Origin of the sequence: Shinella sp. M27, assembly GCF_049199905.1 — a bacterium.
In the GTDB taxonomy this organism is placed as follows: Bacteria; Pseudomonadota; Alphaproteobacteria; order Rhizobiales; family Rhizobiaceae; genus Shinella.
Genome location: NZ_JBLZPK010000032.1, coordinates 1,904 through 54,743 on the forward strand (window position 1 = coordinate 1,904; position 52,840 = coordinate 54,743).

Genomic DNA, 52,840 nt, shown 5'->3' on the forward strand with positions numbered 1-52,840 from the left:
CGATCGACTCGACGCCCGCTGCCGGTTTGTCCGTCACGAGGGCGACGCCCGTGTCGAAGAAGTCCTTGCCTTCGGTGGCCTTCGGCTTTTCGCCGGTGTCGGCGAATTTCTTGATCGCCTCCACACCGAGCGCCGCCATCATCAGCGGATACTGCTGCGAGGTAGCGCCGATGACGCCGTCGATGACGTTCTGGACGCCCGGGCAACCGCCGTCGACCGACACGATCAGCACGTCCTTCTCCTTGCCGACGGCCTTCAGCGCTTCATAGGCGCCGGCAGCGGCCGGTTCGTTGATGGTGTGCACGACGTTGATGGACGGATCCTTCTGCAGGAGGTTTTCCATGGCGGTGCGGCCGCCTTCCTCGTTGCCGTTGGTCACGTCATGGCCGACGATGCGCGGGTCATCCTCGTCGCCGATCTTGTTGATGTCCTTCACGTCGATGCCGAAGCCCTTCATGAAGCCCTGGTCGCGCAGAACGTCGACCGACGGCTGCGAGGGCGTCAGATCGAGGAAGGCGACCTTGGCGTCCTTGGCGGCATCGCCGAGCGTTGCGGCGGCCCACTTGCCGATCAGTTCGCCGGCGAGCAGGTTGTCGGTGGCAAAGGTCATGTCGGCGCTGTCGAGCGGCTCCAGCGGCGTGTCGAGCGCGATGACCAGCAGGCCGGCTTCACGCGCCTTCTGCACCGAGGGAACGATGCCCTTGGTGTCGGACGCGGCAATCAGGATGCCCTTCGCGCCGTCGGCAATGCAGGTCTCGATGGCTGCCACCTGGCTTTCGGAATCGCCGTCGACCTTGCCGGCATAGGCCTTCAGCGTCACGCCGAGTTCCTTCGCCTTGGCTTCGGCGCCTTCCTTCATCTTGACGAAGAAGGGGTTGGTGTCGGTCTTGGTGATCAGGCAGGCGCTGACATCGGCGGCGGCGGCCGGCGAAGAGAAGGCCACGCCGAGCGCAAGGGCGCCAAGAGCGGCGGAAATGATCGATTTCTTCATAGGTATCCTCCCAAGGACAAAACGGGATGCGCTCCTCTCTGGGAGCCATCCGGTCGCAGGTGGCCGTGCGGCTCCTCCGCCAGCCGACCATGCTTCCGGGCTTGAGAAAAACACCAAAAGAAATGCCTGTCAATAAATAAATCGAATTGAATTATTAACCCGATGTGGCATGCTCCGGTCAAGATTGGGCGAAGACCCCGGATGTCACATTTCCGATGGAAGAGCGGAAAGACAGCCGATAAGAGGACCGCAAGAGGCGCGTTGCGCCGCGACCGGGACGGGAGGAGACGATGAGCAAACATGCCGCGACGGCGCCTGCCGCGCCGGCCGAAATCCTCGATCCCAGCGGTGGCGCCAACCAGGTGCGCGTGCGCGCCTATAACGAGCGCCTGGTCATGTCGCTGGTGCGCCGGCACGGCAGCCTGTCCAAGGCCGATATCGCTCGTCGCAGCGGCCTTTCGGCCCAGACCGTCACCGTCATCATGCGCGCGCTGGAGGCCGAGGGCCTGCTGATGCGCGGCGAGCCGATGCGCGGCAAGGTCGGCCAGCCCTCCGTGCCGATGCGGCTCAATCCGGATGCGGTCTATTCGCTGGGTCTCAAGATCGGCCGCCGCAGCGCCGATATCGTCTTGATGGATTTCGTTGGCGGCATCCGCCGGCAGGTGCGGCTGACCTTTCCCTATCCGATGCCCGGCTCGCTGCTGGCCTTCGTCGAGAAGGGGCTGGCGGAGCTCGAAGCCTCGATCACGCCGGAGGAGCGCGCCCGCATCGCCGGCTTCGGCGTCGCCGCCCCCTTCGAGCTGTGGAGCTGGGCAAGCGAGGTGGGCGCCCCGCAGGCCGATATGGACCAGTGGCGCGGCGTCAACCTCGAGGCCGAGATCGCACGCCGCGTGTCCTATCCCGTGACCTTGCAGAACGACGCGACCAGCGCCTGCGCGGCCGAGCTGGTCTTCGGCCTCGGCCCGCAATATCCCGATTTCCTCTACCTCTTCATCGGCTCCTTCATCGGCGGCGGCGTGGTGCTGAATTCGGCGCTCTTCACCGGTCGGACGGGCACCGCCGGCGCCATCGGCCCGCTGCCCGTGCAGGGCCGCAACGGCGAGACGGTGCAGCTGCTGAAAATCGCCTCGATCTACCGGCTGGAAAACCTGCTGCGCGAACACGGCATCGATCCGAAACCCGTCTGGTATTCGCCCGACGACTGGGTTGATTTCGGCGCACCGCTGCAGATCTGGATCGACGACATGGCGGCCGCACTCGCGCAGGCGGTTGTCGCCTCGGCGTCGGTCATCGACTTCTCGGCGGTCATCATCGATGGCGGCTTTCCGGCCTGGGTGCGCGAGCGTGTCGTCGCCGCCACGCGGGCCGCTGTCGCCCGGCTCGACCTGCAGGGTGTCACCATGCCGGAGATCGTCGAAGGCGCGGTCGGCAGCCGGGCGCGCTCGGTCGGCGGCGCCAGCCTGCCGCTGTTCTCCCGCTATCTTCCTGATCATAACGTCCTCTTCAAGGAGCTTGCCTGAATGTTGAAAGGTATCGACCCCATCCTGAGCCCCGAGCTGCTCTCGACGCTGCGCGCCATGGGCCACGGCGACGAGATCGCCATCGTCGACGGCAATTACCCCGGTGTCGAACATGCCCGCCGCCTCGTCCGCCTCGACGGTGTGGCGCTCATCCCCGCCGTCAATGCCGTGCTGTCCGTCATGCCAATTGACGATTTCGTCGAGGAGGCGATCTTCCGCTCGACCTTCCGCCAGGAGCGCGACACGCTGGAGCCCGTCCACCACGAGATCATCGCCTGCTGTGCCCACCACGAGCCGGACCGCCAGGTCGTGCCGCTCGTCGGCGCCGATTTCTACAACCGCGTGCGCGCCGCCCATACGCTGGTGCAGACCAGCGAGCCGCGGCTCTATGCGAATGTGATCCTGCGCAAGGGTGTCATTTATCCCTGACCCTGTTCCATCCGGAACAGCGGCGGGGCGGGCGATATGAGACTTTCAGATCACCGGATGAGAGAGACTCATCCTTAACCGATCAGGAGAGACCCCATGCGCAAGTTCATCGTTTCCGCCACCGTTGCCCTCGTCGCCGCCGTCTCCTTCGCGGCCCCCTCGCAGGCCGGTTACTACAGCTACGATTACCAGCCGTACTGCTTCATCAAGAAGATCAAGTCCTACGACTACTACGGCAACGTCGTCATCAAGCGCATCAAGGTCTGCCGCTGATTTCTTCCTTTCGTCGATCCTCCCCGCCTGACCCGGCTCGAAAGAGCCGGGTTCTTTCTGTTTGAGCCCTTGAACGAAGCAAAAGGGCATGGTTGTGTCGCGCGATATCGAAAGGGAGTATCGCATGCGGGTTCTGGTGGTGGAAAACGACAGGGTAACGCTGCTCGGGCAGATCGGCATTGCGCTTGAGGAAGTCGGCGCCGAACTCGATATCTGCCGCCCCCATGCCGGCGACGCCATCCCCGCCGACGAGACCGGCCATGACGCCATCGTGGTCATGGGCGGGCCGCAGAATGCCCGCGACGACGAAAACCACGCCTATCTGCCGGATCTCGCCGCCTTGATGCGCCGCTTCGGCGATGCCGACAAATCCGTGCTCGGCGTCTGCCTCGGCAGCCAGCTTCTGGCGCGAGCCTATGGCGCGGAGAACCTGATCGGCACCCATCCGGAATTCGGCTGGTGCCAGGTGGCGCTCACCAAGGACGGTGCCGGCGATCCCGTGCTGTCCGCTGCCGCCGGCAGCTTCCCGATCTTCGAATGGCACAGCGATTCCTTCACGTTGCCCGAGGGTGCGGTGCGCCTTGCCGGCAATGCCGCCGCAGAAAACCAGGCCTTCCGCCTCGGCCGTGCCATCTACGGCACGCAGTTCCATTTCGAGGCGAGCCGCCCGGTCGTCGAGGCCTGGGTCGAGACCTTCCCGGACCTGATCCGGACCACTGCGCCCGAATGGTATGCACACCGCGACGCCCTTGCCGCCGAACACGGCCCGGCCGCCGACGCCACCGGCCTTGCGCTGGCCCGTGCCTGGGTGGCGACGATCGGTGCGGCGGAAGCCCGCCGCGTCGCCTAGCGACCGGCGATCGCGGCCGCGAATCGCCTTGCGGCCGCCTCCAGCACTTCGGGTGCAAAGCCTGAGAAGCCGATCACCAGACCCTGCCGCTGCGCATGGGTGACGGCCATGGCCGAGAGGGCGCGCACACCCAGCCCGGCCTGACGGGCGATCTCGACGGCCTGCGTATCGGCAAGCGATGGGGGTAGCGCTGCGACGAGGTGCAGACCCTGGTCCGGCACATCGACGGTGAGGTTCTGCGCCGTAGAAAGCCCTGCGACCAGGGCATCCCGTGCCGCCTGCGCCTGCCGCCTTGCCCGCCTCAGATGCGCTGAAAAATGACCCTCGCGGATGAGGTCGGTCAGCGCGGCCTCGGCCAGTGTCGGCGGGCTGCGGTCGGTGCGGATGCGCAGCGCGATGACCTCATCGAGCAGCGCCTCGGGGAGCACGGCATAGCCGAGCCGCAGGCCGGGAAACAGCACCTTGGAGAAGGTGCCGAGATAGATCACGCGGCCGCTGTCATCCATGCCCTGCATGGCGGCAAGTGGCGGGCCGGCGTAGCGGAATTCGCTGTCATAATCGTCCTCAAGGATCCAGCCGCCGGTCTCCCGCGCCCAGTCGATCAGCGCAAGCCGGCGGCGCATACTCATGGCGACGCCGAGCGGGAACTGGTGCGAGGGCGTGACATAGACCGCCTTGGCGCCCGGCACGGCCTGCCCGATATCCGCACCCTCCGCATCGACCGGCAGGCCGGTGAGAGCAAGACCGGCGCCGGCAAGAGCGGCTCGGGCGCTCGGATAACAGGGATCCTCGATCATAACCCGGTCGCCGACGGCAAGCGCGCTGCGGATGACGAGGTCGATGCCCTGCTGCGTGCCGGTGGTAATGACGATCGAGCGCGCCTCGCAGCGCACGCCGCGCGCCTGCCGCAGATAGGCGGCGATGGCCTGGCGCAGCGCATCGCCGCCGCGCGGATCGCCATAGTAAAAATGCTCCGGGCCAGGACGGGCGAGGTGGCGCGCAAGCAGCGTGCGGAACAGGCCGAGCGTGCGGGCATCGGCCATCGCCACGCCGAGCGTGCCCGGCAGTGGCATTTTGGGTGCGACGCTCTCCGATGGTGCGGGGATCGTGGGTTTCACCGTCGGCACGCGGCCGGCGACGAAGGTGCCGGCGCCGGTGCGGGCCTCGGCATAACCCTCGGCGATCAGCATTTCGAAGGCGGCGACCACGCTGCCGCGCGATGTCTTCAGCCGGCCGGCAAGGTCGCGTGACGGCGGCAGCTTGGCGCCGGGCGGGATGCCGCCCGCCTCGATCAGCCGGCGCAGTTCGCGGTAGAGCGCCGGCGTGCGTTTTCCCGCCGTCGGCAGGACGGGAATGAGCGAGGACCAATCCGGAAGATTGGTCCTGATTTTTTCCTCTGAATTGGTGCTTTTTCGATCCAATGGCATGGCGCACCATGGCGGCACAGTGTTTGAAAGGCAAGAGCCGCATGACCGCCGAGACCGAAACCGCATCCTACCCCGTCACCCCGCGCAACCGCGTCAAGCGCATGCACGAGCGCGGCAGTTATGACCGCGAAGCGGTCCATGCCATCCTCGATGCGGCCATGCTCTGTCATGTCGCCTATGTCATCGACGGCCAGCCCTATGCCACGCCGACGCTGTTCTGGCGCAGGGGCGACACGCTCTACTGGCACGGCTCGTCGGCCAGCCGCATGCTGCGCCACCTCAAGGCTGGCACGCCCGCCTGCCTCACCGTCGCCCATCTCGATGGTCTCGTGCTCGCCCGCTCCGGCTTCAACCATTCGGCCAACTACCGCTCCGCCATGTGCTTCGGCACGGCGCGGCTCGTCGAGGACGAGGCGGAGAAGATTACGGCGATGCGCGACGTCGTCGACCGCTTCTATCCCGAACGCAGCGCGCTCTTGCGCCCCATCACGCCGCAGGAGGCCAAGGCGACGACGATCATCGCCATGGTCATCGACGATGCCGCCGCAAAGGTCCGCGCCAAGGGCGTCGGCGACGACGAGGAAGATTTCGCCCTGCCGATCTGGGCCGGCGTCATCCCCGTCACGACCGTGCTTGGGGAGGTGCAGACATGTCACCGGCTGGTGGACGGTGTCGACAAGCCGGAAACGCTGTCGCTCTTTCCCGCAGGCGGCCGGCTCGACACGGCTCTTCTCGAAGGGCAGCGAATCTACGAGAACGCCTGAGGCGTCTCCACAAGCCACGGTCCACGCGGCGGATTTTCCGCCCGTGGGTTCAAAGAGCATTTCGGACGGAGCGCCGGTGGTGCCGCATCTGAAATAGGTAAAATGACACCTTCCGGCGCCCCGTTCGGCGGTTTTTGCCTGCGACTCCGGTCTCTCTGGGAGGATGGGTCTATGGGAACGGTGGCGTGCCTTTCCGTGGGAAAGCGCCATGCACGCCCTCAGACTTACGGTGCCGCAGCCATGGCCGCCGGTCGGCACCGTCTTCCATCGCGCCGGACAAACCAGGGAAACCCCTCGGACGTCATCCGGCGCCAAACCCGATCCCTTTGTGTGCCACACAGGCACGCCCGCCGAATTTATCAGGAGAAACGAAGGGAACAGTCCGCCGCCCCGCCGCTTCCCCCGGATCGCCGGAGGGAGACCATTTTCCGCGGACCCTTTCGATGAAGGCCTACGTCCTTCCCGCACCGAAAGCGCCGATCCCGCCTCGCTGCCACGCCTGGCAGTGTATCCGTGACGAGATGGTTGGGATTGTAGGCACAGGTTGAGAGGGCGGGGAAAATTGTGCTGCGGAGAGCGAGGATCGCGCACGCCTCCTGCTTGATTCTTGGCGGGGCGTGACGAATGGTGTGCACATGGAAGATCTCACCGACATCCTCTCCTCCCTTCTGTCCGGCTTCGGCGTCGTGCTGGCGACCATTGGGGTGGTGCTCGCCTCCTATTTCGTCGCGCGCCGGCTGCTGCATCCGGGACAGGAGGGCGACAGGACGCTGGAAGTGGCGGGAAACGTCGCCGTGCGCGTCGCCACGCTGCACAGCCTCATTCTCGGCCTCGTCTATGCGCAGGAACTCGACGACTACAAGGGCGTGCGCGCCACGCTGGTCGATGAAGCGATCGCGATCTCGGATGTCTTCAACGATGCGGGCCGCTATGGCGGCGCGATCACGCTGCCGGTACAGCAGGGGCTCGCGCGCTACGTCGCTATCGTCGTCGACGAGGAATGGGAACGGCTGGCGCATCGCGACGGGCTTTCGCCGCGGGCCTGGGAGGAGTGGAACGCCGTTTATGCCCGCGTGCTGGACCTGGTGCCGGCCACGGAACGCGAACGCTACCTGAGCGGCCATATGCGCGAAAAGACCGCGACCATCGCCCGCTACCGGCAGCTGCGCGAGGCGTCGTCGGCCGGCCGCTTCTCCGGCCTGTTCTGGGGACCGGCGATCATCGGCCTCATCATCATTTCGGCGGCCTTCTACGTCTATCGGCCGACCAAGACGCACCTCGTCCTGCTCTCGTTCTTCGGCGCCTATTCCGGCGTCATCCTGTTCTTCATCTTCGCCTTCTCCAATCCCTACGCCAACCCCGGAAAGCTGCCGCCCCGGCCGTTCGAGCGCCTGTTGAACGGCGATGTCGGCAAGGTGCTGCCGCCGTCGTGAGGATATCCGCGGCAAGAAAAAAGGGAGGCTGAGCCTCCCTTTTCCGTCTTATTCGTCGCCCATCTTGAGTGCGGCGATGAAGGCTTCCTGCGGGATCTCCACCTTGCCGAACTGGCGCATGCGCTTCTTGCCGGCCTTCTGCTTGTCGAGCAGCTTGCGCTTGCGGGTGGCGTCGCCGCCGTAGCACTTGGCCGTCACGTCCTTGCGCAGCGCCGAGATGGTCTCGCGGGCGATCACGTTGCCGCCGATGGCGGCCTGGATCGGGATCTTGAACATGTGCTTCGGGATCAGCTCCTTGAGCTTCTCGCACATGTCGCGGCCGCGCTTTTCGGCGGCCATGCGGTGCACCATCATGGAAAGCGCATCGACCGGCTCGCCGTTCACCAGGATCGACATCTTCACCAGATGGCCTTCCTTGTGGTCGGTGATCTGGTAGTCGAAGGAGGCATAACCCTTGGAGATCGACTTCAGGCGGTCGTAGAAATCGAAGACGACTTCGTTGAGCGGCAGGTCATAGGTCAGCATGGCGCGCGTGCCGACATAGGTCAGCTCGATCTGGATGCCGCGGCGGTCCTGGCAGAGCTTGAGGATGCCGCCGAGATAATCGTCGGGCGTCAGGATCGTCGCGCGGATCCACGGCTCGTGGATCTCGGAGATTTTCACGACGTCGGGCATGTCGGCCGGGTTGTGCAGCTCGCGCATCGTGCCGTCAGTCATGTAGAGCTGATAGACGACCGAGGGGGCCGTCGCGATCAGGTCGAGATCGAACTCGCGCTCCAGACGCTCCTGGATGATTTCGAGATGCAGCAGGCCGAGGAAGCCGCAGCGGAAGCCGAAGCCGAGCGCCGCCGACGATTCCATTTCGAAGGAGAACGAGGCGTCGTTGAGGCGCAGCTTGCCCATCGCCGAGCGCAGGTCCTCGAAATCGGCGGCATCGACCGGGAAGAGGCCGCAGAACACCACCGGCTGGGCCGGCTTGAAGCCCGGCAGGGCCTTGGCGGTCGGGCGCTTGTCCTCGGTGATCGTGTCGCCGACGCGGGTATCGGCCACTTCCTTGATCGAGGCGGTGATGAAGCCGATCTCGCCGGGGCCGAGTGAGTCCATCGCGACCATCTTCGGCGTCAGCACACCGACGCGCTCGATGGTGTATTTGGCGTCCGTGCCCATCATGCGGATGGTCTGGCCCTTGCTGATGCGGCCTTCGATGACGCGCACGAGAACCATGACGCCGAGATAGGTGTCGTACCACGAGTCGACCAGCAGCGCCTTCAGGGGGGCCTTCTCGCCGCCTTCGCTCTTCGGCGCGGGCAGGCGCTTGACGATGGCTTCCAGCACGTCGGGAATGCCGAGGCCGGTCTTGGCCGAGATCAGCACAGCGTCGGAGGCATCGATGCCGATGACTTCCTCGATCTGTTCCTTGATGCGGTCGGGCTCGGCTGCCGGCAGGTCGATCTTGTTGAGCACGGTGACGAGCTCGTGGTTGTTGTCGATCGCCTGGTAGACATTGGCGAGCGTCTGGGCTTCCACGCCCTGGGAGGCGTCGACGACCAGAAGCGAGCCCTCGCAGGCCGACAGCGAACGCGAGACTTCATAGGCGAAGTCGACGTGGCCGGGCGTGTCGATGAGGTTCAACACATAGGTCTCGCCGTCGTTGGCCTTGTAGTGCAGGCGCACGGTCTGGGCCTTGATGGTGATGCCGCGCTCGCGCTCGATATCCATCGAATCGAGGACCTGTTCCGACATCTCGCGTTCGGCAAGGCCGCCGGTCGTCTGGATCAGACGGTCGGCGAGCGTCGACTTGCCGTGGTCGATATGGGCCACGATGGAGAAGTTGCGGATATGGTCGAGGGGCGTCGAAGTGTTGGTGCTCATGCGCGCCATATAGCAGCGCACTGGATTCCCGCAAAGCGGTAAATGAAGGGTTTCGGGACGGGAAGCGTCGCTATTCCGGGGCGTTCTGGCCTTCGACCAGCGCGCCGGCATTCGGCACCTGGGCGCTTCTGATCTCGAAGGTCTCGCGTGCCTCCACCGGCACCGTCTCGCGGCGGCGCAGGCGGTGTGCGACGAAGGCGGCGTAGGCGACCGCGACGGCCATGGCGGCATAGATGAAGGTTTTGGGGCCGAAGGTCGGCGTCAGCGCCGTGACAGCGAGCGGCACGAGCGTTGCCGCCGCCGACCAGGCGACGAGCAGCGTCGAGGCGAGCGGCACGAAATCCTCGGGATCCGTGCGGTCGTTGGCATGGGCGTTGGCGATGGAATACACGCTTTCGGTCGCTCCCGCCCAGAGCGCGAAGACCAGCATGAGGATGACCAGCGCCTGGAAGGAGACGAAGAGCGCGGCGATGGCGGCTCCCGTGATGAGCAGGCAGGTGAAGATCAGCACGACGCGCCGGTCGATGCGGTCGGACAGCGTCCCGAGCGGATATTGCACGAAGAGCAGGCCGAACTGCATGACGAACATCAGGAGCGCCACGTCCTTCTGCCCGACATTGTTGGTGGCGGCGTAGATCGGCGTAAAACCCTGCACGACCATGGAAAGGCCGCCGGCAGCGAGCACGCCGATGAGTGCGACGGGCGAATTGCGCCAGGCCATGGCGAAATCCACGCTGACGCTGGCGGGTGCCGGCGGCGTCGGCAGTCGGGTGAGGCCGATCGGCAGGATGGCGAGCGTCGTGACGAAGATGGTGACGAGCGGCGCGAGATTGCCATCGGCCGGCATCTGGCCGAAGAGCCAGGCGCCGACGCCGAGCCCCAGCACATAGGCCATGTAGAAGAACGACATGGCCTTGCCGCGCCAGCGGTTGTCGGCGGCGTGGTTCAGCCAGCTCTGGGCGATGATGAAATTGGCGTTGCCCGCCGTGCCGTAGATGCCGCGTGCCAAAACCCACAGCAGCGGATTGACGCCGAGCGCCACGAGGAAGGCGGCGATGAGGACGAGCGCCATTGAGCAGGAAAACGCCCGTGCATGGCCGACGCGGCGAATGACTGGGCCGGCAAGGATGCAGCCGAGCAGGCCGCCGAAGGCGATGGCCGTGACGGCGGCACCGGGCGTCCAGGACGGCGCGTCGGCGCGCGACAGCACATAGGGCACATAGGCGAGCATGATGCCGTTGCCGATGGCGACGAAGGTCATCGAGACGACGATGGCGGTGATGGAAAAGAGCGACGACGCCCGCTGTGTTTCCCCCGCCATGTGCCGCTCCCTCCGATTCTCGTGCGGCCACCATATCTGGTCAGGCCGATGTCGCATTGTCGCCGGAGCGCCATGGACGAGAATTATTTTGGGATGAGGTCATGCCGGTTGACTCCATTATCCGGGAGAATTATTCCATGATAATGGAAAATGAAAGCGATCCCCTGGAAAGCGCCATCGGCGAGCGGCTGCGGCAGCTGCGCATGGCCCGCAATCAGACGCTGGACGACCTGGCCGGTGCCTCTGGTGTCAGCCGGGCGATGATCTCGCGCATCGAGCGCGGCGAGGCGAGCCCAACGGCGCAGCTGCTCTCGCGGCTCTGCGCCGCACTCGACCTGACGCTGTCGGCCTTCTTCGCCTTTTCGGGGGAGGCGGGCGATCCGCTGTCGCGGCGGGAGACGCAGACCGTCTGGCGCGATCCGGAAACCGGCTACCAGCGCCGCGCCGTCTCGGCCGCCAACACGGCCGCGCGCGTCGAGGTGATCGATGTCGAGTTCCCCCCCGGTGCGCGCATCGCCTATCCGCCGGAGACGGCCAAGGCCGGCATGACGCAGCATGTCTGGCTGTTTTCCGGGCGCCTGCGCATGACGATTGCCGGAACCGTGCATGATCTTAACCCCGGCGACTGCCTCTATATGAGCATCACCGAGGGCCATGTCTTCGAAAACCCCGGCGACGCGCCGGCGCATTATGCCGTGGTGCTGGACCGCGGCAGAGCCTGAGGGAAAAATGAGCGATATCAGACTGCTCGACCAAGCCGAAGCGCAGGCCCGCATCGGCGAATTGTCCGAGGTGCTGGCCGATTGCGTGGCGGGCGGCGCCTCCGTGGGCTTCATGGCGCCCTATGGGCCTGCCGATGCCGTGCCGTTCTGGCAAGGCGTGGCGGCGGCCGTCGGCGCGCAGGCGACGCTGCTCTTTGCCGCCGAGCGGGAGGGCCGCATCGTCGGCACGGTGCAGATCGGCATCAGCCAGATGCCGAACCAGCCGCACCGGGCGGATGTGAAGAAGCTGCTCGTCATGGAAAGCGAACGCGGCCGGGGCGTGGCGCGCGCCCTGATGACGGCGGCGGAAGCCGAAGCCGCAAGGCGCGGCAAGACCGTGCTGGTGCTGGATACCGCGACCGGCAGCCCGGCGGAAACCGTCTATGAACGGCTCGGCTGGCAGCGGGCGGGCGTCATTCCCGACTATGCGCTCTATCCGGACGGCCGCTATTGCGCGACGACCTTTTTCTACAAGCGCATCGGCGCATGACAAAAACCCGGATGCAGGGGACATCCGGGTTTTCGGGGAGGTCAGTGGAAGGCTGGATTACTTGCAGACCTTGATCTTCTTGATCACCAGGTTGCCATAGTAGTCGTAGGACTTGATCTTCTTGATGAAGCAGTGCGGCTTGTGGCCGTAGCCGTAGTAGCCGGCCTGCGAGGGAGCGGCGAAGGAAACGGCGGCGATAAGGGCGATGGTGGCGGAAACAATGATCTTGCGCATGGGGATCTCCTGATCTCTGTAGGATGAGCCTCTCTCATCCGGTGTGAGCAGACTTTCCCACGATCCTCCGCCGCGCGCTGTTCCGCATGGAACAGGGCAGCGTTTATTCCGTCCCGATCTGGCGGATGGCGGCAAAAAGTTCGCCGCCGAGCCTCAGTGCCGCCCCACAGGCGACCACCATCTGCGGCAGGATCAGCCATTCGAGCGTCCAGGCGGCACCCGAGCGCTCCTGTTCATGCACCGCCGCCTGAGCGATGCCGCCAAGCTGGGCGGCGTTGAAACGGGCGAGCGTCACCAGCGCTTCGGCGGCGACCGGGTTCTGCTTGTGCGGCATGGCGGAAGAGCCGCCGCCCCCGGCAAGCATGATCTCCCCGCCGCGATCCGCCATCAGCGCGATGTCCTGCCCGATCTTGCCGAGGCTGCCGGTGATGGCGGCGAGCAGGCCGGCAAGTTCAGTGACGCGGTCGCGCTGGCTGTGCCATTGCGGCGCGTCGACGAGGCCGAGTTCATCGGCCAGCGTGGCGCGCACGGCGGCAGCTTTGTCGCCAAGCTTTTCCAGCGTGCCCGCCGCGCCGCCGAACTGCACGGCAAGCCCTTCCAGCGCAAAGATTTGCAGTCGTTCGGCAATGCGCTCCAGCGGCTGGCGCCAGCTGTCGAGGCGGTCGGCCACGGTGATGGGAATGGCCTGCTGCATACGCGTGCGGCCCATCAGGCTGTGTGTACCAAACGTCGCCGCGAGGGCGGCCAGTCCGCCGATCAGCCCGTCCAGCCGGTCCTCCAAAAGGGGCAGGACGCGCGACAGGCGCAGCATCAGGCTGCTGTCGATGACATCCTGGCTGGTCGCGCCGAAATGCAGGTGTCTTGCATGCGGCTCGTTAACGGCGGCGTGCAGCTGCCGAACGAGATCCGGCACGACGACGCCATCACGCGCCGTCGCGGCACGCAGGCTCGTGACATCGGGCGAAAAACGATGCGCCGCGCGCGCGATGGCGTGGGCCGCATCGGCCGGAATGACCCCCGCCAAGGCCTCCGCCTTCGCCAGCGCCACCTCGAAGGCCAGCATGGCCTCCAGCTCCGCCGCGGCGGAAAAGAACGATGCCACCTCTTCGTCGCCGACGAGGCCGGAGAGGTAGGGGTGGTCGAAGGGCGAAACGGTCATGGGGTGCCTCTTTTCGGCGGATAGCGTGGGCGTGGGCTGGATGGGGCGTGGGGTTCAAGTCCTGACACGACCAAGGGAATGAAGGACGCCCGGATATAGAGCGGTGTGGAGCAGGTATTGTTGATTTCCGTACCGCGATACCCCCGACCGAAAGCGCCGCCAGCAATTAGTTAGTCGAGCAGAACGCCGGCTGAAGTTTACTATCAGCTCAGTTATCTTGAGTGATGCCTCGCCCCGAATCGCGCTGACATGTCAGTATCCGCAGTGACCCGTCCGCAGGTAGTTGAGGCGCGCTGCGGCGAGAGACAAAGGACCGTTGGGGCCTCCCCTCACAACGTGAGCGTCGGCGTCACTTTGACCATCATCTTCCCATCCGCAGCGTTCGCAGATCTCAAAACCTGCTGGTTCACATATGGTCAACGCACTGCAGCAGGGACACGGGAGGAGTCTCGGAGAAGTCATACTCCATCCTCGAACACGGCTGTGCATTTGTCCACCAGAACAGCGAGCGATAGGAAGTGAGCGTCATGTGCGGCAACTCCTTTTGTGACCTCCGGCTTTGATCCGATAATGCCCCTATAGGCAGAGCGGCCACCATGAGTGGCTTTAAATATCGAAAAACACGGTCTCCTTCTCACCCTGCAGATGAATGTCGAAGCGATAGTGATCGCCTTCACCCGCGGCGATCAACGTCGGCACGCGCACGCGGTGTTCGATGCGGGCGAGCACCGGGTCTTCAGCGTTGGCGGCCTCCTCGTCGGCGAAATACATCCTTGTGTTGAGGCCGAGATTGATGCCGCGGGCGACGATCCAGACGGAGATGTGTGGGGCCATCGGGCGGCCGTCGCGGAAGGGGACGCGGCCGGGTTTGATGGTGTCGAAACGGTATTCGCCGGTCGTGCCGTCGGTGGCGCATCGGCCCCAGCCGGTGAAGTTGGGGTCGGCGCTGCCGCGCAGTTCGGACGGGCTGTTGTAGAGGCCGGCGGCGTCGGCCTGCCAGATTTCGAGGAGCGCGTCCTTCAGCGGCGTGCCGGTGCCGTCGAGCACGCGGCCGGTGATGGTGATGCGCCGGCCGAGCGTCCTGTCGTTGACCATGACGGCGCCGAGGTCGGTGTCGTAAACGCCGCCGATGCCGGCATGGTTGGGCGTCAGGCCGATATGGACATAGGGGCCGGCGGTCTGCGAGGCGCTTTCCTTGAGATAACCGAGGGACTGGACCATCAATTGCCCTCCATGCGGTTTTCGAACAGCGTCGAGCGGCGGCCGCGCAGCACGATGTCGAACTTGTAGGCGCGCGCATCCATCGGGATCGTGTTGCCCCAGTCGAGCGCGGCGACCAGTTGCTCGACGGCCGCCTTGTCCGGGATCGTCTGTACGATGGGACACTTCCAGATCATCGGGTCACCCTCGAAATACATCTGCGTGATCAGCCGCTGGGCAAAGCCGTGGCCGAAGACGGAGAAGTGGATATGCGCCGGGCGCCAGTCGTTGACGCCGTTCGGCCAGGGATAGGGGCCGGGCTTGATGGTGCGGAAGGCATAACAGCCGTCCGCATCGGTGATGGTGCGGCCGCAGCCGCCGAAATTCGGATCGAGCGGCGCGAGGTAACTTTCCTTCTTGTGGCGATAGCGCCCGCCGGCATTGGCCTGCCAGAATTCGAGGAGCGCGCCTGGGACCGGGCGTGCCCGCTCGTCCAGCACGCGGCCATGCACGATGATGCGCTCGCCGATGGCGCTTTCGCCCGGCTTTGCAAAATTATGGATCAGGTCGTTGTCGAGCTCACCCAGAATGGAGTGGCCGAAGACAGGGCCGGTGATTTCCGAGATCGTGCCGTCGAGCGACAGCAGCGCCTTCTGCGGCGAGCGCAGCACGGAGGTCTTGTAGCCGGGGGTGAGGCCGGGCGGGTGCCACAGGCGATCGCGCGCGAAGAAGGCGCCGGTTTCGGGTTTTCGGTTGGGAAGATCGTTCATCGTCGCCTCAGGCCGCCTGTTCCGCATCCATATCCGCAAAGACCTGTTTGGCCACGCGGATCGCCCGGTTGGCGGCGGGCACGCCGGCATAGATGGCGACATGCAGCAGCGCCTCGGCAATGTCCGCGCGTGTCGCGCCGGTATTGGCGGTGGCGCGCACATGCATCGCCACCTCCTCGTCATGGCCGAGTGCCGCGAGCAGCGCGATCGTCACCATGGAGCGCTCGCGCTTCGTCCAGCCGGCGCGCGACCAGACGGTGCCCCAGGCGCTTTCGGTGATCAGCTCCTGGAAGGGCTGGTCGAAGGGCGTGGCGGCGGCGCTGGCGCGGTCGACATGGGCATCGCCCAGCACGGCGCGGCGCGTCGCCATGCCCTGCCGGTAGCGCTCGGATTGCGGTTCAGGCATGCAGCTTTCCTCCGGCGGGAATGGTGTCGATGAAGGCGCGGATCATCTCGGTCAGCATTTCCGGCTGCTCGACGCAGGGAATGTGGCCAGCATCCTTGATGACCTCGTAGCGCGCGCCGTGGATGAGTTTGGCCATGGACAGCACGACATCCGGCGGCGTCGAGCCGTCCTGATCGCCGACGACGCAGAGGGTGGGCACGGCGATGCGCTTGGTCGATTCCGTGAGGTCGGCATCGCGCAGCGCCGCACAGGTGGCGGCATAGCCGACGGCGGACTGGCGCGTCAGCATGGTGCGGTAGCCGTGATAGGCGGCGTTCTCAGGCCGGCGGAAGGCCGGCGTGAACCAGCGCTCCATAATGCCGTCGGCCAGGCTCTCGATGCCCTTCGTCTCGACGCTTTCGATGCGGGCGTTCCACATCTCGGCCGTGCCGATCTTGTGCGCGGTGTCGCAGAGAACGAGGCCTTTCACGAGATCCGGGCGCTTCGCCTCCAGCCCCTGGGCGATCATGCCGCCGACGGAGAGGCCGCAGATGATGGCCTCCCGGACGTTCAGCCGGTCGAGCAGGCCGGCGAGATCCAGCACGTGGTCGTCGATCGAATAGGGCACCTGGCCGAGATCGGACAGGCCGTGGCCGCGCTTGTCATAGGTGATGATCGGGAAATCGCCGGCAAGGCGCACCACGACGTCGCGCCAGATGCGGAAATCGGTGCCGAGCGAATTGATGAAGACGATGACCGGCTTGCCGGCCGGCCCGCCGATCAGCTGGTGATGCAGGATCACGTCGTTGACGGTTGCGAATTGCACGTCTGTCTCCTCCCGTTGCCGCAGATTGATCCTTCAATCCGGTTCGGTAAAATGATATTTTCAGCCGATCTGATAACTGATGGGTTATGAAAAGCGTGATCGACAGCCGTATCAAGGTCCGCCATCTCCAGACCTTTGTCGAGGTGGCGCGCCAGAAGAGCGTGATGAAGGCGGCCGGCCTCCTGCATGTCAGCCAGCCGGCGGTGACGAAGACCATCCGCGAGCTGGAAGAGGTTCTGGGTGTCGCCGTCTTCGAGCGCGACGGGCGCGGCATCCGCATCACCCGCATGGGCGAGGTGTTTCTGCGCCATGCCGGGGCGGCGCTCGCGGCGCTGCGTCACGGGCTCGATTCGGTCTCGCAGGCGCGCGCGGGCGAAGCACCGCCGGTGCGCATCGGTGCGCTGCCCACCGTCTCGACGCGCATCATGCCCAAGGCGATGCGGCTCTTTCTGGCGGAAGAGACCGGCGCGCGGATCAAGATCGTCACGGGGGAGAATGCGGTGCTGCTGGAGCAATTGCGCCTCGGCGATCTCGATCTGGTCGTCGGGCGGCTCGCTGCGCCCGAGCAGATGACCGGCTTTTCCTTCGAGCATCTCTATTCGGAAAAGGTGGTTTTTTGCGTGCGCGCCGGACATCCCCTGCTTTCAGGGGGTGCTGTTTTTGTCGGGCTCGATGCCTATCCGGTGCTGATGCCGACAGAGGGTTCGATCATCCGGCCCTTCGTCGAACGCTTCCTGATCGCCAACGGGATCGCCTATGTGGCGAACCCGATCGAGACCGTCTCCGACGCCTTCGGCCGCGCCTTCGTGCGCGACAGCGACGCAGTCTGGATCATCTCCGAAGGGGTGGTGGCCGGCGATATTGCCGAGGGCGTGCTGGCGGCGCTGCCGATCGATACGAGCGAAACGAAGGGCGCCGTCGGCCTCACCATGCGGGCGGAGATCGCACCCTCCCTGCCGCTCGCCATCCTCATGCAGACGATCCGTGAGGTGGCGGGCGCGGTGGCGCCGCGGGCCTGACGGCGGTTGCATGGCGCGACGCGCCGTGCCAGCCTCGTGGTCCGAACCGCACGAGGAGGGTGCTGCATGATCATTCAGGCCTGCATCAACGGCGCGCGCGACGCGGCCTTCCATCCGGCCTTGCCGCTGACGCCAGAGGCGATGGCGGCGGATTGCCTCGCCTGCATCCTCGCCGGTGCCGGCGAAATCCATCTGCATACGCGTGGCGCGGATGGGCGCGAGAGCCTTGCGGCCGAGGTCATGGACGACACCCTGCGGCTGGTGCGCGCGGCCGTGCCCGGCACGCTGGTCGGCGTTTCCACCGGAGACTGGATCGAGAAGAACGATGCGCGCACGCTTGCGGCCATCGCCGCCTGGCGGGAGCTGCCGGACTACGCCTCGGTGAACCTGTCGGAACCGGCCGCGCCCGCCGTCATGCAAGCCCTCTCGGCGCGCGGCGTGGGGATCGAGGCGGGGCTCGCCTCGGTTGCCGATGCGGAGCGGCTTGTCGGCATCACACTGGAGCGGCCGCCCTTGCGCATTCTCATCGAGATCGGTGAGCAGGATTTTGACGCGGCGACGGCGGTTGCGGAGGGCATTCACGCGGTTCTCGACAAGGCCGGCCTGCGCCGGCCGGTCCAGCTGCATGGCATGGACGAGACGGTCTGGCATTTTACCGGGATTGCGGCCACCAGGCGCTGGTCGACGCGTGTCGGTCTCGAGGATGGGCGGGTGCTGCCGGACGGAATGCTGGCGGCGGACAACGCGGCGCTGGTGCGGGCGGCGGTGGAAATCTACCGGCAGGTAGCCGCTCAATAGGGCAAGCCGACATAGTTTTCCGCCAGCGCCGTCTCGGCGGCGCGGGAATGGGTGAGGTAGTCGAGCTCGGCTTCCTGGATCTTCTGGTCGAAGGCGCCGGTGCCGGGGAAACGGTGCAGCATGCTCGTCATCCACCAGGAGAAGCGTACGGCCTTCCAGACGCGGGCGAGCGCCTTTTGCGAATAGGCGTCGAGGCCGGCATTCGAGCGATCCGCGTAGTGCTCGATAAGGCCGCTTGCGAGGTAATGCACATCGCTTGCCGCAAGATTGAGGCCCTTGGCGCCGGTCGGCGGCACGATATGGGCGGCGTCGCCGACGAGGAACAGCCGGCCGAACCGCATCGGCTCGGCGACGAAGGAGCGCAGCGGCGCGATGGATTTTTCAAAACTCGGCCCCGTCACCATCGCCGCGGCATGGTGGGCGGGCAGGCGGCGGCGCAACTCGTCCCAAAAGCGATCGTCCGACCAGGCCTCGATTTTCTCATCCAAAGCGCACTGGATGTAATAGCGGCTGCGGGTGAGCGAGCGCATGGAGCAGAGCGCGAAGCCGCGGGGATGATTGGCATAGATCAGCTCGTGATCGACCGGCGGCACCTCGGCGAGAATGCCGAGCCAGCCGAAGGGATAGACCTTCTCGAAGGTGCGGATGGCCTTGTCAGGCACGGCCTTGCGGCTGGCGCCGTGAAAGCCGTCGCAGCCGGCGATGAAATCGCAATCGATGCGATGCGTCACGCCGTCCTTCTCATAGGTGACATGGGGCGTTCCGCCGTCGAAACCGTGCGGCGTGACATGGCTCGCCTCGTAGATCGTTAGCCGGCTTTCGGCCTCGCGTGTCTCGATCAGGTCTCGCGTCAGTTCGGTCTGGCCATAGACCATGACGCGTTTGCCCTCGGTGAGATCGTGCAGGTCGATGCGGTGGTCGCGGCCGTCGAAGGCGAGCGAGAAGCCGTCATGCGGCAGGCCCTCGGCCTTGAGGCGTGCGCCGACGCCGGCGGCGTCCGCCAGACGAACCGTGCCTTCCTCCAGCACGCCGGCCCGCACGCGCGACAGGATATGCGCGCGGCTGGAGCGATCGAGAAGGACGGTGTCGATGCCGGCCTTGCCCAGAAGCTGGCCGAGCAGCAGGCCCGACGGACCCGAACCGATGATGACGACCTGAACGCGCATGATGTCCTCTCCCTGACATTTCGCAAAGTTTCGGGAAGCGGGCAGACTTGCGCAATGGACGGATCACTCCTCAACTTGTACAAAACGAACATTGCCATCGGGAGGCGGTGACATGGCGAAAACCGTTCCGACCTACGATCTCTATGGCGAAAAGGCGGGAAACGGGCCGGATTTCTGGCTGCATTGCGAGACGATCCCGTCACGCAGCAGCCTGCTCCGCTATGAGATCGGCCTGCACCGGCACGAGAGCTTTTTCCAGATCCTGTACATTTCCGCCGGATCGGGCGACGCGCGGTTCGGCGCCGAAACAGTGGCGCTGACGCCGCCGGCCATCGTCACGATGCCGCCGGCGGTCGATCACGGGTTCCGCTTTTCCCGCGATGTCGATGGTCACGTCTTCACCCTGCTCGCCTCGCATCTGCGCCTTTCCGGCGAGGTGGGGCGGTTTGCGGCCGAGCCCCGCGTGACGCCGCTCGATGCCGGCGATCCGGATGGCGGCTTCGTGTTGGCGGCGCTGGAGCGGCTGGCCGGCGAATGGGCGGGGCGGCGCGGCGGCCGCACGGACCTGATGGAGGCCTATCTGGTCTCGGTGCTGACGCTTGCGGCACGGCTGTGGAGCCGGGACAACCCCACGCAAGGGGTGGGTGAAGCGACGGGCGAGACGGCGCGGCGCATGGAGCATCTCAACGGCCTGATCCAGCAGCATTTCCGCAACCAGAAGCCGGCACAGTTCTATGCGCGGGAAATCGGCATTTCGCCGACCCATCTCAACCGCGTCGTCAAGGCGGCGACGGGGCTGACGGCGCATGCCTATATCGCCCGCAAACTTATTGACGAGGCCAAGCGCGCGTTGGTCTTCACCGAGACCCCGGCGCAGGAGATCGGCCTTGCCCTCGGTTTTGCGGATGCCGCCTATTTCTCCCGCGCTTTCCTGCGGGCGACGGGGGCGACGCCGCGCGCCTTCCGGCTGGCGGAGCGGGCGCGGCTGGCAGCTCAGTCGTCGGAATAGCGTTCTTCCGCCCAGGGATCGCCGCGCATGTGATAGCCGTTGCGCTCCCAGAACCCGGCCTGGTCGCCGGGCAGGAAATCGATGCGGGTCAGCCACTTGGCGCTCTTCCAGAAATAGAGATGCGGCACGACGAGGCGCATCGGTCCGCCATGCTCGGCTGAGATCGGCTTGCCCTCCCAGTGCGTGGCCAGAATGGCGTCTTCGGCGGCGAAATCGGCCAGCGGCAGGTTGGTCGTATAGCCGTCATAGCTCGTCAGCATCACGAAATTCGCCTCCGGCCGGGGCATCACGCGGTCGAGCAGGTCGCGGGTCGAAACACCTTCCCAGCGGTTGTCATAGCGCGACCAGGTCGTCACGCAGTGGATGTCGGACAGTTTCTGGCTCTGCGGCAAGGCGAGAAAGTCCGTCCAGCCGAAAGACATTGGGTTTTCCGCGCCACCCTTCACATCGAGCCGCCAGCTTTCCGGGCGGATGACGGGCTGCTGGCCGAGATCGAGCACGGGCCAGTTCGTCACGAGATGCTGACCGGGCGGCAGGCGATCGGTTTCCGGCCGGGCGATGCGGCCGGTCAGGAATTTTCCCTGGTCTGCCCATTGGCGCTTGGTGCGGGTGAGCTTGCTCTCGTCGTCGGACATGGCGGCCTCCTGTTGCGCTGCAAAAGGTGGGGGCCGCGCCTGCGGTCTGTCAAGATCAGGCGAGCAGCGGCCGCAGCGCCGCCTGCACCGCGCGCATCGCCGGCAGATAGCGCTCGATCATTTCTTCCGCGGCGGCATGGGCGGCCGGCGCGCCGATATTGAGGGCTGCGACGGTGCGGCCGCGCGCGTTTTCCAACGGCACGGCGATGGAGCGCAGGCCGATTTCAAGCTCCTGGTCGATCAGGGCGAAACCCTGTTTGCGGACTTTCGAGAGTTCGTCCAGCAGCGCGTCGGGATCGGTCTTGGTGAAGGGCGTGTTGGCCTTGCGCTCGGAAGCCTCGATGATGGCGCGGGCGTCCGCCTCGGGGAGGGCTGCGAGCAGCACGCGGCCCATGGAGGCGCAATAGGCCGGCAGGCGCGAGCCGGCCATCAGGCTGATCGACATGACGCGCTTCTGCGCGGCCCGCGCGACATAGACGATATCGGCGCCATCGAGCACCGAGGCGGACGCGCTCTGGCCGACCGTTTCGGAGAGCTGGTCGAGAAACGGCTGGACGAGGCGCGGCAGCGGGGTCGCCGAGAGATAGGCATGACCGAGCCGAAGAATCTTCGGCGTCAGCTCGAAGAACTTGCCGTCATAGGCGGCGTAGCCGAGTTCGGCGAGTGTCAAAAGGCACCGCCGCGCCGTGGCCCGGTCGAGGCCGGTTTCCCTCGCGATGTCGGTAATGGTGAGGCGCGGCTTTGTCTCGCCGAAGGCTTCGATGACCCGGAGGCCCTTGGCGAAGCCGCCGATGAAGTCCGTTTCCCGCATTCCCAGTTCCTTCCCGATCGCGACCTCTCCTCCGTCATGCTCGGGCCTGACCCGAGCATCCACCCTCTGTGGGTGCCGTGCGGATCCTCGGCTCAAGGCCTGACATGGCGTTGAGAGGAGGTGAGGCCGTCTTCAAATCCGTCTCGCTTCGGTTGTTCATCTTGTGCGTATATTGAACAAAAGTCAAATAACGCACAAAATGCATTGCCGCTTTTCCCGTTCGGATTTACCTCTCTTGCCGACATCGGGAGATTGGCATGGACAAGAGCATCTCAAGTCTGGCGGAAGCGGTATCGGGCATCGGCGACGGTGCGACGGTGATGATCGGCGGGTTCGGCGGCTCCGGCGCGCCGATCGAGCTGATCCACGCGCTGATCGATACGGGGGCGAGGGACCTCACTGTCATCAACAACAATGCCGGCAACGGGCGCGTCGGCATCGCGGCGATGATCGATGCGGGGCGGGTGCGCAAAATGGTCTGCTCCTTCCCGCGCTCGTCCGATCCGCGCGCCTTCACGGAACGCTATCTGTCAGGCGAAATCGAGCTGGAACTGGTGCCGCAGGGCACGCTGGCCGAGCGCATTCGCGCCGGCGGCGCGGGCATCCCCGCCTTCTACACGCCGACGGGTTTCGGCACGGAACTCGCCGGGGGCAAGCCGGTCGCGGAATTCGATGGCCGCATGTATGTGCAGGAACGCTGGCTGAAGGCGGATTTCGCGCTGATCAAGGCTGAAGTCGGCGATACGCATGGCAACCTCACCTACAACAAGGCCGCCCGCAATTTCAGCCCGCTGATGTGCATGGCGGCGGGCAAGACCATCGTGCAGGTCTCCCGGCTGTTGCCGCCGGGGGGTATCGATCCCGAACAGGTCGTCACGCCGGGTATCTTCGTCGACCAGATCGTCGAAGTCGCTAATCCCGGCCAGGAAGAAGCGCTGATCCGCGCAGGAGTGGCCTACGCATGACCGTCGATACACGCGAAGACATCAAGCTTTCCAACGCCCAGATCGCCTGGCGCGCGGCGCAGGACATTGCCGACGGCGCCTATGTGAACCTCGGCATCGGCTTTCCCGAGATGGTGGCGCGCTATAAGCCCGAAGGGCGCGAGGCGATCTTCCATACGGAGAACGGCATTCTGGATTTCGGCGAGGCGCCGCCGCCGGGTGAGGAAGACTGGGACCTGATCAATGCCGGCAAGAAGGCGGTGACGCTGAAGCCGGGTTCTGCCTTCTTCCACCACGCCGACAGCTTCGCCATGGTGCGCGGCGGGCATCTCGATGTGGCGATCCTCGGCGCCTACCAGGTGGCGGAGAATGGCGACCTCGCCAACTGGCGCGTCGGCTCCAAGGGCGTGCCGGCGGTCGGCGGCGCGATGGATCTGGTGCATGGGGCAAAGTCGGTCGTCGTCATCACCGAGCATGTCACCAAGAATGGCGAACCGAAGCTGGTGGAGCGTTGCAGCTTTCCGCTGACCGGCGTCGGCTGCATTACCCGTATCTATACCAGCCACGCCGTCATCGACGTGTCGGGTGGCCGCTTCGTGCTGCGCGAAAAGCTTGAAGGCATGACGGTCGAGGAATTGCAGGCTATGACGGGCGCGACGCTCCATCTCGACGGCCCCGTCGCCGATCTCGTCGTGCCGGAACTCTGAGGAAAAACATGTCTGACGCCTATATCTGCGACTATATCCGCACGCCCATCGGCCGTTTCGGCGGCTCGCTCTCGTCCGTGCGCGCCGACGATCTCGGCGCCACCCCGCTGAGGGCGCTGATGGCCAGGAATGCCGGCATCGACTGGGAAGCGGTCGACGATGTGATCTACGGCTGCGCTAACCAGGCGGGCGAGGATAACCGGAACGTCGCGCGCATGGCGTCGCTGCTGGCGGGCCTGCCCGTTTCGGTCTCGGGCACGACGATCAACCGGCTCTGCGGCTCGGGCATGGATGCCGTCATCGCCGCGGCGCGCGCCATCAAGGCGGGTGAGGCGGACTTGATGATCGCCGGCGGCGTCGAGAGCATGAGCCGCGCGCCCTTCGTCATGCCTAAGGCGGAGACGGCGTTTTCGCGGAACGCTGAAATCCACGACACGACGATCGGCTGGCGCTTCGTCAATCCGGTGATGAAGAAGCAGTATGGCGTCGATTCCATGCCGGAGACCGGCGAGAACGTCGCCGAAGAGTTCAAGGTGTCGCGCGAGGATCAGGACGCCTTTGCCCTGCGCTCGCAGGCCAAGGCGGCTGCGGCGCAGGCGAATGGCCGTCTGACGAAGGAAATCACGCCCGTGACCATTGCGCAGCGCAAGGGCGATGCGGTCGTGGTGGAGAAGGATGAACATCCGCGTGCAACGACGATGGAGGCGCTCGCCAAGCTCGGCACGCCCTTCAAGAAGGAGGGCGGCACGGTGACGGCGGGTAATGCGTCTGGTGTCAATGACGGCGCGGCCGCGTTGATCATCGCCTCCGAAGCGGCGGTGAAGAAATACGGCCTGACGCCGATCGCCCGCATTCTCGGCGGCGCCATGGCCGGTGTGCCGCCCCGCATCATGGGCATCGGCCCGGTCGCAGCCACACAGCGCCTTTGCGCCCGCCTCGGCCTCAAGCCCTCGGATTTCGACGTGATCGAACTCAACGAGGCCTTCGCCTCGCAGGGCCTCGCCACACTGCGCGAACTCGACATTGCCGATGATGCCGAGCAGGTCAATCCGAATGGCGGAGCCATTGCGCTTGGCCATCCGCTTGGCATGTCCGGTGCGCGTATCACCGGGACTGCGGCGCTGGAATTGCAGCTTTCCGGCAAGAAGCGCTCGCTGTCCACCATGTGCATCGGCGTCGGGCAAGGCATCGCCGTGGCGCTGGAGCGGGTCTGAGCACCCTCTGTCCGGGCGGTTGACAAGCCGCCCGGCATTTCGCACCCATGCGGTCCGATATTTTCGTTTCGATGACGGCCCGCTCATGTCCAAGACCACCCGCGCCACCCAGGCCCTCGCCAAGGCCGGCGTTTCCTTCACCGTCCATACCTATGACTACGATCCGACCGCCGACCGCGTCGGCATCCAGGCCGCCGAGGCTTTGGGGGAAGATCCGGCGCGCGTGCTGAAGACGCTGATGGCGGAGGTGGATGGCAAGCCGGTCTGCGTCATCGTGCCCTCCGATTGCGAGGTCAGCATGAAAAAGCTCGCCAGCGCCTTCAAGGGCAAGTCGGCCAATATGATGAAACCCGCCGATGCCGAGCGGGTGACCGGCTTCGTCGTCGGCGGCATCAGCCCGTTCGGGCAGAAGAAGCAGGTGCCGACGGCGATCGAGGAGGCGGCGCTGGCGCATGAGGCCGTCTATATGAACGGCGGCCAGCGTGGCTTGCAGGTGCGGCTTGCGCCGCGCGATGTCCTGACGGCGCTGAAGTCGATTTCCGCATCCGTCATCGCCTGATTGCGCCTTCTCATTCGGCGCTCCGCACACTAAGTTTCATCCATCGATTTCAGAAAGACAGGCCTGTCATGACATACCCCGCCAATTCCGCCGCCGCCGTTGATCCCGCAAAACTCGACAAGCTCGCCGAGGTCGCCGTGCGCGTCGGCCTGCAGCTTCAGAAGGGACAGGACCTCGTGATGACGGCGCCGATTGCCGCGCTGCCGCTCGTCCGCCTCATCACCAAACACGCCTACAAGGCCGGCGCCGGCCTCGTCAGCACCTTCTATGCCGACGAGGAGGCGACCCTCGCCCGCTACCACAATGCACCGGACGAAAGCTTCGACCGTGCCTCGGACTGGCTCTACGAGGGCATGGCCAAGGCCTATGCCAATGGCGCGGCGCGCCTCGCCATTGCCGGCGACAATCCGATGCTGCTTGCCAATGAGGACCCGGCCAAGGTCGCCCGCGCCAACAAGGCCAATTCCATGGCCTACAAGCCGGCGCTGGAGAAGATCGCCAATTTCGACATCAACTGGAACATCGTCTCCTATCCGAACCCGTCCTGGGCCAAACAGGTGTTCCCGAACGATCCGGAGGACGTCGCGGTCGAAAAGCTCGCCAATGCGATTTTCGCCGCCTCGCGCGTCGATGTCGCCGATCCCGTCGGAGCCTGGGCCGCGCACAATGCTGGCCTTGCAAAACGCTCGGCCTGGCTGAACGGCGAGCGTTTCGCCGCCCTTCACTTCAAGGGACCGGGCACCGACCTGACGGTTGGCCTCGCCGACGGCCACGAATGGCACGGCGGCGCGTCCACGGCGAAGAACGGCATCACCTGCAATCCGAACATCCCGACGGAAGAAGTGTTCACGACGCCGCACGCGCTGCGCGTCGAAGGCCATGTCTCCTCGACCAAGCCGCTGTCGCATCAGGGCACGCTGATCGACGACATCCAGGTGCGCTTCGAAGGCGGCCGCATCGTCGAGGCGAAGGCATCGAAGGGCGAGGCGGTGCTGAACAAGGTGCTGGATACCGACGAGGGCGCGCGCCGCTTGGGCGAAGTGGCGCTGGTGCCGCATTCCTCGCCGATTTCGGCGAGCGGCATCCTGTTCTACAACACGCTGTTCGACGAAAACGCCTCGTGCCACATCGCGCTCGGCCAGTGCTATTCCAAATGCTTCCTCGATGGCGCAAACCTTTCACCGGAACAGATCCGCGCGCAGGGAGGCAATGAAAGTCTCATCCACATCGACTGGATGATCGGCTCCGACAAGGTGGATATCGATGGTATCCGCAATGACGGCAGCCGCACTCCGGTCATGCGCGGCGGCGAGTGGGCCGGCGAGCGCGCATGACCCATCTCGGCGTGATCGGCGGCGGCGGTTGGCTGGCCGGGGCTCTCCTCCGGCCGGTTCTGGCCGACCGCATCATTAAACCCGCCGATCTCGTCCTGTCCTCGCGCTCCGGCAATATTTCCGGCTTCGAAACCTGGCCGGGCGTGCATATGACGACGGACAACGCGATCCTCGTCGATGCCTCCGACGTCATCCTCCTCTCCATCCGCCCGGCCGATATCGAGGCCCTGCAGCTGGATCTGCGCGGCCGCTTCGTAATCTCGGTCATGGCGGGGGTGACGGTGGAGGAAATTTCCGACCGGTTTGGCGCACAGCGCATCGTTCGCGCGATGCCGAATGCCTGCGCCGAACAGCGCCTGTCGTTTACGCCGTGGTTCGCAACACAGGATGTGCGCCGATCGGAGCTGGACTTCGCCCGGCGGCTCTTTGCCGCGTCCGGCCGTGAGCATGTCATCAGCGGCGAATACGAGCTGGACTATTTCACGGCGCTGACCGGGTCGGGTGCGGCCTTTCCGGCACTGATGGCGGACGCGATGATCCGTCACGCCATCGAATCCGGCATCGACCCTGATACGGCCGACATCGCGGTGCGCCAGCTTTTCCTCGGCGCCGCCACGCAGATGGCGGGCATTGCGCAAACGCCTGCCGATATCGTCGAACTCTTCATGGAATATCGCGGCACCACCGCCGCCGGCCTCTCCGCCATGGTCGAGGCCGACCTTGCCCATGCCGTCTTCAAAGGGCTGACGGCCGCGCGGCGGAAGGCGCAGCGCGCGGACTGACCGTCTTTGCCGCCGGGGCCGATTGCGCCCATTGGCTGAGCCAGACGCTGGCGAGAACCACCACCATGCCGGCGATCTGGAGCAGGTTGAGATCCTGCGCCAGCAGCGCCCAGCCGAGCACGACGGCGACGAGCGGGCTGAGGAAGCCGAGCGGCGAGACGGTCGCCGGGTCGAGCCGCGACAGGCCGCGGAACCAGACGATATAGGTTAGCGCCGCACCGATGCCGCCGAGATAGACGAAGCCGAGCAGGTTCTGCACGGACGGAACCGGCAGAGCGGGTTCGAAGGTGAGCGCGACGGGCACCAGCAGCAGGCCGCCGGCCGTCAATTGCCAGGCGGTGAAGGTGAGCGGAGGCACGGGTGGCTGCCAGTGGCGCGATAGAACCGTGCCGAAAGCCATGGAGACTGCGCCGGCAAGGCCGGCGGCGATGCCGATCGGATCGAGATGGGCAGCCGGTGTCCGCACGAGAAGCGCGACCCCGCCGATGCCCGCAAGGCCGGCGACGACGGCAAGCGGACGCACCGCCGTTCCCATCACGGCGCGCGACAGGCCGAGGACGATCAGCGGCTGGATGGCACCGACGGTCGCGGCGACACCGCCGGGCAGACGATAGGCCGAGACGAAGAGCATCGCCCAGAAGAACGAGAAGTTCAGCGCGCCGAGCAGGAATGTGCGCGGCCACCAGATGCCTTTCGGCAGCTGCCGCACGAGCGCAAGCAGGATGAGACCGGCCGGCAAAGCGCGCAGCATGGCGACCGTCAGCGGATAGCCTGATGGCAGAAGCTCGGTCGTGACGATATAGGTGCTGCCCCAGATGGCCGGGGCGGTCGCGGTGAGCAGGATATCGGCGGTGCGAGACATGGATATCTCCATTCAAAGAATCTTGATATCAAGATATGTGATTTTATCTTGACGTCAAGATAGTTGCCGGCTTTAGTCGCGCCATGGATCATGTCGACAGAATTCTCGCCCAGTGGAACCGCGAACGGCCCGACCTCGATGTCGAGCCGATGGGGCTTCTCGGCCGCATTGCGCGGCTGCGCACCCATCTGGCGCGGGAGATCGAAAAGGCGCTGGCCGCGCATGGGCTGAATTCGGCGAGTTTCGACGTGCTGGCGACGCTGCGCCGCTCCGGTCCGCCCTATCGCCTGTCGCCGGGCGACCTCATCGCCACGACCATGGTGTCCTCGGGCACGATGACCAACCGGCTCGACCAGCTGGAAAAGGCCGGCCTCATCGAACGCGCGAACAATCCCGACGACCGGCGTGGCGTGATCATTGCGCTGACGCCGAAAGGACTTGCACTGGTCGATGCGGCGGTGACGGACCATGTCGAGAACCAGCACAAGCTGCTCGGCGGTCTCAACGCGCAGGAGCGCGCGGCGCTCGACGGCCTGCTGCGGAAATTTCTCGGCGAATTTGAGTAGCTAGATTCGGTCGACGAGTTTTTCGACGTGCAGAAGATGCGCGCGGCGCTTTGTGTCGTCGATGCGGTCCATGTCGTGGAGAGAGACCAGCTTGAAATCCAGCCCCTTGGCGCAGAAGGCGGCGATGCCGCGCTTCAAAAGGCGCTTGACGGGATTGCCCATATAGAAGTTCACGACCCACCAGGGCGAGCCGGTCGTGGTGAAGGCCCAGAACAGGTGGATATTGCCGAGCCGCGGCTTAATGCGCCCGCCCTGCGGATCGTTCTCGAAGGCGACGCCGGGGGCGAAGACGCGGTCGAAGAAGCCCTTCAGGATGGCCGGGAAATTGAACCACCACTGCGGGAAAACCAGCACCAGCCCGTCGGCCGCTTTCAGCCTGATGATATAGGGTTCGGCTTCCGCTGGGTCATAGTCCGGCTCGAAATAGCGGCTGCGCTCGGACACGCTGAGGCGCGGGTCGAAATTCTCGCGATAGAGATCGAGAAGATCAACCGTATGGCCGTTCTCCATGAGCTTCCGGCGCACAGTTTCGGCCGTGCTGGCGGCAAAGCTGTCTTCCAGGGGATGGGCGAGCACGAGCAGGATACGCATGGCGACCTCAGAACAGCGAGCCCTGGCGCGGTGCCGGTTTGGCCGCCTCCGCTTCCGGCTTGGCCGGCTTCTTGCGGGGTGGCGTGCCGCCACCCGAAGGGGTGCCCGTGCCGGTGATGGCCTCGACGCTGCCATCGGCGAATTCGATGGCGATTGCGCGGCCGGGGCCAAGCGCTGTCGCCCCCTTCACTGGCACGCCGTCCTCGTCGCGCACCAGCGCATAACCGCGCTTCAGCACGTTGCGATAGGAGAGCGACTGCAGCACGCGGTCCTGTGCCTGGACGAGGGCGCGACGGCGCGAGAGATCGCCGGATAGCGCGCTTTCGGCTCGCAAGGCCAGGCCCTTGAGCTTGTCGCGCGAACGCTCGGTCTGCGCCTTGATGCGGGCGGGCGTGGCGCGCAGCGACACGTCGAAGGCGGAGAGGCGGGCGCGCAGCTGGTCGAGCCGGCGCTCTACGATGCGCTCGGCGCGCAGCACGCGATCGGCCACGCGCTGGCGGCGCTCGGCGATGCGGGTCAGCAGCATGTCGGGCCGCAGATGCGCAGACGTGCGTTCGAAGGCCCGGCGCTTGTTGACGGTGTTCATGTGCAGGCCGCGCCCAAGACCGGCGGCCGCCTCGTCGAAGCGGCGGCGCGGCAGCGCCAAAAGCTGGTCGAGCGAGGGCAGCGCGCGGGCAAGCGCACGAACGCCCTGGCGGCGATTGTCCATCTGCCGGGCCGTCGCGCCGCGCAGGCGGGCGGCAAGCGAGGCGACTTCGGCGTCGAGATCGGCCTTCACGGGCACGGCCATTTCGGCGGCTCCCGTCGGTGTCGGCGCGCGGCGGTCGGCGGCGTGGTCGATCAGCGTCCAGTCGGTTTCGTGGCCGACGGCCGAGATCAGCGGGATTTTCGAGGCGGCGGCGGCGCGCACGACGATCTCGTCGTTGAAGCTCCAGAGGTCTTCCAGACTGCCGCCGCCGCGCGCCACGATGAGCACATCCGGGATGCGGATCGGCCCGAGTGGATCGAGCGTGTTGAAGCCCTCGATGGCAGCCGCGACTTCCTGTCCCGAACCTTCGCCCTGCACCTTGACGGGCCAGACGACGACATGGACCGGAAAACGATCGGCGATGCGGTGGAGAATGTCGCGGATGACGGCACCGGTGGGCGACGTGATGACGCCGATGACCTTCGGCAGGAAGGGCAGCGGCTTCTTGCGTTCGGTATCGAACAGGCCTTCGGCGGCAAGCTTGCGGCGGCGTTCTTCCAGCAGCGCCATCAGCGCGCCGGCGCCGGCGGGCTCCAGCGCCTCGATGACGATCTGGTATTTCGACGAGCCGGGGAAGGTGGTGATCTTGCCGGTGGCGATCACCTCCATGCCCTCTTCCGGCTTGAAGCGCAGGCGCGAAAAGCTGCCCTTCCAGATAACGGCGTCGATGCGCGCCTTGTCGTCCTTCAGCGAGAAATAGGCATGTCCCGAGGAATGCTGGCCGCGATAGCCGGAAATCTCGCCGCGCACCCGCACCTGGTCGAACGCCTGCTCGATGGTGCGCTTGATGGAGCCGGACAGGTCCGACACCGAATATTCGGTGAGGTTGGTCGGCGAATCAGTCTCGGAAAAGAAGCTCATGGCCCAAGTGTAGTGCGTTTGGCGCGGCAGGACAGGGTGGAGCGGCGGGCATCCCCAGCACTGTTGCGAACGTTACGCGGCCTCGAAATGTGCCCGCGTCTCGGCATCGGCGGGGAAGAAGCTCTCGATCAGCACGCCCTGCACCAGCGCATCCTGCGCCGAGCCGAAGGAGGTCAGCGTGGTGATCCAGTTGAAGCGCTTCGTGCCGATCTTCATCTCGATGGGCAGGATCGGCAGGCGGTCGCCCTCCGGGAAGGTTTCGAGCGCCGCCTTGATGTCGTCCGCGGCGGCGAGCCGCTCGATGCGCTTGAGGAGCGGGCTGCGCGGCCCCTGCAGCCAGGCCTCCGCTCGGATGCGGTGCACGAGATCGGCGGCCGATTGCGCCCAGTTGACGACGATGGAGCGCAGCGGTGTCGGGCCAAGATAGGCATCGAGGAAATTGTCGCCGGGCGAGACGGCGATGCCCGCCATGCCGGCAAGGCCGAGAAAGGCCTGGTTGGCCGTCAGCACATTGTATTCATGATCGAAGACGACGCCCGGATAGGGATCGTGCCGGCCGAGGATGAGGCCGATCGCCTCGGCGACGGCGGGCGGCACGGCGGCTAGGCTTTTGGCCGGCGCCGTGCCGAAGCGCGGGCGAAAACCGGCGGCGGAAAACAGCAGGCCCTGATCGCGCGCGGGAATGTCGAGCACGGCGGAGAGCCGCAGGATCATGCCTTCCGAAGGGCGCGAGCGGCCGGTTTCGAGGAAGGAGAGGTGGCGCGAGGAAATGCCGGCCTCATTTGCCAGTTCCAGCTGGCTCATGCGCCGGTGGCTGCGCCATTCCTTCAGGTGTTCGCCGAATTCCATTCTCGCCTCCACTGATTGCCCATGCACTCAACACGAGGCGGGGCATGATTTCCATTACCTCTGACGTAATTGGTTTGCGACGGGGCGCGGGGCAGGATCGGCCCATCGAAACGAAAGGAGCCCATCATGTTCGCCACCCTCAACCGCAATCTCTTGAAGTCCATCATGCTGTTCGACGGCGTCTTCTCGCTTGCCACCGCCAGCCTGCTCTTCGCCTTTTCCGGCCCGCTCAGCGGCCTCGTCGGTCCGCTCGTTACACCCGGCATTCTCCTGGCCTTCGCCGTCTTCTTCGTCTTCTGGGGCGGTTTTCACCTCGCCGTCGGCCGGCAGGAGCAACCGTCGCCCGCCGCCGTGCGCTTTGCCATCATCGGCGATGCGCTTTGGGTGCTTGGCAGTGTGGCCGTGCTCGTTCTCGGTCATGGCAGCCTGACGGCCGTCGGCATGGGCCTCATCGCCGTCGCCGCCGTCGCGGTTGCCGATATCATGCTGATCAAGCAGATCGGCCTTGGCCGCCAGCGGAAGGCCCTGCTCGCCTGAAGCATGGATCGTCCCGCAATCCGCACGGCCATCGGCTGGGGCGGATTTGCATTTTGGGCGAAAACCTACCCCGCGGGAGAGATTTCCCTTGCCGGAAAAATGCACTACCGTCGCGTCCAAATGACAATGGGGACTTTTCATGCGCGTTATCTTTTCCGAGGACCACAAGCTCAGGAACGCTCGCAGCGAGCTTTACGGCGGCGAGCTCGTGCCGCCCTTCGAGGCACCGTTCCGGGCCGAATGGATTCTGGCTGCGGTGAAGGAGGCCGGCTTTACCGATATCGCCGCCCCGGAGCGGCACGGCCTCGAAACCGCGCACAAGGTGCATGACGCCGGCTACCTGTCCTTCCTCCAGACCGCCTGGACGCAGTGGCAGGCCGCCGGCTACAAGGGCGAGGCGATCGCCACGTCCTTCCCCGTGCGCCGCACCTCGCCGCGCATCCCCACCCAGATCGACGGCCTGCTCGGCTACTATTGCAACGCCTCGGAAACGGCGATCTCGCCCGGCACCTGGGAGGCGGCGCTCTCCTCCATGCAGACGGCGCTGACGGCAGCCGATATCGTCGCCGGCGGTGCCAAGTCCGCCTTCGCGCTCTGCCGCCCGCCCGGCCACCATGCCGGCATCGATAGTTTCGGCGGTTATTGCTTCATCAACAATGCCGCCGTCGCCGCCCAGCGCTTCCTCGACAAGGGCGCGAAGAAGGTCGCGATCCTCGACGTCGATTTCCACCACGGCAACGGCACGCAGGACATTTTCTACGAGCGCGACGACGTCTATTTCGCCTCGCTGCATGGCGATCCGGCCGAGGCCTTCCCGCATTTCCTGGGTTATGCCGAGGAGACCGGCAAGGGCGCCGGCTTGGGTTACACGCAGAATTACCCGATGCCGCCGGGCACGCCCTATTCCGTCTGGGAGGCGGCGCTGAAGGATTCGCTGAAGCGCATCGAAGCCTTCGGCGCGGAAGTGATCGTGCTCTCGCTCGGCGTCGATACCTTCGAGGAGGACCCGATTTCCTTCTTCAAGCTGACCTCGCCGGATTACATCACGATGGGCAAGGCAGTCGCGGCGACCGGTGTGCCGGTCCTCGTCTGCATGGAAGGCGGCTACGGCGTGCCGCAGATCGGCCTCAACGTCGCCAACACGCTGAAGGGTATTACGGGCTGATATCTTGCATCAAAATTACTGAAGTAAGGCGTCACGATTATCCATTTGTCTGATGGCAGCCCCTCCTCTAGGACTGGGTGTCCTAGGGGAGGAGTTATTATGGCAGATCAACAGGCGGCGGCCGGCGGCGGTCTCTCGGGCTCGGGCAATGCGGGGCTCTTCACGGGCATCCTGCTGTGCTTCGGCTCGATGTCGAGCATCCAGTTCGGCTCGGCCTTTTCGGCGACGGCGATCCATGCCTTCGGGCCCTCGACGACGACCTTCCTGCGTCTTGTCATGGCCGCGGCGATCCTCGCGCTGATCGTGCGCCCGCCGATGCGCTCCTACAGCCGCGAACAGTGGAAGAGTGCCGCCCTGCTCGGCGCCACCATGGCGGCGATGACGCTGTGTTTCTTCGCGGCGATCGCCCGCATCCCGCTCGGTCTCGCCGTTGCCATCGAATTCCTCGGGCCGCTGGCGGTCGCCACCTGGTCGCTCGGCAAGGACTGGCGGCTGATCTGGCCGGTCGCGGCCTTTGCCGGCGTCGTGCTCCTGTCGCATGACGGCGCGGGCTGGGTCGGCGATCCCGTGGGCATGCTGTTCGCCTGTGGCGCGGGCGTCGGCTGGGGCACCTATATCATCCTCATGAAGAAGACCGGGGCGGTGTTCAAGGGGCTGGAGGGCCTTTCCATGTCGCTCCTCTTCGCCGCCATCGCCGCCGCCCCCTTCGGCCTGCCGCGCGTCGGCGAGGCGTTGAACCCGGAGGGGCTCGGGATGATGCTCGGCCTTGCCGTTCTCGTGCCGCTCTTCCCCTATGCGCTGGAGATGATTGCGCTGCGCCGCATGCCCATGTCGGCCTTCGGCATTCTGATGAGCCTGGAGCCGGCGCTCGGCGCGCTTGCCGGCTTCCTCGTGCTCAGCCAGCCGATGACGCCGTTGCAGATGCTCGGCACGGCGCTGGTCGTGGCGGCGAGTGCGGGTGTCACATCGAGCGGAAACGGCGAGGGTGAGGGGAAAACCGCCTGAAAACGGCCCTCTTTCATGTTCCTGCCGCAATCGCTAGGTTGAAGCAGAATCATCGACGTTTCCGGGGACACTCCATGTTGAAGAAAGTTGCGCTCGTCGCGCTCGCCGCGACCTACCTTTCCGCCTGCACGACGACGGATCCGTATACGGGCGAGCAGAAGGTTTCCAACACGGCCGGCGGTGCCGCCATCGGTGCGGGCGTCGGCGCGGTCGCGGGCCTGCTCATCGGCAACAACCCCGTGCAGCGCCGCAATGCCGCGCTGATCGGCGCGGGTGTCGGCGCGCTCGCCGGCGGCGCCATCGGCAATTACATGGACAACCAGGAATCGGAGCTGCGCGCGCAGCTGCAGGGCACCGGCGTTTCGGTGACGCGCGTCGGCGACCGCATCGTGCTCAACATGCCCTCGAATGTCACCTTCGCGACGGACCGCGACCAGGTGATCCCGCCGTTCTATCCGACGCTCGATTCGGTGGCGATCGTGCTGCGCAAGTTCGACAAGACGCTGATCGACGTCGACGGCCACACCGATTCGGTCGGCAATGCCGGCTACAACATGGATCTCTCCAACCGCCGCGCCAATTCGGTCGCCAATTACCTCGCCTCGCGCGGTGTCGATCCGCGCCGCATGTCGGCCATGGGCTACGGCCTGGAGCGCCCGATCGCTTCCAACGCGACGGAAATGGGACGCGCGCAGAACCGCCGCGTGGAGATTTCCATCTCGCCGCTCAAGAACTGAGCCACGACGCTTTCATTGCCGGACGTTGCGAGGGGCCGTTTTACGGCCCTTCTCTGTTTGGCGCCCATTCCAGCCGCTTGTAGTCGAAGCCGTATTCCAGCGTCGGCTTGACGATCTCGAAATAGGGCGAGAGGTCGAAGTCGCGCGGCGTGTAGAGCGAGTGGTGGCGGATGTGCAGGATTTCCTCGCGCGAATAGGTCGAGGTGGCGGCGGCATGGCCGGGCGCGCGCGTCACGTCCGGCAGGATCGGGTAGCGGATGCGCTCGAAGCCCTCGGCGATCAGCGTCGAACAGATCGCTCGCGTCGGATCGCCCGAGCCGAAGGCGATCATGCGGCGGCGCCAGCGCACCGGGATGGGCGGCGTGGGCAGGAAATAGCGCAGCATGTCGGTGATGTTCTTCAGGTCGTATTTCAGCCCAAGCCGCGAGACCATGAAGGAGACCAGCATGTCGCGGTCGTCGGGCGTCAGGCCGACGGGGCGGCAGATGCGGGTGTTGTAGGTGCGGTATTTGGTGAGCGGCACCGCCACGCAACCTTCGCCGAGATTGACCTCGATGAGCTGCGGCCGTTCGGTTGCGCGCAGGGCGGCCTGGTCGAGCGTCAGCGGCACCTGGTCACCGACGAAGAGGGCGGCGTGCGACCAGGTCGATTGCGTGAGGTATTTGATCGCCGCCGAGACCTTCTGGTTACCCTCGATCAGCAGGATATCGCCCGGTCGCAGCGTGCGCGCCAGGGTCTCGGGGTCTGAGGGCGTGTAGGGCTCGTAGCCGGAGGTCTGGCTTTCCAGCCGGTCGGCGAGTTTTCGGCCGAGACGGTCCATCAGCGTGTCGCGGCCTGCGGAAAGAGGCTTCAGTGCGGCGGTCACGTCTCATCCCTTGCAGTCTTGTCGGCCTCCACTCTAGCCCTACGCGCGACATCCTGTCGAGGTTGACCAAACGCCATCGCATCTTATATTTAGAATTATTCTAAATTGGATGTCCGACGATGTTCTCCCGCCTTCTCCGCCCCGGCAAACGCAGCCTCGAATCGCTGAGCGAACAGGAAATCCTGGCGCTCGCCATCACCTCCGAAGAGGATGACGGACGCATCTATCTCGCCTATGCGGATGCGCTGCGCGACGCCTATCCCAATTCCGCCCGTGTCTTCGAGGAGATGGCGGCGGAGGAGAGCCATCACCGCCAGATGCTGATCGACCGGCACATCGCCCGCTTTGGCGACCGCATTCCGCTGGTGCGGCGCGAATTCGTGCGGGATTTTCCGGAGCGCAAGCCGGACTGGCTGATCGGCAACATGCCGCTGGAAAGTATCCGTGCGCAGGCGGAAGCCATGGAGGCGGCGGCGCACCGCTTTTACCTGATGGCGGCGGCGCGCACGCAGGATGCGGCGACGCGAAAACTGCTGGGCGATCTGGCGCTGGCGGAGAAATCGCACGAATCGCTCGCCCGGCGGCTCGGCGAGAAGCACACCCCTGCGGACGTGAAGGAAGAGGAAGACCAGACGGCGCGGCGGCAATTCGTGCTGACCTATGTGCAGCCCGGCCTTGCCGGCCTGATGGACGGCTCGGTCTCGACGCTCGCACCGATCTTCGCCGCGGCCTTCGCCACGCAGGATACCTGGCAGACCTTCCTCGTCGGCCTGTCGGCCTCGGTCGGCGCCGGCATCTCCATGGGGTTCACGGAAGCCGCCCATGACGACGGAAAACTCTCCGGGCGCGGCTCGCCGGTCAAACGCGGCCTTGCCTCCGGCATCATGACGGCGCTCGGCGGCCTTGGCCACGCGCTGCCCTATCTCATTCCGAACTTCATGCTGGCGACGAGCATCGCCGTCTTCGTCGTGTTCGTGGAACTGTGGGCGATCGCTTTCATCCAGAACCGCTATATGGAGACGCCGTTCTGGCGCGCGGCGATGCAGGTCGTGCTGGGCGGCAGCCTCGTGCTGGCAGCCGGCGTGCTCATCGGCAATGCGTGATCACGAACCTGCGGGGCGGTTCATGTCGCTGACGACCCAGCGGAAGAAAAGATAGATGCCGAAGCCCATGGCGGCGACAGGCAGAAGATTGGCAATGGATTCCATTTTGACCTCGTTATCCCTCCTGAGGAGGGAATTAAGGTTTCGCTAACCATTCCGCAATCCACCCGCCGGTGACGGTGCGTTCACAAATTGCGACCACCCCTCACGAAACGGAAAACGGGGCGTTACCGCCCCGCTTTTTGTGTGATCAGGCGCGTAGCGCGCCTCCCGTCGTCTTCACGACATTGCCGACGATCTTGGCGGTCAGCGCCTCGAAATCCTCATCCGTCAGCGTCTTGTCGGTCGGCTGGATGACGACCTCGATAGCGATCGACTTCTTGCCTTCCCCGACCGAGGCGCCCTCGAAGACGTCGAAGACGTTGACGGCGGAGATCAGCTTGCGATCGGCGCCGGTCGCGGCGCGCACGATGGCGCCCGCTTCCACCGTCTTGTCGACGACGAAGGCGAAGTCGCGCTTGACGGCCTGGAAGGGCGAGAGGTCGAGCGCCGGCTTGGTGCGGGTCGCCTTCCTCTTCGGGTCGGGCATGGCATCGACGAAGATCTCGAAGCCGGCAAGCGCGCCGGAGACGTCGAGCGCGCCGAGCGCCTTCGGATGGAATTCGCCGAAGTAACCGAGAACGATCTTCGGACCCATCTTGATCGTGCCGGAGCGGCCCGGATGATACCAGGCCGGCGCGCCGGGCTCGATCTGCACATTGCCCATCGGCAGGCCGCAAGCCTCGATCACGGCGAGCGCATCGGCCTTGGCGTCATAGACATCGACCGGCTTGCCGCCGCCCTTGGCGGCATTCGACCACAGGCGGCCGGACCCGGCGAGCGACGCCGTGCCACGGCGGATACCGCCGGCCACGCGGCGCTGGCCCTCGGGCCGGTCGTTCTCATAGGTGCCGGACACTTCGAACAGCGCGACGTCGCCGTAACCCTTGTCGGCATTGCGCTGGGCGGCTGCGAGCAGGCCCGGCAGCAGCGAGGGGCGCATGTCCGACATGTCTGCGGCAATCGGGTTCGACAGCGCAAGCGACGGCGCACCGCCGCCGAACAGCTCGGCATGCGCCTTCGGGATGAAGGACCAGGTGACGGCTTCCAGCATGCCGCGCGCGGCAAGCGCGCGCTTCGCAAGGCGCGAACGGATCTGCAGCGTCGTCAGGATGCGGCCGTTGACCGAACCATGGCTTTCGAGCGGCGACGGCTTGATGTTGTCGACGCCGTGGATGCGCATGACCTCTTCGACGAGGTCCGCCTTGCCGTCGACATCGGGACGCCAGGAGGGGACCGCGACAGAGACGCGCTCGCCGGAGCCCGTCACGGTGAAGCCGAGGCGGGTCAGAATATTGGCGCTTTCGGCTTCCGATACGTCCAGACCGGTCAGGCGCTTCACCTCGGCGAAGGGGAAGTCGACGATCTTGGCGTCATAACCCTTGTAGCCGACGACATCCGTCTTGGCCGGCGTGCCGCCGCAGAGTTCGAGCACCAGTTCGGTGGCACGCTCGAGGCCGGGCACCATGTATTCCGGATCGACGCCACGCTCGAAGCGGTAGCGCGCATCGGTGATGATGCCGTGCGAACGGCCGGTCTTGGCGACGTTCATCGGATCCCAGAGGGCCGATTCGATCAGCACGTCGACGGTGTTCTCGTCGCAGCCGGAATGTTCGCCGCCCATGATGCCGCCGATGGATTCGACGCCATTGTCGTCGGCGATGACGACGTTGGCCGGGTTCAGCGTATATTCGCGCGTGTCGAGCGCCAGCACCTTTTCGCCCTCGGTCGCGCGGCGCACGACGAGATTGCCCTTCACCTTGGCCGCGTCGAAGACATGCAGCGGACGGCCCTGGTCGAAGGTCATGTAGTTGGTGATGTCGACGAGCGCGTTGATCGGGCGAAGGCCGATGGCGATGAGCCGCTGCTGCATCCAGCGCGGGCTCGGGCCGTTCTTGACGCCGCGCACGAGACGCAGCGCAAAGCCGGGGCACAGATGATCGTCGCCGCCGAGCTCCAGCCTCACCTTGACCGGCGTTTCGCCTTCGACCTTGAAGGACGGGGCCTTCGGGGTCTTGAGCGTGCCGAGGCCGGAGGCGGCGAGGTCGCGGGCAATGCCAAAAATGCTCGTGCAATCAGGGCGGTTCGGCGTCAGGTTGATCTCGATGACCGGATCGTCGAGGCCGACATAGGAGGCGTAGCTCGTGCCCACGGGCGCATCGGCGGAAAGCTCGATGATGCCGTCATGGTTGTCGGAGATTTCGAGTTCCTTCTCCGAGCACATCATGCCGCGGCTCTCGACGCCGCGGATCGTGCCGACGGCGAGCGTCACGTCGATGCCGGGCACATAGGTGCCGGGCGCCGCGAAGGCGCCGACGAGGCCGGCGCGGGCGTTCGGCGCGCCGCAGACGACCTGGATCGGGTCGCCCTTGCCAGTATCCACCATCAGGACGCGCAGCTTGTCGGCATTCGGATGCTGTTCGGCCGAGACGACCTTGGCGATAACGAAGGGCTTGAACGCCGCCTTGTCGTCGACGTCTTCCACTTCAAGGCCGATCGCCGTCAGCTTCGCGCAGATGTCTTCGAGCGAGGCGTCGGTGTCGAGGTGGTCCTTCAGCCAGGAGAGCGTGAATTTCATGGATAGTTTCTCCTTGGATGCCGGTTATGCGCTGAGGCCGCCGAACAAAGTCGGCATGTCGAGCGGGCGGAAGCCGTAGTGGCTCAGCCAGCGGACGTCGGCGTTGAAGAAGTCGCGCAGGTCGGGCATGCCGTATTTCAGCATGGCGATGCGGTCGAGGCCCATGCCCCAGGCAAAGCCCTGATATTCGTCGGGATCGAGACCGCCGGCGCGCAGGACGTTCGGGTGAACCATTCCGCAGCCGAGGATTTCCATCCAGTCGGTGCCTTCGCCGAACTTGACGATCGGGCCGGACGAGCGGTCGCACTGGATGTCGACCTCGAAGGACGGCTCGGTGAACGGGAAGAAGGACGGGCGGAAGCGCATGGTGACGCTGTCGACCTCGAAGAAGGCCTTGCAGAACTCTTCCAGCACCCAGCGCATGTTGGCGACATTTGCCTTTTTATCCACCACGAGGCCTTCGACCTGGTGGAACATCGGCGAGTGGGTCGCGTCCGAATCCTGGCGATAGGTTTTTCCCGGAATGATGATGCGGATCGGCGGCTTCTGCGCCTCCATGGTGCGGATCTGCACGGGCGAGGTGTGCGTGCGCAGCACCTTGCGGTCGCCGTTCTCGTCCGCGGGGAAGAAGAACGTGTCGTGCATCTCGCGGGCCGGGTGGCCCTCGGGGAAGTTCAGCGCCGTGAAGTTATAATAGTCGGTCTCGACATCAGGGCCTTCGGCGATGGAAAAACCCATATCGGCGAAGATGGCGGTGATCTCGTCGACGATCTGGCTGATCGGATGGATGCGGCCGCGCTCGGCCGGCGACGAGCGGACCGGCAGGCTGACATCGACCGTCTCGGCCTTCAGCCGGGCGTCGATGGCAGCATCGCGCAGAGCGGTCTTGCGCTCGGTGATGGCGTCGGTCACGCGCGTCTTCAGCGCGTTGATCGCCGCGCCGCGCGTCTGGCGTTCTTCCGGCGACATGGTGCCGAGCGTCTTCAAGAGGTCCGAGACGGAGCCCTTCTTGCCGAGCGCGGACACGCGCACGGCTTCGATCGCCGCCTCGTCGGAGGCCGCGGCAATGTCGGTGAGGAGCTGCTTTTCCAGTGTGTCGAGTTCAGTCATCTTTACCTGCTTTGCTTGCGTCGGCCGGGCGGGGAGCGTTCAGGAGAACCTCGGATAGGTAGCCAGTTGCGGCGAGGAAGCGCCTGAGATCACTACCCATGTGCACGCGCCCGATCAATCGGGTTGGCGACAAAAACTTGCCGAGGAACCGGAGCATTTTCACCAGTTCCGCATTGATTCCCGCCGGCGCGGCATGGCGCCAGGCGGCAAAGGCTTTATCGGCGGTCTCGCGCCCGAGAAGGGCGCGGTCGGCGATCTGCAGGAAGAGCAGCCAGAGGTCGCGCGCCTGCGCCGCCGCAAGCGGCATGGCTGCCTCCGGCTCCTCCTCGAAATCCATGAAGCCGATCGCCTCGCCGGCAAGGAAGAAATCGCGCGGATGCGGCCGTCCGTGACAGAGGCCCTTTGCATGCAGCGCACCGAGATGGGCGGCACAGGCAACGAGCAGATCGTCATGGGCGGCAGGATCGGTCGCGGCGAGCGCCTTGAGGCGAGCTGTGATCGTCGGCGCGACGTCGGACAGAACGAGTGCGCTGCCGGAGGAATAAAGCACCCGCGGCACCGGCACGCCAGCTGCGGCAAAAGTCTCGATGCGGCGGATTTCCCGCGCGATCATGCCTGCTCCGTCGAGCGCGGGGGAGGGTCGCAGGAAGGGCTGGCCGAGTAGGCGGGCGAGTGTTGTCTGCGCCCTAGTCCAGACCGGCGGGCGCTCGGTGCCGTAGCGCTTGATCCAGACCGCGCCGAATGACAGGTCCACGCGCTCGACGCGGCGTGTTTCGCGCGTCAGCGCGGCAAGCAGCGTCTCGATGTCCCCGTCGGTCATCCGGGGGATCGTCTCAAGCGCGAGAAGCTTGCCGTCCATGGCTGCAATCCTGGTTGAAAGCAAAAACCCGCACCGGTTCCCCGGCGCGGGTTTCACAACGAAGCGAAGATTTGTTGTGAGCGCCGGTTAGTTGACGGCGGTCTCAAACTCGTTCTTCGTGCCGGCGTCCTTGAGGTATTCCAGAGCCTTCTTGGCGGCTGCGACGAGCGCGCCGAAAGCTGCGGTCTCATGGATCGCCATGTCCGACAGAACCTTGCGGTCAACTTCGATGCCAGCCTTGTTCAGGCCGTCGATGAAGCGGCCGTAGGTCAGGCCGTGCTCGCGGACGGCAGCGTTGATGCGCTGGATCCAGAGAGCGCGGAAGTTGCGCTTGTTGACCTTGCGGTCGCGGTAGGCAAACTGCTTGGAACGGTCAACCGCTGCCTTGGCGGCGCGGATGGTGTTCTTGCGGCGGCCGTAGAAACCCTTGGCTGCCTTCAGCGTCTTCTTGTGCTTGGCGTGGGAAGTTACGCCGCGTTTTACACGTGCCATGTCATGATCTCCTTAACGTTTCAAAAGCGCGATTAGTCTCAGAGACCGTTCGGCAGGTAGTTCTTGACCACCTTCTTGCCATCCGGCTCGGCCAGCACCATGGTGCCGCGTGCGTCGCGAATGAACTTGTTGGAACGCTTGATCATGCCGTGGCGCTTGCCGGCGGCGGCAGCGACGACCTTGCCGGTCGCGGTGATCTTGAACCGCTTCTTGGCAGACGATTTCGTCTTCATCTTGGGCATTTTGCTACTCCATTCTTCTTGAATTCGAGAGGCACTGACGAAGGCGCCTCTCCAGCGTAAAGAACGGCCACGGCATGCCCTGCCGGACCGTTCGGACGGCGGCTTGTAACCGAAGTCCTTTTAAAGCGCAACCGGATTCCGCAAAACGGGATGTTCCAGAGGCGGAAATGGAAAAGCCGCCCCGAAAGGCGGCTTGATCCGTGCGGTCCGGGGACCGATGGCTCACTTCGGCGCGAGCACCATCATCATCTGGCGTCCCTCGAGCTTCGGCTCGGCTTCGACCTTGGCGATCGCCAGCGTGTCTTCCTTGACCTGAAGGAGAAGCTTCATGCCGAGTTCCTGGTGGGCCATTTCGCGGCCGCGGAACTTCAGCGTCACCTTCACCTTGTCGCCTTCTTCGAAGAAGCGGTTCATCGCCTTCATCTTCACGTCGTAATCGTGCGTGTCGATGTTCGGGCGCATCTTGATTTCTTTGATCTCGACGATCTTCTGCTTCTTGCGCGCTTCGGCTGCTTTCTTCTGGTTGGAATATTTCAGCTTGCCGAGGTCAAGGATCTTGCAGACGGGCGGTTCGGAGTTCGGTGAAATCTCCACGAGATCGAGGCCGGCTTCTTCCGCCATGCGGAGCGCCTGATCGGTGGGAACGGTGCCGTGGTTGGTGCCTTCGGCATCGATGAGCTGGACGCGGGGAATACGGATTTCCCGGTTGGAACGCGGGCCGTCTTTGACGGGGGCTTCCGCTTTAAAGGGTCTGCGAATGGTCGTGTTCTCCTCGAACTGTTTCGAACGATATGAATCTGTGCGGCGACCGGGCCGTTTTGCCGGATAGACGGCGTTTTCGGCAATGTGTTGATCGCGCTTGTGAAGTCAATAGCACGCGGCGCGGAAAAAATCACCACCTGTCCTTGCGTGCGCGAATCTGGTCTAGCTCGGGGCCAAAGACCGGCAAAAAGGCGCTTTTGCATGGGGTCGGTGCACGGACAGGAGATAGGGACGATGGCGGCGAACGGCAACGGTGCGGGTGCGGATTTCATCACGGTGGGCACGGGCGACGCCGCCCGGCGGATCGCCGTAGCGCTTCAGCCCGCGGCCTCTGGCAACGCGCTTGCCCATCTCGTCTGGCTCGGCGGCTATCGTTCCGACATGAGCGGCACCAAGGCCGTGGAACTCGCCGCCCTTGCCGGGCGGATCGGCACGGCCGCAATCCGCTTCGACTATTCCGGCCATGGCATCTCGGGTGGGGCGTTCGTCGAAGGCACGATCTCGCGCTGGCTGGAGGAATCACTCGCCGTCATCGACCATGCGGCAACGGTGCTCGGCACGCGCCGCGTCGTGCTCGTCGGTTCGTCCATGGGCGGCTGGATCGCGCTGCGCGCCGTCGCCGAGCTGGCCAAGCGCAAGGACATCGACATCGCCGGCCTCGTGCTGATCGCGCCGGCGCCGGATTTTACCTCGGAACTGATCGAGCCGAATCTGACGGAGGCCGAGCGCACCGCCCTTGCCGAGCGCGGCCAGTTCGAGGAGCCGACGCCCTATGGTCCCGATCCGAACATCTATACGCTTGCTCTCATCGAGGACGGGCGGAAAAATCGCGTGCTCGACGGCGCCATCGAGACGGGCTGCCCGGTGCATATCCTGCAGGGCATGGCCGATCCCGATGTGCCCTATGCCCATGCCGTGCGGCTGATGGAGCATCTGTCCGGCGACGACGTGGTGCTGACGATGATCCGCGACGGCGACCATCGCCTGTCGCGCCCGCAGGATATCGCCAAGATTCTGGAAACTGCGGAGGTTTTTGCGCGCCTCGCTTAGGCGGGGGCGTGTCGTCGCGAACACATCTTAACCATATTCGCGCATCGCCAATTCTGATGATTGACGAGTAGGCCTCCTCACCGTTAACTCTTTGTTAACGATTAGGGGACGTTACATGGCACGAATGATTGGTGCGAAGGCTGGGGCGGCGGCGTTTTTTGCTCTGCTCATTTCTTCTTCCTCGGCTTTCACGGCGCCCGCGTCCGCCCTGTCCATGAAGACGGGCAGCGTGACCTCCCAGCCGATCGGCCATTACGAATTCTGCCAGACCAACAAATCCGAATGCCAGGCCGGCGTGCGCAACCAGGCGCCCGCCAAGGTCACGGAATTCGGCTGGTCGGTCGTTCGCCAGATCAATGCCAGCGTCAACCGCGACATCACGCCGATGACGGACAAGGAACTGCACGGCCGCGACGAATTCTGGTCCTATCCCGATGGCGCCGGCGACTGCGAGGACTTCGTTCTCCTGAAGCGCAAGAAGCTGATGGAAAAGGGCTTTGCCGTCGGCGATCTGCTGATCACGGTCGTGCGCAAGCCGGATGGCGAAGGCCATGCCGTGCTGACGCTGCGCACCACCGAGGGCGATTTCGTGCTCGACAACCTCAACAACGAGGTCAAGCTCTGGACGACGACGCCCTACCGCTTCCTGAAGCGCCAGGCCTCGTTCCATGCCGGCCGCTGGGTCTCCATCGAAAATGGCGATGCCGTAATGGTGTCGTCGGTCGGCCAGTAAACATTTTTCCGGCGGGGGGCTGCCGAAAGGCCGCGGAGCGATCCGCGGCCTTTGTCGTTTCAGCGGTTGGCCATTGCCGCCTGTTGCTGCGAATAGCGCCCGCCGGACACCTTTGCCGGCGAAAGCAGGTCGCCGAGACGGGCGGCTTCCTCCTGCGTCAGCGCCACATCCGCGGCCGCAGCATTCTGCTCGAGATGCGGCACCTTGCTGGCGCCGGGGATCGGTACGATGAAATCGCCCTGCGCCAGCACCCAGGCGAGCGCCAGCTGCGCCGGGGCGACGCTCTTTTGCGCCGCCATCTCTTCGAGCGCCGTGATCAGCGCCAGATTGGCATCGAAATTCTCCGCCTCGAAACGCGGCAGGGAGCGGCGGAAATCGTCGGCGGAGAGGCCGTCGAGCTTCTTCAGTGCACCGGTCAGCACGCCGCGGCCGAGCGGGCTGAAGGGCACGAAGCCGATGCCGAGGGTGCGGCAGGTGTCGAGCACGCCGTTCTCCTCGACGTCGCGGGTCCACAGCGAATATTCGCTCTGCACGGCGGCGATCGGATGCACGGCATGGGCGCGGCGGATCGTTTCGGCGCTCGCCTCGGACAGGCCGAGCGCCTTCACCTTGCCCGCGCGCACCAGATCGGCCATCGCACCGACCGTTTCCTCGATCGGCACGGCCGGATCGACGCGGTGCTGGTAGTAGAGATCGATGACATCGGTGCCGAGCCGTTTCAGCGAGGCCTCGGCGACCGCCTTGACGTTTTCCGGCCGGCTGTCGGTGCCAACCATCATCTGGGCAGCCGGCTTGGTCGCGTCGATGCGGAAGCCGAACTTGGTCGCGATGACCACCTTGTCGCGCACCGGCTTCAGCGCCTTGCCGACGAGGATTTCGTTCTTGTAGGGGCCGTAGACCTCTGCCGTATCGAACAGCGTGATGCCGAGATCGACGGCGCGGTGCAGCGTGTTGATCGCCGCCGTCTCGTCGTCGGCGGGGCCATAGGCATGGCTCATGCCCATGCAGCCGAGGCCGAGGGCGGAAACGTCGAGCGTGCCGAGATGTCTGTGTTTCATGACGGATTCCTTCTTGATGGGACCGATGGGAGAGGTCCGCGGGCCGGGCGGCGAAGCGGTCGCCGTCATCCGGTAGGCTCAATCTAGGGCACAGAACTTCCGCTGAAAATGGATGCAAAAGCCAATGGCTTGTTCTATCTGTTGGAACAATGAACCGGACCCAGCTTTCCCAACTCGCCGTGCTGGCCATCGTCGCCGAGGCGCGCAGCTTCCGCAAGGCGGCGACCACGCTCGGTATCGCCCCCTCCGCCGTCAGCCATGCCGTCACCGCGCTGGAGGCGAGCCTCGGCGTGCGGCTGATCGCCCGCACCACCCGCAGCGTCGCGCCGACGGAGGAGGGGCGGCAATTGCTCGACACGCTGGCGCCGGCGCTGGCCGATATCGATGCCGCCATGGAGGCGCTGGCGGAGCGGCAGACCCGGCCCGCCGGGCCACTGCGCATCACCATGCCGCTGATCGCCGCGGAAGACATCGTCATGCCCCGCCTCGGCGCCTTTCTCTTGGAGTATCCCGAGATCGAGCTGGAATTGCGCACCGACGACCGCTTCGAGGATATCGTCGAAAAGGGGTTTGATGCGGGGCTGCGGCTTGGTGAACATCTGGAGGCCGATATGATCGCGATCAGGGCGAGCGGCCCGTGGCGTGGTCTCGTTGTCGGCGCGCCGGCCTATTTCGAGAAACACCCCAAGCCGCAGCAGCCGCGCGACCTCATGCAGCATCGCTGCATCCGCCGCCGCTTTTCCAGCGGTCGCATCTATCGCTGGGAGTTGGAAAGGGACGGGCGGCTGGTGACGGTGGATGTATCGGGACCGCTGATCGTCTCCGACCAGCGGCTGATGCGCGCCGCTGCGATGGACGGCGCGGGCCTCGCCTATGTCTTCGACCAGCGGGTGACCGAGGATATCGCCGCCGGCCGGCTGGTGGCGGTGCTGGAAGACTGGTGCCCGGCCTTCGACGGGTTCTCGATCTACTATCCCTCGCGTCGCCAGATGCGCCCGGCGCTGCGCGCCTTCGTCGATTTCTTCCGCTACCGGAGTTAGGTCATTAGCCGGTAGCGGATGTGGTCGTCGGTCTCGACATAGCTGTCATAGAGCTTTCGGGCGCGCGCATTGTCCCGCGCCGTGTGCCAGTAGATCCCGCTCCAGCCGTGCCGCTTGGAAATGCCGATGAGATCGTCGATCAGCGCGCGGCCCGCGCCCTTGCCGCGGACCGTGTCGTCTATGAAGAGGTCTTCGAGATAGCCCTCCGGCGCGATGCTCCAGGTGGAGTCGTGATAGTGGTGGATGGCGAAGCCGATCACCGCGCCGTCCTCCTCGGCAAGGCGCATCGCCATGCGGGAGCCGGCATCGAGGATGCGCGCCCAGGTGAAGGCGGTCACCTCTTCGGCCACCTCGGTCTTGTAGAAGGCGAGATAACCGGCCCAGAGCCTTCGCCAGGCCGCTTCGTCGCTTTCGAGCGGATCGCGGATGATGAGGGCCATGGTCACGCTCCTGCCGCGTCGAGGGCGGCGATCTGCTGGGACGAGAGCGACAGGGCCGCCGCCTTCATCAGGCTGTCGAGCTGGGAGAGGTTGGTGGCGCTGGCGATCGGCGCGGTGACGGCGGGTTTCGCCATCAGCCAGGCAAGCGAAATCTCGGCCGGCGTCGCACCCGTTTCCGCCGCCACCTGATCGAGCGCCGCGAGAATGCGCAGGCCCCGGTCGTCGAGATAGCGCGCCACATCCTCGCCGCGCGTCCTGCCTTCGGTATCGGCCGCCGTGCGGTACTTGCCGGTCAGGAAGCCGGAGGCGAGGCTGAAATAGGTGATGACGCCAAGGTCTTCCTTGCAGCAGAGATCGGCCAGCGCGCCCTCGAAGCCGGCGCGGTCATAGAGATTGTATTCCGGCTGCAGCGCGGCGTAACGCGGCAGGCCCGCCGCGTCGGCGGCATCGAAGGAGGCCTGCAGCTGGGCCGCATCGAGGTTCGAGGCGCCGAAGGTCCGCACCTTGCCCGCCTTGACGAGACCGGCATGGGCTTCCAGCGTCTCCTCATAGGGCGTTTCTGGATCGGGCCAGTGCGAGAAGTAGAGGTCGATATGGTCGGTCTGGAGCCGGCGCAGCGAGTTCTCCACCTCCTCGACGATCCACGACTTGCGCAGATCCCGCCGGCCCTGGCCCATGTCGGAACCGACCTTGGTGACGATCACCACCTTGTCGCGCGACAGGCCCGAGCGCTTGAGCCACTTGCCGATGATCGTCTCGGATTCGCCGCCCTGATTGCCTGGCGCCCAACTGGAATAGACGTCGGCCGTGTCGATGGCGTTGAAGCCGGCGCCGGTGAAGGCGTCCAGAAGATCGAAGGAGGTCTTCTCGTCGGCCGTCCAGCCGAAGACGTTGCCGCCGAAGACGAGGGGCGCGATGGAAAGGCCGGTCCGGCCGAGGGAACGAAACTGCATGGGCTTCCTCCAAGGGATACGTGCTGAAATGACGGGCCAGCATAGGCCGGGTGCGCCCGCTTTGCACGCTGCCCCACAAGGCATTTTTTGCGAGCGTCCGCGCTTGCGAGGAACGTACCTCGCGACTAGTCTTCGGGCCAAATCAAGGAGACATCGCCATGCTGCGTTTCGGAATTCTGTCGACGGCCAAGATCGGCCGCGAACTCGTCGTGCCGGCCATCCAGGATGCGGAAAACTGCGTCGTGACGGCCATTGCCAGCCGCGACCTCGCCAAGGCCCGCGCCATGGCCGACCGGTTTTCCGTGCCGCATGCCTTCGGCTCCTACGAGGAGATGCTGGCCTCCGATACTGTTGATGCCGTCTATATCCCGCTGCCGACCTCGCAGCATGTGGAATGGACGATCAAGGCGGCGGATGCCGGCAAACACGTGCTCTGCGAAAAGCCGATCGCACTGCATGCCGGTGAGATCGATGCGCTGATTGCGGCGCGCGACCGCAACAAGGTGCTGATATCAGAGGCCTTCATGGTCACCTACAGCCCCGTCTGGCGCAAGGTGCGCTCGCTCTTGGCGGAGGGCGCGATCGGCAAGCTGCGCCATGTGCAGGGCGCTTTCACCTACTACAACCGCGACCCTGGCAACATGCGCAACGTGCCCGCACTCGGCGGCGGCGGCTTGCCGGATATCGGCGTCTATCCGACGATCACCACCCGTTTCGTCACCTGCAAGGAAGCGATCCGCGTGCAGGCGAGCACGGATCGTGACCCGGAATTCGGCACGGACATCTATTCGAGCGTGCGCGCCGACTTCGGCGATTTCGAACTGTCCTTCTATATCTCGACGCAGCTCGCTCAGCGCCAGATCATGGTCTTCCACGGCGACAAGGGTTTCATCGAGGTGAAATCGCCGTTCAATGCCGATCGCTACGGGGCCGAGGAAATCGAGTTGACCAATGCCTCGCACAGCGAGAGCCAGCTCTTCCGCTTCCAGGATGCGCGCCAGTACAAGCGTGAGGCGGAAGCCTTCACCAAGGCGGCGCTTGGCGAGAACGAGGAGATCGTGCCGCTGGAAAGCTCGGTCGAGAACCAGAAGCTCATCGACGCCATCTACCGCGCCAGCGAGAAGGACGGCTGGGAGCCGGTCTGAAGCCGGCCCCTGAAACTCAGAATAGCGTTTCGTAAATCTCCGGCTTGAAGCCGGCTGTGAGCGCCCCGTTGCGATCGAGCATGGGGCGCTTGATCATTGAGGGCTGGCCGAGCATGAGGGCTATCGCCTTCTTCGCGTCGAGGTCTTTCTTGTCTTCATCCGGCAGGGCGCGGAAGGTGGTGCCGGCGCGGTTGAGCACCGTCTCCCAGCCGAGCGCGTCGACGAAGCGCTTCAGGCTCTTTTCGTCGATACCTTCCGCCTTGTAGTCGTGGAACGTATAGGCGATGCCCTTGGCATCGAGCCAGGTGCGCGCCTTCTTCATCGTGTCGCAGTTCTTGATGCCGTAGATCGTGACGGTCACGCGTCTCTCCTTCAAGGTTTGGCCGTCTTCATAAGCCGGCAAAACGGTCACGTCACCCCGAGATAACGGCCGGGGCGGTGATTGATGGCGAGCGTCATGTTGACGACGACGGCGCCGAGCACGGAGAGCGCGAGCCGGTCGAGCGGGATGACGAAATAGGCGGCGGCGAGGATCGCGAGATCGACCGCCATCTGAAAATACCCGGCGCGCAAGCCGAAACGATCCTGAAGATAGATCGCCAGCACATTGATGCCGCCAAGGCCGGTGCGGTGGCGGAAGAGGATGAGCAGGCCGGTGCCCGACAGCGCGCCGCCCATGACCGCCGCATAGAGCGGATCGAGATGGGAGAAGGTGACGAGCTCCGAGGTTAGCCGGCTAAAGATGGAAACCAGCGTGACGGCGGCGAAGGTGCGCAGCGTGAATGCCCAGCCGAGTTTTTTGACCGCAAGGATGTAGAAGGGCAGGTTGACGGCGAAAAACAGCCACCAGAAACCGATGCCGCTTGCATATTGCAGGAGGAGTGCCAAGCCCGCCGTGCTGCCGGCGAGCAGCACGGCCTTGGTGTAGATGACCACGCCCAGCGCCACGAACAGCGTGCCGATGACGATGGCAATAAAATCCTCATAGGCGGAGTGGCGCTCCGCCTGGCTGGCAGTTTCGACGGACATGGTGTCTCTCAGAAGCTCAGGAACTTGGCGATGACGTCATCGACTTCCACCGTCTTCAGGCCGGCAATGTTGATGCGGCCCGAGGTCGGCATGTAGATGGCGTGCTCGGCGCGCAGCTTCAGCACCTGCGCCTCTTCCAGCGGCAGCAGCGAGAACATGCCCTCCTGCTCACGGATCGCCGTCAGTACCTGCCAGCGGGCGGAAAGCCCGGCGGCAAGCCGTTCGCGGATCGCGGTGACACGCAGGCGCATCGTCTCGATCTCGGCCATCCAGTCGGCCTTCAGCGCGGCGTCGCCGAGGATCATGCTGACGATGGCCGCGCCGTGGTCCGGCGGCATGGAATAGCTGGTGCGGGCGAGCGCTGCGAGATTGCTGCGCGCGGAGAGCGCCGTCTCGGCATTGCTGCAGGCGGCGTAGATCGCGCCGGTGCGCTCGCGGTAGAGGCCGAAGGACTTCGAGCAGGAGACGGCGACCAGCGCTTCCGGCACGGCGGTCAGCAGTGTGCGCAGACCCGCAGCGTCCTCGTCGAGGCCGCGGCCATAGCCCTGATAGGCGATATCGACGAGCGGCAGCAGGCCCTTTTCGGCGATGAGCGCGGAGACGGCGCGCCACTGCTCGTCCGTGAGGTTCGCGCCGGTCGGATTGTGGCAGCTCGCATGCAGCAGCACGGCGTCACCTGGGGCGGCACCGCCGAGCGCGTCCATCATGCGGTCGAACTGCACGCTTTGCGCGGGGATGTCGAAGAACGGATAGGTGATGACCTCAAGCCCGGCGGACTTGAAGATGCTGGCATGGTTCGGCCAGCTCGGCAGGCCGAGCCAGATGCCCTTGGTGCCCATGCGCGCCAGGAGATCGGCGGCAAGGCGCAGGGCGCCGGAACCGCCCGGCGTCTGAAGGCCGGCGGTGGCGCGGCCGCGACCGGCCTCGCCGGTGGTCAGCTCCCAAAGACGGTCGAGGAAGACGGGATCGCCTTCCGGGCCGACATAGGCCTTGGTCGGCTGCGTCTCGACGAGGCGCTTTTCGGCCTCCTTCACCGCGCGGAAGATCGGCGTGGCGCCCGTTTCGTCGCGATAGACGCCGACGCCGAGATCCACTTTGCCGGCACGCTCATCCGCCCGGAAAAGGCCGATCAGGGCGAGCAACGGGTCATCGGGCTGGCGGGTGAGGGCGTCGAACATGGCCGGGGTCCTGTCTGGGGTTGGTGTGAACGTGGTGTAAGTCAAAGTGCTCGCAAAATCGACCATGATATTGCGGAGAAAGCGCAAGAAGCTTTTGTCTTGTTGCGTTCATTCGCTAGATTGATGCAGATTTTTGCTGGAGTGGGCGGCGTGGACAAAAAGACGGCTGACGAAGTGGCGCTCGACCAGACCGACCGGCGCATCATCCGCCTGCTCGTCGAGGATGCGGGGCTCTCCAACAACCAGCTGGCGGAAAAGGTCGGCCTTTCGCCCGCGCCGTTGTCGCGACGCCTCGCGCGGCTGGAGGCGGGCGGCGTCATCCGCCACACCGTCATCGTCGATCCGCGCGCCGCCGGCATCGGTTTCCAGGCCTTTCTGGAGGTGACGCTGGAGCGCACGGCGCCGAAGGTCGGCGAGCGTTTCATCGATCTGGTGCGGCGCATGCCCGAGGTCGTCGAATGCCATACGGTGGCCGGCGATTTCGATTTCCTGCTGAAGAT

59 protein-coding genes (1 of these 59 only partly in view) are annotated in these 52,840 nt (G+C 65.2%); 28 read left to right on the plus strand and 31 right to left on the minus strand.

Going from position 1 to position 52,840, the window contains the following annotated elements; all coding sequences use genetic code 11:
• Positions 1 to 991, minus strand: a 991-nt coding sequence (locus tag ACOZK4_RS12175) for a sugar ABC transporter substrate-binding protein (protein ID WP_421592100.1), incomplete at its 3' end; no start/stop codon positions are given.
• Between the two features lie 290 nt (positions 992 to 1,281).
• On the opposite strand from ACOZK4_RS12175, the gene ACOZK4_RS12180 reads away from it, so the two are divergent.
• From ACOZK4_RS12180 to ACOZK4_RS12195, 4 genes are all read left to right on the plus strand, one after another.
• Positions 1,282 to 2,511 (plus strand): ROK family transcriptional regulator, encoded by a 1,230-nt coding sequence (locus ACOZK4_RS12180; RefSeq protein ID WP_421592101.1) that lies wholly within the window; start codon positions 1,282 to 1,284, stop codon positions 2,509 to 2,511.
• The gene (locus ACOZK4_RS12185; RefSeq protein ID WP_421592102.1) at positions 2,512 to 2,940 is read left to right on the plus strand and encodes an RbsD/FucU family protein; all 429 of its coding nucleotides are present in this window, start codon (positions 2,512 to 2,514) and stop codon (positions 2,938 to 2,940) included. It begins immediately after the preceding gene.
• Between the two features lie 96 nt (positions 2,941 to 3,036).
• Positions 3,037 to 3,213: a hypothetical protein gene (locus ACOZK4_RS12190; protein WP_421592103.1), complete on the plus strand. Its 177-nt coding sequence runs from the start codon at positions 3,037 to 3,039 to the stop codon at positions 3,211 to 3,213.
• Positions 3,214 to 3,337: 124 nt separating this feature from the next.
• A complete protein-coding gene (locus ACOZK4_RS12195; protein ID WP_421592246.1) occupies positions 3,338 to 4,063 on the plus strand; it encodes a type 1 glutamine amidotransferase in 726 nt (241 codons plus the stop codon).
• Here the strand turns inward: ACOZK4_RS12195 and ACOZK4_RS12200 are convergent.
• Positions 4,060 to 5,490 carry a PLP-dependent aminotransferase family protein gene (locus ACOZK4_RS12200; protein ID WP_421592104.1) on the minus strand — a complete coding sequence of 477 codons (1,431 nt, stop codon included), beginning with the start codon at positions 5,488 to 5,490 and terminating at the stop codon, positions 4,060 to 4,062. The two genes, ACOZK4_RS12195 and ACOZK4_RS12200, sit on opposite strands and share 4 nt — an antisense overlap.
• A gap of 41 nt (positions 5,491 to 5,531) precedes the next feature.
• Here ACOZK4_RS12200 and ACOZK4_RS12205 point away from each other — a divergent pair, with 41 nt between their 5' ends.
• Together ACOZK4_RS12205 and ACOZK4_RS12210 are read left to right on the plus strand one after the other, a co-directional pair.
• Positions 5,532 to 6,254 carry a pyridoxamine 5'-phosphate oxidase family protein gene (locus tag ACOZK4_RS12205; protein ID WP_421592105.1) on the plus strand — a complete coding sequence of 241 codons (723 nt, stop codon included), beginning with the start codon at positions 5,532 to 5,534 and terminating at the stop codon, positions 6,252 to 6,254.
• 635 nt (positions 6,255 to 6,889) lie between these two features.
• A complete protein-coding gene (locus ACOZK4_RS12210; RefSeq protein WP_421592106.1) occupies positions 6,890 to 7,687 on the plus strand; it encodes a hypothetical protein in 798 nt (265 codons plus the stop codon).
• A gap of 48 nt (positions 7,688 to 7,735) precedes the next feature.
• Here ACOZK4_RS12210 and lepA read toward each other — a convergent pair whose 3' ends face one another.
• Positions 7,736 to 9,568 (minus strand): translation elongation factor 4, encoded by a 1,833-nt coding sequence (gene lepA, locus ACOZK4_RS12215; protein ID WP_313531075.1) that lies wholly within the window; start codon positions 9,566 to 9,568, stop codon positions 7,736 to 7,738.
• A 61-nt stretch (positions 9,569 to 9,629) separates the two neighbouring features.
• Complete coding sequence (locus ACOZK4_RS12220; protein WP_421592107.1) at positions 9,630 to 10,880, minus strand: MFS transporter; 1,251 nt, start codon at positions 10,878 to 10,880, stop codon at positions 9,630 to 9,632.
• A 143-nt stretch (positions 10,881 to 11,023) separates the two neighbouring features.
• On the opposite strand from ACOZK4_RS12220, the gene ACOZK4_RS12225 reads away from it, so the two are divergent.
• The gene (locus ACOZK4_RS12225) at positions 11,024 to 11,602 is read left to right on the plus strand and encodes a helix-turn-helix domain-containing protein (RefSeq protein WP_421592247.1); all 579 of its coding nucleotides are present in this window, start codon (positions 11,024 to 11,026) and stop codon (positions 11,600 to 11,602) included.
• A gap of 7 nt (positions 11,603 to 11,609) precedes the next feature.
• Positions 11,610 to 12,131, plus strand: coding sequence for a GNAT family N-acetyltransferase (locus ACOZK4_RS12230; protein ID WP_421592108.1), 522 nt, complete (start codon positions 11,610 to 11,612; stop codon positions 12,129 to 12,131).
• 57 nt (positions 12,132 to 12,188) lie between these two features.
• On the opposite strand, the gene ACOZK4_RS12235 is transcribed toward ACOZK4_RS12230, so the two are convergent.
• The 7 genes from ACOZK4_RS12235 to pcaD all read right to left on the minus strand — a co-directional run bounded on the left by ACOZK4_RS12235 (position 12,189) and on the right by pcaD (position 16,705).
• Positions 12,189 to 12,365 (minus strand): hypothetical protein, encoded by a 177-nt coding sequence (locus ACOZK4_RS12235; RefSeq protein ID WP_421592109.1) that lies wholly within the window; start codon positions 12,363 to 12,365, stop codon positions 12,189 to 12,191.
• 103 nt (positions 12,366 to 12,468) lie between these two features.
• Positions 12,469 to 13,524 (minus strand): 3-carboxy-cis,cis-muconate cycloisomerase, encoded by a 1,056-nt coding sequence (locus tag ACOZK4_RS12240; RefSeq protein ID WP_421592110.1) that lies wholly within the window; start codon positions 13,522 to 13,524, stop codon positions 12,469 to 12,471.
• Positions 13,525 to 13,776: 252 nt separating this feature from the next.
• Positions 13,777 to 14,013: a CPCC family cysteine-rich protein gene (locus ACOZK4_RS12245; RefSeq protein WP_421592111.1), complete on the minus strand. Its 237-nt coding sequence runs from the start codon at positions 14,011 to 14,013 to the stop codon at positions 13,777 to 13,779.
• A gap of 117 nt (positions 14,014 to 14,130) precedes the next feature.
• The gene (pcaG, locus tag ACOZK4_RS12250) at positions 14,131 to 14,745 is read right to left on the minus strand and encodes a protocatechuate 3,4-dioxygenase subunit alpha (protein WP_421592112.1); all 615 of its coding nucleotides are present in this window, start codon (positions 14,743 to 14,745) and stop codon (positions 14,131 to 14,133) included.
• Positions 14,745 to 15,494, minus strand: a complete 750-nt coding sequence (pcaH, locus tag ACOZK4_RS12255; protein ID WP_421592113.1) for a protocatechuate 3,4-dioxygenase subunit beta — start codon at positions 15,492 to 15,494, stop codon at positions 14,745 to 14,747. Before pcaH ends, pcaG begins: the two co-directional genes overlap by 1 nt.
• Positions 15,495 to 15,501: 7 nt before the next feature.
• Positions 15,502 to 15,900, minus strand: a complete 399-nt coding sequence (gene pcaC / locus ACOZK4_RS12260) for a 4-carboxymuconolactone decarboxylase (RefSeq protein ID WP_421592114.1) — start codon at positions 15,898 to 15,900, stop codon at positions 15,502 to 15,504.
• Entirely contained in the window at positions 15,893 to 16,705 is an 813-nt protein-coding gene (gene pcaD, locus ACOZK4_RS12265) for a 3-oxoadipate enol-lactonase (protein WP_421592115.1), read from the minus strand. Before pcaD ends, pcaC begins: the two co-directional genes overlap by 8 nt.
• A gap of 95 nt (positions 16,706 to 16,800) precedes the next feature.
• On the opposite strand from pcaD, the gene pcaQ reads away from it, so the two are divergent.
• Positions 16,801 to 17,724 carry a pca operon transcription factor PcaQ gene (pcaQ, locus tag ACOZK4_RS12270; RefSeq protein ID WP_421592248.1) on the plus strand — a complete coding sequence of 308 codons (924 nt, stop codon included), beginning with the start codon at positions 16,801 to 16,803 and terminating at the stop codon, positions 17,722 to 17,724.
• Positions 17,725 to 17,790: 66 nt separating this feature from the next.
• Positions 17,791 to 18,522 carry a 3-keto-5-aminohexanoate cleavage protein gene (locus tag ACOZK4_RS12275; protein ID WP_421592116.1) on the plus strand — a complete coding sequence of 244 codons (732 nt, stop codon included), beginning with the start codon at positions 17,791 to 17,793 and terminating at the stop codon, positions 18,520 to 18,522.
• Here ACOZK4_RS12275 and pobA read toward each other — a convergent pair.
• Positions 18,516 to 19,688, minus strand: coding sequence for a 4-hydroxybenzoate 3-monooxygenase (pobA, locus tag ACOZK4_RS12280; protein ID WP_421592117.1), 1,173 nt, complete (start codon positions 19,686 to 19,688; stop codon positions 18,516 to 18,518). The two genes, ACOZK4_RS12275 and pobA, sit on opposite strands and share 7 nt — an antisense overlap.
• A gap of 112 nt (positions 19,689 to 19,800) precedes the next feature.
• Here pobA and ACOZK4_RS12285 point away from each other — a divergent pair, with 112 nt between their 5' ends.
• Entirely contained in the window at positions 19,801 to 20,697 is an 897-nt protein-coding gene (locus tag ACOZK4_RS12285) for a helix-turn-helix domain-containing protein (protein WP_421592118.1), read from the plus strand.
• On the opposite strand, the gene ACOZK4_RS12290 is transcribed toward ACOZK4_RS12285, so the two are convergent.
• Together ACOZK4_RS12290 and ACOZK4_RS12295 are read right to left on the minus strand one after the other, a co-directional pair.
• Positions 20,682 to 21,332, minus strand: a complete 651-nt coding sequence (locus ACOZK4_RS12290; protein WP_421592119.1) for a sulfite oxidase-like oxidoreductase — start codon at positions 21,330 to 21,332, stop codon at positions 20,682 to 20,684. The genes ACOZK4_RS12285 and ACOZK4_RS12290 overlap by 16 nt on opposite strands.
• A gap of 55 nt (positions 21,333 to 21,387) precedes the next feature.
• Positions 21,388 to 22,143, minus strand: a complete 756-nt coding sequence (locus ACOZK4_RS12295; protein ID WP_421592120.1) for an IclR family transcriptional regulator — start codon at positions 22,141 to 22,143, stop codon at positions 21,388 to 21,390.
• A 257-nt stretch (positions 22,144 to 22,400) separates the two neighbouring features.
• Here ACOZK4_RS12295 and ACOZK4_RS12300 point away from each other — a divergent pair, with 257 nt between their 5' ends.
• The 6 genes from ACOZK4_RS12300 to ACOZK4_RS12325 all read left to right on the plus strand — a co-directional run bounded on the left by ACOZK4_RS12300 (position 22,401) and on the right by ACOZK4_RS12325 (position 27,683).
• Positions 22,401 to 23,108, plus strand: coding sequence for a 3-oxoacid CoA-transferase subunit A (locus ACOZK4_RS12300; protein ID WP_421592121.1), 708 nt, complete (start codon positions 22,401 to 22,403; stop codon positions 23,106 to 23,108).
• The gene (locus ACOZK4_RS12305; protein WP_421592122.1) at positions 23,105 to 23,794 is read left to right on the plus strand and encodes a CoA transferase subunit B; all 690 of its coding nucleotides are present in this window, start codon (positions 23,105 to 23,107) and stop codon (positions 23,792 to 23,794) included. Before ACOZK4_RS12300 ends, ACOZK4_RS12305 begins: the two co-directional genes overlap by 4 nt.
• An 8-nt stretch (positions 23,795 to 23,802) precedes the next feature.
• Complete coding sequence (gene pcaF, locus ACOZK4_RS12310; protein ID WP_421592123.1) at positions 23,803 to 25,008, plus strand: 3-oxoadipyl-CoA thiolase; 1,206 nt, start codon at positions 23,803 to 23,805, stop codon at positions 25,006 to 25,008.
• Between the two features lie 85 nt (positions 25,009 to 25,093).
• A complete protein-coding gene (gene ybaK, locus ACOZK4_RS12315; RefSeq protein ID WP_421592124.1) occupies positions 25,094 to 25,567 on the plus strand; it encodes a Cys-tRNA(Pro) deacylase in 474 nt (157 codons plus the stop codon).
• A 68-nt stretch (positions 25,568 to 25,635) separates the two neighbouring features.
• Positions 25,636 to 26,901, plus strand: coding sequence for an aminopeptidase (locus tag ACOZK4_RS12320; RefSeq protein WP_421592125.1), 1,266 nt, complete (start codon positions 25,636 to 25,638; stop codon positions 26,899 to 26,901).
• A complete protein-coding gene (locus tag ACOZK4_RS12325; protein ID WP_421592126.1) occupies positions 26,898 to 27,683 on the plus strand; it encodes a pyrroline-5-carboxylate reductase family protein in 786 nt (261 codons plus the stop codon). Before ACOZK4_RS12320 ends, ACOZK4_RS12325 begins: the two co-directional genes overlap by 4 nt.
• On the opposite strand, the gene ACOZK4_RS12330 is transcribed toward ACOZK4_RS12325, so the two are convergent.
• Complete coding sequence (locus ACOZK4_RS12330) at positions 27,637 to 28,557, minus strand: EamA family transporter (RefSeq protein WP_421592127.1); 921 nt, start codon at positions 28,555 to 28,557, stop codon at positions 27,637 to 27,639. The two genes, ACOZK4_RS12325 and ACOZK4_RS12330, sit on opposite strands and share 47 nt — an antisense overlap.
• A 71-nt stretch (positions 28,558 to 28,628) precedes the next feature.
• Between ACOZK4_RS12330 and ACOZK4_RS12335 the strand changes: the two genes are divergently transcribed.
• Positions 28,629 to 29,111: a MarR family winged helix-turn-helix transcriptional regulator gene (locus ACOZK4_RS12335; RefSeq protein ID WP_421592128.1), complete on the plus strand. Its 483-nt coding sequence runs from the start codon at positions 28,629 to 28,631 to the stop codon at positions 29,109 to 29,111.
• On the opposite strand, the gene ACOZK4_RS12340 is transcribed toward ACOZK4_RS12335, so the two are convergent.
• The 3 genes from ACOZK4_RS12340 to ACOZK4_RS12350 all read right to left on the minus strand — a co-directional run bounded on the left by ACOZK4_RS12340 (position 29,112) and on the right by ACOZK4_RS12350 (position 32,160).
• Positions 29,112 to 29,702: an NAD(P)H-dependent oxidoreductase gene (locus tag ACOZK4_RS12340; RefSeq protein WP_421592129.1), complete on the minus strand. Its 591-nt coding sequence runs from the start codon at positions 29,700 to 29,702 to the stop codon at positions 29,112 to 29,114.
• Between the two features lie 7 nt (positions 29,703 to 29,709).
• Positions 29,710 to 31,311: an exodeoxyribonuclease VII large subunit gene (xseA, locus tag ACOZK4_RS12345; protein ID WP_421592130.1), complete on the minus strand. Its 1,602-nt coding sequence runs from the start codon at positions 31,309 to 31,311 to the stop codon at positions 29,710 to 29,712.
• Between the two features lie 72 nt (positions 31,312 to 31,383).
• A complete protein-coding gene (locus tag ACOZK4_RS12350; protein WP_421592131.1) occupies positions 31,384 to 32,160 on the minus strand; it encodes a helix-turn-helix domain-containing protein in 777 nt (258 codons plus the stop codon).
• 126 nt (positions 32,161 to 32,286) lie between these two features.
• On the opposite strand from ACOZK4_RS12350, the gene ACOZK4_RS12355 reads away from it, so the two are divergent.
• The 4 genes from ACOZK4_RS12355 (at position 32,287) to ACOZK4_RS12370 (ending at position 35,604) form a co-directional block, all read left to right on the plus strand.
• Positions 32,287 to 32,697: a hypothetical protein gene (locus ACOZK4_RS12355; RefSeq protein WP_421592132.1), complete on the plus strand. Its 411-nt coding sequence runs from the start codon at positions 32,287 to 32,289 to the stop codon at positions 32,695 to 32,697.
• Positions 32,698 to 32,836: 139 nt separating this feature from the next.
• On the plus strand, positions 32,837 to 33,862 hold the full coding sequence (locus tag ACOZK4_RS12360; protein WP_421592133.1) for a histone deacetylase family protein: 1,026 nt from the start codon (positions 32,837 to 32,839) through the stop codon (positions 33,860 to 33,862).
• Between the two features lie 99 nt (positions 33,863 to 33,961).
• Positions 33,962 to 34,867, plus strand: a complete 906-nt coding sequence (locus ACOZK4_RS12365; RefSeq protein WP_421592134.1) for an EamA family transporter — start codon at positions 33,962 to 33,964, stop codon at positions 34,865 to 34,867.
• Positions 34,868 to 34,941: 74 nt separating this feature from the next.
• Positions 34,942 to 35,604: an OmpA family protein gene (locus ACOZK4_RS12370; protein ID WP_421592135.1), complete on the plus strand. Its 663-nt coding sequence runs from the start codon at positions 34,942 to 34,944 to the stop codon at positions 35,602 to 35,604.
• A gap of 40 nt (positions 35,605 to 35,644) precedes the next feature.
• Here the strand turns inward: ACOZK4_RS12370 and ACOZK4_RS12375 are convergent, their stop codons facing one another.
• Complete coding sequence (locus ACOZK4_RS12375) at positions 35,645 to 36,424, minus strand: lipo-like protein (RefSeq protein ID WP_421592249.1); 780 nt, start codon at positions 36,422 to 36,424, stop codon at positions 35,645 to 35,647.
• A 164-nt stretch (positions 36,425 to 36,588) separates the two neighbouring features.
• On the opposite strand from ACOZK4_RS12375, the gene mbfA reads away from it, so the two are divergent.
• Positions 36,589 to 37,572: an iron exporter MbfA gene (mbfA, locus tag ACOZK4_RS12380; protein ID WP_421592136.1), complete on the plus strand. Its 984-nt coding sequence runs from the start codon at positions 36,589 to 36,591 to the stop codon at positions 37,570 to 37,572.
• 250 nt (positions 37,573 to 37,822) lie between these two features.
• Here mbfA and pheT read toward each other — a convergent pair whose 3' ends face one another.
• From pheT to infC, 6 genes are all read right to left on the minus strand, one after another.
• Positions 37,823 to 40,249, minus strand: a complete 2,427-nt coding sequence (gene pheT, locus ACOZK4_RS12385) for a phenylalanine--tRNA ligase subunit beta (protein ID WP_421592137.1) — start codon at positions 40,247 to 40,249, stop codon at positions 37,823 to 37,825.
• Between the two features lie 24 nt (positions 40,250 to 40,273).
• Complete coding sequence (gene pheS / locus ACOZK4_RS12390) at positions 40,274 to 41,359, minus strand: phenylalanine--tRNA ligase subunit alpha (RefSeq protein ID WP_421592138.1); 1,086 nt, start codon at positions 41,357 to 41,359, stop codon at positions 40,274 to 40,276.
• A complete protein-coding gene (locus tag ACOZK4_RS12395) occupies positions 41,352 to 42,218 on the minus strand; it encodes a lipopolysaccharide kinase InaA family protein (RefSeq protein ID WP_421592139.1) in 867 nt (288 codons plus the stop codon). The genes pheS and ACOZK4_RS12395 overlap by 8 nt, the downstream gene beginning before the upstream one ends.
• Positions 42,219 to 42,305: 87 nt before the next feature.
• The gene (rplT, locus tag ACOZK4_RS12400; protein WP_119257270.1) at positions 42,306 to 42,710 is read right to left on the minus strand and encodes a 50S ribosomal protein L20; all 405 of its coding nucleotides are present in this window, start codon (positions 42,708 to 42,710) and stop codon (positions 42,306 to 42,308) included.
• A 38-nt stretch (positions 42,711 to 42,748) separates the two neighbouring features.
• Positions 42,749 to 42,952 carry a 50S ribosomal protein L35 gene (gene rpmI / locus ACOZK4_RS12405; RefSeq protein WP_117367528.1) on the minus strand — a complete coding sequence of 68 codons (204 nt, stop codon included), beginning with the start codon at positions 42,950 to 42,952 and terminating at the stop codon, positions 42,749 to 42,751.
• A 222-nt stretch (positions 42,953 to 43,174) separates the two neighbouring features.
• The gene (infC, locus tag ACOZK4_RS12410; protein WP_117367530.1) at positions 43,175 to 43,711 is read right to left on the minus strand and encodes a translation initiation factor IF-3; all 537 of its coding nucleotides are present in this window, start codon (positions 43,709 to 43,711) and stop codon (positions 43,175 to 43,177) included.
• Between the two features lie 237 nt (positions 43,712 to 43,948).
• On the opposite strand from infC, the gene ACOZK4_RS12415 reads away from it, so the two are divergent.
• A complete protein-coding gene (locus ACOZK4_RS12415; protein WP_421592140.1) occupies positions 43,949 to 44,764 on the plus strand; it encodes an alpha/beta hydrolase in 816 nt (271 codons plus the stop codon).
• A gap of 124 nt (positions 44,765 to 44,888) precedes the next feature.
• Entirely contained in the window at positions 44,889 to 45,497 is a 609-nt protein-coding gene (locus tag ACOZK4_RS12420) for a transglutaminase-like cysteine peptidase (protein WP_409530419.1), read from the plus strand.
• Positions 45,498 to 45,556: 59 nt separating this feature from the next.
• On the opposite strand, the gene ACOZK4_RS12425 is transcribed toward ACOZK4_RS12420, so the two are convergent.
• The gene (locus ACOZK4_RS12425) at positions 45,557 to 46,555 is read right to left on the minus strand and encodes an aldo/keto reductase (RefSeq protein WP_421592141.1); all 999 of its coding nucleotides are present in this window, start codon (positions 46,553 to 46,555) and stop codon (positions 45,557 to 45,559) included.
• Positions 46,556 to 46,704: 149 nt separating this feature from the next.
• Here ACOZK4_RS12425 and ACOZK4_RS12430 point away from each other — a divergent pair, with 149 nt between their 5' ends.
• Complete coding sequence (locus ACOZK4_RS12430; RefSeq protein ID WP_421592142.1) at positions 46,705 to 47,595, plus strand: LysR family transcriptional regulator; 891 nt, start codon at positions 46,705 to 46,707, stop codon at positions 47,593 to 47,595.
• On the opposite strand, the gene ACOZK4_RS12435 is transcribed toward ACOZK4_RS12430, so the two are convergent.
• Both ACOZK4_RS12435 and ACOZK4_RS12440 read right to left on the minus strand, forming a co-directional pair.
• Positions 47,592 to 48,035, minus strand: coding sequence for a GNAT family N-acetyltransferase (locus ACOZK4_RS12435; RefSeq protein WP_421592143.1), 444 nt, complete (start codon positions 48,033 to 48,035; stop codon positions 47,592 to 47,594). The genes ACOZK4_RS12430 and ACOZK4_RS12435 overlap by 4 nt on opposite strands.
• 2 nt (positions 48,036 to 48,037) lie before the next feature.
• Entirely contained in the window at positions 48,038 to 48,988 is a 951-nt protein-coding gene (locus ACOZK4_RS12440) for an aldo/keto reductase (protein WP_421592144.1), read from the minus strand.
• A 158-nt stretch (positions 48,989 to 49,146) separates the two neighbouring features.
• Between ACOZK4_RS12440 and ACOZK4_RS12445 the strand changes: the two genes are divergently transcribed.
• Positions 49,147 to 50,133: a Gfo/Idh/MocA family protein gene (locus ACOZK4_RS12445; protein ID WP_421592145.1), complete on the plus strand. Its 987-nt coding sequence runs from the start codon at positions 49,147 to 49,149 to the stop codon at positions 50,131 to 50,133.
• Positions 50,134 to 50,149: 16 nt separating this feature from the next.
• On the opposite strand, the gene ACOZK4_RS12450 is transcribed toward ACOZK4_RS12445, so the two are convergent.
• Genes ACOZK4_RS12450 through ACOZK4_RS12460 form a run of 3 tightly spaced genes read right to left on the minus strand, consistent with a single transcriptional unit; the run spans position 50,150 to position 52,340 of the window.
• The gene (locus ACOZK4_RS12450; protein WP_313530174.1) at positions 50,150 to 50,494 is read right to left on the minus strand and encodes an ArsC family reductase; all 345 of its coding nucleotides are present in this window, start codon (positions 50,492 to 50,494) and stop codon (positions 50,150 to 50,152) included.
• Between the two features lie 47 nt (positions 50,495 to 50,541).
• On the minus strand, positions 50,542 to 51,162 hold the full coding sequence (locus ACOZK4_RS12455) for a YitT family protein (protein WP_421592146.1): 621 nt from the start codon (positions 51,160 to 51,162) through the stop codon (positions 50,542 to 50,544).
• 8 nt (positions 51,163 to 51,170) lie between these two features.
• Positions 51,171 to 52,340: an amino acid aminotransferase gene (locus ACOZK4_RS12460; protein WP_421592147.1), complete on the minus strand. Its 1,170-nt coding sequence runs from the start codon at positions 52,338 to 52,340 to the stop codon at positions 51,171 to 51,173.
• Between the two features lie 150 nt (positions 52,341 to 52,490).
• Here ACOZK4_RS12460 and ACOZK4_RS12465 point away from each other — a divergent pair, with 150 nt between their 5' ends.
• Positions 52,491 to 52,840 carry the 5' portion of an Lrp/AsnC family transcriptional regulator gene (locus ACOZK4_RS12465; RefSeq protein WP_421592148.1) on the plus strand. 130 nt of this gene lie beyond the right edge of the window, so 350 of the gene's 480 nt are visible here — the first part of the coding sequence; its start codon is at positions 52,491 to 52,493; the stop codon falls past the right edge of the window.

What these genes read in the sequence shown, in the direction of transcription:
- ACOZK4_RS12180 (WP_421592101.1), top strand. Translation starts at nt 1,282, where the DNA reads ATGAGCAAACATGCCGCGACGGCGCCTGCCGCGCCGGCCGAAATCCTC.
- ACOZK4_RS12185 (WP_421592102.1), top strand. Translation starts at nt 2,512, where the DNA reads ATGTTGAAAGGTATCGACCCCATCCTGAGCCCCGAGCTGCTCTCGACG.
- ACOZK4_RS12190 (WP_421592103.1), top strand. Translation starts at nt 3,037, where the DNA reads ATGCGCAAGTTCATCGTTTCCGCCACCGTTGCCCTCGTCGCCGCCGTC.
- ACOZK4_RS12195 (WP_421592246.1), top strand. Translation starts at nt 3,338, where the DNA reads ATGCGGGTTCTGGTGGTGGAAAACGACAGGGTAACGCTGCTCGGGCAG.
- ACOZK4_RS12200 (WP_421592104.1), bottom strand. Translation starts at nt 5,490, where the DNA reads ATGCCATTGGATCGAAAAAGCACCAATTCAGAGGAAAAAATCAGGACC.
- ACOZK4_RS12205 (WP_421592105.1), top strand. Translation starts at nt 5,532, where the DNA reads ATGACCGCCGAGACCGAAACCGCATCCTACCCCGTCACCCCGCGCAAC.
- ACOZK4_RS12210 (WP_421592106.1), top strand. Translation starts at nt 6,890, where the DNA reads ATGGAAGATCTCACCGACATCCTCTCCTCCCTTCTGTCCGGCTTCGGC.
- lepA (WP_313531075.1), bottom strand. Translation starts at nt 9,568, where the DNA reads ATGGCGCGCATGAGCACCAACACTTCGACGCCCCTCGACCATATCCGC.
- ACOZK4_RS12220 (WP_421592107.1), bottom strand. Translation starts at nt 10,880, where the DNA reads ATGGCGGGGGAAACACAGCGGGCGTCGTCGCTCTTTTCCATCACCGCC.
- ACOZK4_RS12225 (WP_421592247.1), top strand. Translation starts at nt 11,024, where the DNA reads ATGGAAAATGAAAGCGATCCCCTGGAAAGCGCCATCGGCGAGCGGCTG.
- ACOZK4_RS12230 (WP_421592108.1), top strand. Translation starts at nt 11,610, where the DNA reads ATGAGCGATATCAGACTGCTCGACCAAGCCGAAGCGCAGGCCCGCATC.
- ACOZK4_RS12235 (WP_421592109.1), bottom strand. Translation starts at nt 12,365, where the DNA reads ATGCGCAAGATCATTGTTTCCGCCACCATCGCCCTTATCGCCGCCGTT.
- ACOZK4_RS12240 (WP_421592110.1), bottom strand. Translation starts at nt 13,524, where the DNA reads ATGACCGTTTCGCCCTTCGACCACCCCTACCTCTCCGGCCTCGTCGGC.
- ACOZK4_RS12245 (WP_421592111.1), bottom strand. Translation starts at nt 14,013, where the DNA reads ATGCACAGCCGTGTTCGAGGATGGAGTATGACTTCTCCGAGACTCCTC.
- pcaG (WP_421592112.1), bottom strand. Translation starts at nt 14,745, where the DNA reads ATGGTCCAGTCCCTCGGTTATCTCAAGGAAAGCGCCTCGCAGACCGCC.
- pcaH (WP_421592113.1), bottom strand. Translation starts at nt 15,494, where the DNA reads ATGAACGATCTTCCCAACCGAAAACCCGAAACCGGCGCCTTCTTCGCG.
- pcaC (WP_421592114.1), bottom strand. Translation starts at nt 15,900, where the DNA reads ATGCCTGAACCGCAATCCGAGCGCTACCGGCAGGGCATGGCGACGCGC.
- ACOZK4_RS12275 (WP_421592116.1), top strand. Translation starts at nt 17,791, where the DNA reads ATGATCATTCAGGCCTGCATCAACGGCGCGCGCGACGCGGCCTTCCAT.
- pobA (WP_421592117.1), bottom strand. Translation starts at nt 19,688, where the DNA reads ATGCGCGTTCAGGTCGTCATCATCGGTTCGGGTCCGTCGGGCCTGCTG.
- ACOZK4_RS12285 (WP_421592118.1), top strand. Translation starts at nt 19,801, where the DNA reads ATGGCGAAAACCGTTCCGACCTACGATCTCTATGGCGAAAAGGCGGGA.
- ACOZK4_RS12290 (WP_421592119.1), bottom strand. Translation starts at nt 21,332, where the DNA reads ATGTCCGACGACGAGAGCAAGCTCACCCGCACCAAGCGCCAATGGGCA.
- ACOZK4_RS12295 (WP_421592120.1), bottom strand. Translation starts at nt 22,143, where the DNA reads ATGCGGGAAACGGACTTCATCGGCGGCTTCGCCAAGGGCCTCCGGGTC.
- ACOZK4_RS12300 (WP_421592121.1), top strand. Translation starts at nt 22,401, where the DNA reads ATGGACAAGAGCATCTCAAGTCTGGCGGAAGCGGTATCGGGCATCGGC.
- ACOZK4_RS12305 (WP_421592122.1), top strand. Translation starts at nt 23,105, where the DNA reads ATGACCGTCGATACACGCGAAGACATCAAGCTTTCCAACGCCCAGATC.
- pcaF (WP_421592123.1), top strand. Translation starts at nt 23,803, where the DNA reads ATGTCTGACGCCTATATCTGCGACTATATCCGCACGCCCATCGGCCGT.
- ybaK (WP_421592124.1), top strand. Translation starts at nt 25,094, where the DNA reads ATGTCCAAGACCACCCGCGCCACCCAGGCCCTCGCCAAGGCCGGCGTT.
- ACOZK4_RS12320 (WP_421592125.1), top strand. Translation starts at nt 25,636, where the DNA reads ATGACATACCCCGCCAATTCCGCCGCCGCCGTTGATCCCGCAAAACTC.
- ACOZK4_RS12325 (WP_421592126.1), top strand. Translation starts at nt 26,898, where the DNA reads ATGACCCATCTCGGCGTGATCGGCGGCGGCGGTTGGCTGGCCGGGGCT.
- ACOZK4_RS12330 (WP_421592127.1), bottom strand. Translation starts at nt 28,557, where the DNA reads ATGGAGATATCCATGTCTCGCACCGCCGATATCCTGCTCACCGCGACC.
- ACOZK4_RS12335 (WP_421592128.1), top strand. Translation starts at nt 28,629, where the DNA reads ATGGATCATGTCGACAGAATTCTCGCCCAGTGGAACCGCGAACGGCCC.
- ACOZK4_RS12340 (WP_421592129.1), bottom strand. Translation starts at nt 29,702, where the DNA reads ATGCGTATCCTGCTCGTGCTCGCCCATCCCCTGGAAGACAGCTTTGCC.
- xseA (WP_421592130.1), bottom strand. Translation starts at nt 31,311, where the DNA reads ATGAGCTTCTTTTCCGAGACTGATTCGCCGACCAACCTCACCGAATAT.
- ACOZK4_RS12350 (WP_421592131.1), bottom strand. Translation starts at nt 32,160, where the DNA reads ATGGAATTCGGCGAACACCTGAAGGAATGGCGCAGCCACCGGCGCATG.
- ACOZK4_RS12355 (WP_421592132.1), top strand. Translation starts at nt 32,287, where the DNA reads ATGTTCGCCACCCTCAACCGCAATCTCTTGAAGTCCATCATGCTGTTC.
- ACOZK4_RS12360 (WP_421592133.1), top strand. Translation starts at nt 32,837, where the DNA reads ATGCGCGTTATCTTTTCCGAGGACCACAAGCTCAGGAACGCTCGCAGC.
- ACOZK4_RS12365 (WP_421592134.1), top strand. Translation starts at nt 33,962, where the DNA reads ATGGCAGATCAACAGGCGGCGGCCGGCGGCGGTCTCTCGGGCTCGGGC.
- ACOZK4_RS12370 (WP_421592135.1), top strand. Translation starts at nt 34,942, where the DNA reads ATGTTGAAGAAAGTTGCGCTCGTCGCGCTCGCCGCGACCTACCTTTCC.
- ACOZK4_RS12375 (WP_421592249.1), bottom strand. Translation starts at nt 36,424, where the DNA reads ATGGACCGTCTCGGCCGAAAACTCGCCGACCGGCTGGAAAGCCAGACC.
- mbfA (WP_421592136.1), top strand. Translation starts at nt 36,589, where the DNA reads ATGTTCTCCCGCCTTCTCCGCCCCGGCAAACGCAGCCTCGAATCGCTG.
- pheT (WP_421592137.1), bottom strand. Translation starts at nt 40,249, where the DNA reads ATGAAATTCACGCTCTCCTGGCTGAAGGACCACCTCGACACCGACGCC.
- pheS (WP_421592138.1), bottom strand. Translation starts at nt 41,359, where the DNA reads ATGACTGAACTCGACACACTGGAAAAGCAGCTCCTCACCGACATTGCC.
- ACOZK4_RS12395 (WP_421592139.1), bottom strand. Translation starts at nt 42,218, where the DNA reads ATGGACGGCAAGCTTCTCGCGCTTGAGACGATCCCCCGGATGACCGAC.
- rplT (WP_119257270.1), bottom strand. Translation starts at nt 42,710, where the DNA reads ATGGCACGTGTAAAACGCGGCGTAACTTCCCACGCCAAGCACAAGAAG.
- rpmI (WP_117367528.1), bottom strand. Translation starts at nt 42,952, where the DNA reads ATGCCCAAGATGAAGACGAAATCGTCTGCCAAGAAGCGGTTCAAGATC.
- ACOZK4_RS12415 (WP_421592140.1), top strand. Translation starts at nt 43,949, where the DNA reads ATGGCGGCGAACGGCAACGGTGCGGGTGCGGATTTCATCACGGTGGGC.
- ACOZK4_RS12420 (WP_409530419.1), top strand. Translation starts at nt 44,889, where the DNA reads ATGATTGGTGCGAAGGCTGGGGCGGCGGCGTTTTTTGCTCTGCTCATT.
- ACOZK4_RS12425 (WP_421592141.1), bottom strand. Translation starts at nt 46,555, where the DNA reads ATGAAACACAGACATCTCGGCACGCTCGACGTTTCCGCCCTCGGCCTC.
- ACOZK4_RS12430 (WP_421592142.1), top strand. Translation starts at nt 46,705, where the DNA reads ATGAACCGGACCCAGCTTTCCCAACTCGCCGTGCTGGCCATCGTCGCC.
- ACOZK4_RS12435 (WP_421592143.1), bottom strand. Translation starts at nt 48,035, where the DNA reads ATGGCCCTCATCATCCGCGATCCGCTCGAAAGCGACGAAGCGGCCTGG.
- ACOZK4_RS12440 (WP_421592144.1), bottom strand. Translation starts at nt 48,988, where the DNA reads ATGCAGTTTCGTTCCCTCGGCCGGACCGGCCTTTCCATCGCGCCCCTC.
- ACOZK4_RS12445 (WP_421592145.1), top strand. Translation starts at nt 49,147, where the DNA reads ATGCTGCGTTTCGGAATTCTGTCGACGGCCAAGATCGGCCGCGAACTC.
- ACOZK4_RS12455 (WP_421592146.1), bottom strand. Translation starts at nt 51,162, where the DNA reads ATGTCCGTCGAAACTGCCAGCCAGGCGGAGCGCCACTCCGCCTATGAG.
- ACOZK4_RS12460 (WP_421592147.1), bottom strand. Translation starts at nt 52,340, where the DNA reads ATGTTCGACGCCCTCACCCGCCAGCCCGATGACCCGTTGCTCGCCCTG.